Here is a 41,269-nt window from a genome sequence, read left to right on the forward strand (position 1 = left end):
AAAAAAAGTAAAAAAAATATTGACAGAGGGAGGGGGAGGTGGTATTATATACAAGCACTCGCAAGAGAGCGCACGGTCTTTGAAAACTGAACAAGAAACGTCAATTTCGAAAGAAACAGAAAAAGGAAACAGCGAACGCAAGTTCGTTCATAAAGAGTCAATCAAATGGAGAGTTTGATCCTGGCTCAGGATGAACGCTGGCGGCATGCCTAATACATGCAAGTCGAACGCCTGAAGGACAGAGCCTGCTCTGTGCGGAAGGAGTGGCGAACGGGTGAGTAACACGTAGACAACCTGCCTGTGAGACCGGGATAACGGATGGAAACGTCTGCTAATACCGGATAGGTAGAGAGGAGGCATCTTCTTTCTATTAAAGTCGGGACACGACGCTGACAGATGGATCTGCGGTGCATTAGCTAGTTGGCGGGGCAACGGCCCACCAAGGCGATGATGCATAGCCGGCCTGAGAGGGTGGACGGCCACATTGGGACTGAGACACGGCCCAAACTCCTACGGGAGGCAGCAGTAGGGAATTTTCGGCAATGGGGGGAACCCTGACCGAGCAATGCCGCGTGAGTGAAGACGGCCTTCGGGTTGTAAAGCTCTGTTGCAGGGGAAGAACGGCATGAAGAGGGAATGCTTCATGAGTGACGGTACCCTGCCAGAAAGCCACGGCTAACTACGTGCCAGCAGCCGCGGTAATACGTAGGTGGCAAGCGTTATCCGGAATTATTGGGCGTAAAGGGTGCGTAGGCGGCGGATTAAGTCCGGAGTAAAATTGTGGGGCTCAACCCCATCGAGCTTTGGAAACTGGTCGGCTGGAGTGCAGGAGAGGCAGATGGAATTCCATGTGTAGCGGTAAAATGCGTAGATATATGGAGGAACACCAGTGGCGAAGGCGGTCTGCTGGCCTGCAACTGACGCTGAAGCACGAAAGCGTGGGGAGCAAATAGGATTAGATACCCTAGTAGTCCACGCCGTAAACGATGAGAACTAAGTGTTGGGGAGACTCAGTGCTGCAGTTAACGCAATAAGTTCTCCGCCTGGGGAGTATGCACGCAAGTGTGAAACTCAAAGGAATTGACGGGGGCCCGCACAAGCGGTGGAGTATGTGGTTTAATTCGACGCAACGCGAAGAACCTTACCAGGCCTTGACATGGGGATAAAGGCCCTGGAGACAGGGAGATAGGTATATCCCGCACAGGTGGTGCATGGTTGTCGTCAGCTCGTGTCGTGAGATGTTGGGTTAAGTCCCGCAACGAGCGCAACCCTTGTCTTCAGTTACCAGTATTAAGTTAGGGACTCTGGAGAGACTGCCGGTGACAAACCGGAGGAAGGTGGGGATGACGTCAAATCATCATGCCCCTTATGGCCTGGGCTACACACGTACTACAATGGCGGCTACAAAGAGCTGCGAGCAGGCGACTGCAAGCGAATCTCGGAAAGGCCGTCTCAGTTCGGATTGAAGTCTGCAACTCGACTTCATGAAGTCGGAATCGCTAGTAATCGCGGATCAGCATGCCGCGGTGAATACGTTCTCGGGCCTTGTACACACCGCCCGTCAAACCATGGGAGTTGATAATACCCGAAGCCGGTGGTCCAACCGCAAGGAGGAAGCCGTCGAAGGTAGGATCGATGACTGGGGTTAAGTCGTAACAAGGTATCCCTACGGGAACGTGGGGATGGATCACCTCCTTTCTAAGGAGAAAGCACGGAGAAGTTTCTTGTTCAGTTTTGAGAGAGCGAAGCTCTTTCAGGAAGTCGTTCTTTGAAAACCGAATAACAGAAGATAGATATAGAAAACATGATCTTTCTGAAATAGTTGGAGATGAAAATCGAGAACAGTTAGAAAACAGTAACTCAAGAAACCAAAGGAAATTGGTAAGCGGCAAGGAGAAAACCTTGGAAAAAAACGAAGACTTAAGGTGATTAAGTTAATAAGGGCGTACGGTGAATGCCTGGCCACTGGCAGCTGAGGAAGGACGCATCAAACGGCGAAACGCCACGGGGAGCGGTAAGAGCGCAAGGATCCGTGGATATCCGAATGGGGGAACCCGGCAGCGGCAATGCGCTGCCATCCGCGGGTGAATACATAGTCCGCGAGAGAGCAACCCGGGGAATTGAAACATCTTAGTACCCGGAGGAAAAGAAAATAAGAATGATTCCGCAAGTAGCGGCGAGCGAACACGGAGGAGGCCAAACCAGAGGAAGCTCTGGGGTTGTAGGACTTCAGATAAGAGACGGCGAAGACTAGCAGAACGGCATTGAAAGGCCGGCCACAGGAGGTGCAAGCCCCGTAAGCAAAAGTCGGAGCGCTCGAGAAGGATCCTGAGTACGGCGGGGCACGAGGAACCCAGCCGGAATCCGCCGGGACCATCCGGCAAGCCTAAATACTCGCCAGTGAGCGATAGAGAACCAGTACCGTGAGGGAAAGGTGAAAAGAACCCCGGGAGGGGAGTGAAAGAGAACCTGAAACCGTATGCTTACAAGAAGTCAGAGCCCGTTGAGGGGTGATGGCGTGCCTTTTGTAGAATGAACCGGCGAGTTACCGTAGCGTGCGAGGTTAAGCAGGAGATGCGGAGCCGAAGCGAAAGCGAGTCTGAAGAGGGCGCAAGTACGGTGCGGTAGACCCGAAACCAGGTGATCTAGCCATGATCAGGTTGAAGTTGAGGTGATACTCAATGGAGGACCGAACCGACCCCCGTTGAAAAGTTGGCGGATGAATTGTGGCTAGGGGAGAAATTCCAATCGAACCTGGATATAGCTGGTTCTCCCCGAAATAGCTTTAGGGCTAGCGTCGGAGAAGAGATGCGCGGAGGTAGAGCACTGAATGCATGATGGCCCCATCCCGGGGTACTGAATGCAATCAAACTCCGAATGCCGTGCATTATATCCGGCAGTCAGACTGTGGGTGATAAGGTCCATGGTCGAAAGGGAAACAGCCCAGACCGCCAGCTAAGGTCCCAAAATATATGCTAAGTGGAAAAGGATGTGGGGATGCACAGACAACTAGGAGGTTGGCTCAGAAGCAGCCACCCTTCAAAGAGTGCGTAACAGCTCACTAGTCGAGTGACCCTGCGCCGAAAATGTACCGGGGCTAAGCATATTACCGAAGCTGCGGATTTACTGGAGACAGTAAGAGGTAGGGGAGCGTTCCATGGGAGGTGAAGCCGTACCGGAAGGAGCGGTGGATCGCATGGAAGTGAGAATGCCGGTGTGAGTAGCGAGATGCAGGTGGGAATCCTGCACACCGATAGCCTAAGGGTTCCAGGGGAAGGTTCGTCCGCCCTGGGTAAGTCGGGACCTAAGACGAGGCTGAAGAGCGTAGTCGATGGACAACAGGTAGATATTCCTGTACCCGCGTAGGAATGAAGGAGTGACGGAGAAGGTTAGTCTGCCCCGCTTAACGGATTGCGGGACAAGCATAGGAGCAGGCGCACAGGCAAATCCGTGCGTCAATGCAGAGATGTGATGTGGAGCGAACGCTTCGGCAAGTAGCGAAGGAGATGATACCGGCTTCCAAGAAAAGCTTCTAGTGTTAATCCTGCAGCGGCCCGTACCAAAACCGACACAGGTGGGCAAGGCGAGAAGCCTGAGGTGAGCGAGAGAACTGTTGCCAAGGAACTCGGCAAAATGACCCCGTACGTTCGCAAGAAGGGGAGCTCAGAAGAGCCGCAGTGAAGAGGCCCAAGCGACTGTTTAACTAAAACACAGCTCTCTGCAAAGTCGCAAGACGAAGTATAGGGGGTGACTCCTGCCCGGTGCCGGAAGGTTAAGAGGATGTGTCAGCGGAAGCGAAGCACTGAATTGAAGCCCCGGTGAACGGCGGCCGTAACTATAACGGTCCTAAGGTAGCGAAATTCCTTGTCAGGTAAGTTCTGACCCGCACGAAAGGAGTAACGATTTGGGCGCTGTCTCGGCAGCAGACTCGGTGAAATCTTAGTCCCGGTGAAGATGCCGGGTACCCGCAACTAGACGGAAAGACCCCATGGAGCTTTACTGCAGCCTGATATTGAGCTTTGATCACATATGTACAGGATAGGTGGGAGACAAAGAGACCTGCACGCCAGTGCAGGAGGAGTCGCTGTTGGGATACCACTCTTGTGTGATTGGAGTTCTAACCTGCTTCCGTGAACCGGGAGAGGGAGAGTGTCAGGCGGGCAGTTTGACTGGGGCGGTCGCCTCCCAAAGAGTAACGGAGGCGCCCAAAGGTACCCTCAGATTGGTTGGAAATCAATCGGCGAGCGCAAATGCAGAAGGGTGCTTGACTGCGAGAGCGACAACTCGAGCAGGGACGAAAGTCGGGATTAGTGATCCGGCGGTGCCGAATGGAAGGGCCGTCGCTCAACGGATAAAAGCTACCCTGGGGATAACAGGCTGATCTCGCCCAAGAGTTCACATCGACGGCGAGGTTTGGCACCTCGATGTCGGCTCATCGCATCCTGGAGCTGAATTCGGTTCCAAGGGTTGGGCTGTCCGCCCATTAAAGCGGTACGCGAGCTGGGTTCAGAACGTCGTGAGACAGTTCGGTCCCTATCTGTTGTGGGCGCAGGAAATTTGAGGAGAGCTGTCCTTAGTACGAGAGGACCGGGATGGACCTTCCGCTGGTGCACCAGTTGTATCGCCAGATGCACAGCTGGGTAGCTAAGAAGGGAACGGATAAGCGCTGAAGGCATCTAAGCACGAAGCCGCCTCCAAGATGAGATTTCCCATACGCAAGTAGTAAGACCCCTGAAAGACGATCAGGTAGATAGGTCAGGGATGGAAGCATAGCGATATGCGGAGTTGACTGATACTAATAGGTCGAGGACTTAATCACAGAAGGAAGATCAAATCAGCTGTTATTCGGTTTTGAGGGAACGACCTCAGAGATCTGGTGGCGACAGCCAAGTGGACACACCTGTACCCATCCCGAACACAGAAGTTAAGCACTTGCACGGTGACAATAGCCGGGCCTGCCCCTGTGAAGATAACTCGCTGCCAGATGATCGGCTCACTCTTGTGAGTCTTTTTTTATATACTAGATTTAAGAGTAATCAAAGCATTTGATAGAAGTAATTTTTCAACGAGTGTGCTATAATACAACAGGAGGCTAGATATGTTTATTTTTAGAGAAAATATAGAACCTAAAGAACATGATGAGTTTGTAAAGAATCATCCTTTATGTGCACTTCTTCAGTCATCTTCATGGGCGAGCGTTAAAGATAATTGGGATCATGTTATTGTAGGGGTTGAAGAAGAGGGTCATTTAGTTGGTTCAAGTCTTGTATTAATAAAAAGACTTCCTTGGTCACTGACGATGATGTATATACCAAGAGGTCCTATTATGGATTACGAAAATAAGGAATTAGTTGCTTTTTATCTTGATTCGTTAAAAAAATGGGCAAAAAAATACCATTGTTTATTTATTAAATTTGATCCAGGTATTCGTATTCGTGAATTTCTAGTAAAAGATAAAGATAAAACTCCTTATCAGGATAACGTACAAACTATCATTCGAAATATTGAATATGGTGGTGGCCGCCATCTCGGATTCACTATTGATATGATGGATACGATCCAGCCAAGATTTCAAATGGGTGTGCATAAATGTGATGATTTCTCAAAATATGTACAAAAAGATGTTCGAAAATCAAAAAATGCTGCTTTAAGAAAGCATGTAGAAGTAAAGCGTTATGGAATTGAAATGGTTGATGTATTTTCAGATCTCATGCATCAAACAGAGGTTCGTAAAGGTGTCGCATTAAGAAATCGTGATTACTTTAAAAAATTAATGGAAGTCTATCAGGATCATGCTTATCTTTTTTTATGCAGTGTAGATCCTACAATTCGAGGCAATGAAGTAAAAATGCGACTTCAGGAAATTGAAAATGAATTAAAACAAGATGACTTATCGCTCAACCAGATAGATCGTCTTGAAATTGAACGTAAAAACATGACAGAAGAATGGAAATCGCTTGAAGAAGTTCTTCAAAAATATGATTCAACTACTTATATTGCTGGAGCCTTAATGATTGGTTTTGGAAATACGGTTGAAATGTTATATGCGGGTATGAATGAGGATTTTAAAAGCTTTAAACCACAGTTTCTTTCTCATTTTATTCGTTTTCAATATGTTTTTGAACAAGGCTATGAGTATGCCTGTATGGGTGGCGTAGAAGGTACTTTGGATGATGGCTTGACAGGTTATAAGTCAAAATTCAACGCACTTGTCAGTGAGTATATTGGTGAATTTGATTTACCAGTAAATCATCTTTTATATCGCTTAAGTCGTATGGCTTATACAATTAGAAAGAAGAGAAAATTATGAAAATTGTGATTCATTCAAAAAAAGAAACAGAGTTATTAGGAAAAAAGTTAGGAGAATTATCTTTTAAAGGAATGTGTATTACTTTAAACGGTGATCTTGGTGCTGGGAAAACAACTCTTACGAAAAGTATTGGAAAAGGCATGGGTATTGAGAAAACAATCAGTTCACCAACATTTACGATCCTAAAAATATATAAAGGAGAAATTCCTCTTTATCATATTGATGCTTATCGTTTAGAGGGAATCGATCAAGATCTTGGATTTGAAGAAGTCCTTCAAGGCGATGGTGTTTGTGTCATTGAGTGGGGCGAATTCATCAAAGACATTTTGCCTGCTGAAAGACTTGATATTTCTATATATGCTCAGAAAGATGAAGAAAGAATTTTTGAAATAAATGCTTGTGGAAAGCGTTATGAAGAGTTATTGGAGAAACTAGTATGAAAACATTGGTATTAGATACTTGTCATAAATATATTGTAGCTGGCTGTTTTGAAGATGATAAATGTCTGAGTTCATGGAATGAATGGGCATGGAAACAACAAAGTGAGCGTTTTTTTGAAGTCTTAGATGATTGTATGAAAAAAGCAGGATGGGAATGTGATCAGATCGATCAAATCATCTTGACTGATGGTCCAGGAAGTTATACAGGAGAACGTATTGCGATGACTTTCGCAAAAGTGTTGTGTACACAAAAGCCTATTGATTTATACACGATTCCGACTTATTTGATCTTCGCAGGAAAAAATAACGGGGAAGTAATCTTAGATGCACGAAGCAATCGCGTTTACTGTGGAACTTGTGAAAATGGAAAACTCATCAGTGAAAGTATCAAGACATTGGATGAAGTTAAAGAAGATCAAGAAAATGGAGTACATATTATGGGTGATTCCTATCTTCTTGGTAATGAAAAAGAGAATATTGACTTAGCAGCAAACTTTATGGCTGTCAAAGATGCCTGGAAGAAAGTAACAAACGTACATACTTTAACACCTCATTATTTGAAAAGTAAGGAAGAATTAGTTAAATGATCAGAGAAATGACACTGGATGATTTAGATCAGGTAATGGAAATCGAAAAAGAAGCTTTTGATGAACATTGGAAACGTCAGGATTTTGAATATGAGATTCTAGAGAATGAGTTTTCAAAGATGATGGTTTATGAAAAAGATGGTTTAATTTTAGGAATAATTGGCTATTATATTCTTTTCGATGATGCCCAAATCACAACACTGGCGGTATTAGATCAGGCAAAGCGCCAGGGAATTGCTTTAAAATTGATGACATATGCCATTGAACAATGTGATTGTGAAAAATGCAGTGTCCTTTCATTAGAAGTTAGAAAAAGTAATGAAGCTGCGATTCACTTATATGAGAAATGTGGTTTTCATGAGATGAATATACGGAAAGGCTATTATGAAGATGGTGAGGATGCCCTTTTCATGATGAAAGCTTTAGGAGGAAATATATGAGTAAAATACTAGCAATTGAATCAAGCTGTGATGAAACAGCAGCAGCTGTAATTGAGGATGAACATATTGTTTTAGCCAATGTTGTAGCAACGCAGATTGATGTACATAAAGAATATGGAGGAGTAATACCAGAAATTGCTTCACGTATTCATATTGAAAACATTTCAATGGTAATTGCTGAATGTTTAAAAAAGGCAAATTTAAAGATGGAAGATATTGATGCGGTAGCCTTTACACAAGGCCCTGGACTTATTGGCAGCTTACATGTAGGGGTACAGGCGGCAAAGACATTAGCGTGGGCTTTTAAGAAGCCACTAGTACCTGTCCATCACATCGCAGGTCATATTTATGCCAATCGACTAGTCAGTGAACTTCATTTTCCATTGCTGGCTCTTGTTGTCAGCGGTGGACATACAGAGCTGATTTATATGAAAGATGAATGGAGCTTTGAGGTTTTGGGTACAACGCAGGATGATGCGATTGGAGAAGCTTTTGATAAGGTTGGCAGAGTATTAGGGCTTCCTTATCCAGGCGGCGTTTATATCGATAAGTTATCAAAACAAGGAAAAAATATTTATAAACTGCCAAAACCAAAACCAGAGAAAGAATTGGATTTTTCATTTTCAGGTCTTAAATCAGGAGTGTTGCAATTTATTAAACGTATGGAACGTCAAAATGAGACATTTAAACCTGAAGATCTGGCTTGTTCCTTCCAAGAAACAGCGATTAACTGCCTATTAGAAAGAGCTGATAAAGCATTAGAACGCTATGATGTGAAACAGTTTGTATTAGCGGGCGGAGTAGCGGCTAATAGCTGTCTGCGTGAGCATGTTTTAAATGATCTACAGAAAAAATATCCAGCTGTTGAATGTTTGATACCGCCATTATCTTGCTGTACAGATAATGCAGCTATGATCGGGGTTGCTGGTAGTGTTGCTTATCGTCATGGAATACGTGCAGATTTTGATGTAAGTGCTGATCCAGGAATGGATATTGAAAGTTAAATAAATTAGAATATTCACAAAGATTTGCTTTTGTGATATACTAATTATAGGTGATCATATGACAAATAAAAATGTGCCAAAGGCAACACTACAAAGATATCCACTATATCTAAAAGCTTTAAGAAAGCTCTCAAATTCGGGCGTTGAGCGAATTTTATCCAAAGAGTTGAGTGAATTTGTAAATATTGAACCGACAACGATACGTCGTGATTTTTCATTTCTTGGTAATCTTGGAAAGCAAGGATATGGGTATGATGTATCAAAATTAATTGATATTTTTTCACAAGAACTGGGGCTAGAATTTGATGAAAAAATTATTCTAATTGGAGCTGGTAACCTTGGACGTGCTTTGATGAAATACAATAAGTGGAATTATGTGGTTGGAGAAATCACTTGTGCTTTTGATGTATCCCCGGATCGTCAAGGGGTACGTTTCGGTATACCGGTCTATGATCTTAGTGAATTAGAAGAAAAAATTCCTCAGGGATGCCGTATCGCAATTCTAACGGCCAGCACTGAAATCCAACAGACAGTGGATCGATTAGTAAATTGTGGCATCGTAGGTATTGTTGATTTTACTCATGAGCACATTCAAGTGCCAAAAGGGGTTGCAATTAAGTACATTGATGTAGTATCATCTATACAGGAGCTTGTTTTTGAGACAAATGCTTTAAATAAAAAAACGGCAAAGAAATGAGTCACCCATTGACTCCCTTATTAGCGACTTCATGATGGTGAAAGATGGAGAAGGGAAAATGAGCGTGGAACACTCATGGAGCTGAACCGGAGAAATCAAGTAGACGGTTACGCGGGCAGGCGTTATATGCATAAAAGATGCGTATCAATAGATGCGAATCAGGATGGCACCGCGTTATTACGTTCCTGAATAGGAACGTTTTTTTTTAAGAAAAAGGAGAAAAGATATGTTTGAATTTATGACAATTCGGGAATTGTATGAGATGGTTCAGTCACAGAATCACATGGAATTGGATTCTATTGAGTATGTGCAATTACAGGGATGGGTCAGAACGAATCGCTGTAATGGCAAACTTGGTTTTATTGAACTTAATGATGGAACTTATTTTAGAAATGCACAGCTGGTTTATCAGACAACTTTGAAAAACTTTGAAGAAGTGCGTCATTATCGTACAGGAACTGCATTAACGATTACAGGTAAGTTTATATTGACACCGGAGGGGAAGCAGCCATTTGAAATACAGGTTACAGAAAGTATATTGGAAGGTGACTGTGATGAAGATTATCCATTGCAGAAAAAACGTCATAGTTTTGAATATCTGCGAGAAATTCCACACATTCGCCCACGTGCAAATACGTATTATGCTGTTTTCCGTTTAAGAAGCGTTCTTTCTATGGCTATTCATGAATTTTTCCAGGATCAGGGCTTTGTCTATGTACATACGCCAATCATCACTGGAAATGATGGTGAAGGTGCTGGAGAAATGTTCAAGGCAACAGTACGTAGTGATGATAAATATGATGAGGATTTTTTCGGTAAAGAAGCTTATCTGACAGTTACAGGCCAGTTGCATGTGGAGGCATTCGCATTAGCTTTTCGTGATGTCTATACGTTTGGACCAGCCTTTAGAGCTGAAAATTCGAATACCCCATTCCATGCTTCAGAATTCTGGATGATCGAACCGGAAATTGCTTTTGCAGATCTAAATGACAATATGAATCTGATTGAAGATATGATCAAATACTGTATTGATTATGTGCTGGAAAATGCACCAGAAGAAATGAAATTCTTCAATACGATGATCGATCATGAGGTCATGGATCGACTCAATATGATTCGCAACAGTGAATTTAAACGTATGACTTATACAGAAGCGATCGAAATATTAGAAAAGGCTGATGTGAAGTTCGAAAATAAGGTTGAATGGGGAATGGACCTTAACCGTGAACATGAACGTTATATTTGTGAACAGATCGTTCATGGCCCAGTATTCTTAACAGATTATCCAAAAGATATCAAAGCATTCTATATGCGTATGAATGACGATGGCAAAACAGTGGCTGCATGTGATCTTCTCGTTCCAGGAGTAGGGGAACTTGTAGGGGGCAGCCAGCGTGAAGAACGTTATGATGTTTTGAAGAAGAGAATGGAAGAAATGGGCATGAAAACAGAAAATTTGGAATGGTATATGGATCTAAGACGTTTTGGCGGCTGTAAGCATGCTGGATTTGGTTTAGGCTTTGACCGTTTCTTAATGTATTTGACAGGTGTTGGTAATATTCGTGACACTGAACCATTCCCAAGAACACCAAGAAATCTGATATTCTAGACTCTGTATAGGGTCTAGTTTTTTTTTCGCATTTCAACTATAATAGTAAAGAAAGGAAAAGAATATGGCTTATGTAAAGAAACCACGAAGAAAAATTAAATGGAAAATTGCAATTCCTTTGTTATGTTTGGTTTTAAGTGTCGTTTATCTTTTGGTAAATGTTCTTTTCCCTCGTACAGAAGATAATGAAGGTGTTCAAATATGTTCCTATTCAATTTCTAAAACATCTGCTTTATTAGAACAGGAATATGAGAGGACATATGAAATTAGCGATTATTTCTTTTATGGAGAAAATCTAAGCTTTCTTCAAGAACCTTATGTATTAGGAGAAAGTGATGATTTATATGGGAAAACGATCCAGCTAAGAAATCTTTGTAATGATGAAAAGATATTATTCCAGTTAACAAACTCAGTGGATCAGCAGATTGATTTGGGTGAATTGGAAGATGGCTTTTATGAGGTGTATGTTGTTAATAACCTTCAAGAATATCGAATGACAAGCAGTAGTGAAATCGATGATGTTTTTCATACGATCACACGAAATAATCAAAGTAAAAAAGTTGAAGTGATCGCAACAAATAACTATTTAAAAGATACTGAGCTGAATCACAATTATGTATACTTGAATATAACAAGTGATAAAGTCCAGAAAGATAAGTATGATATCTTGATCGATCCATTTGGCGGTAATGATGACTATGGTACAGGAGTTCGCTGGGGTTATCAGATCAATGGACTAAATGAGAATGATGAAATGTATAAGGCAGCTTTAGTTTTAAAAGAGAAGCTGGAGGAATATGGCTTTGTTGTTGGTGTGACAAAAAATTCAATGGAGCAGCAGATCAATACAAATGGTGTTGATGGACGAGCTTATATTGGTTATGAGCATGAAGCAAAGCTATATTTGAATCTGCAGTTTAATGGGTCAGATTATTCTTCTACCAGTGGTATAGAAATCACTCATTCTTATTATTCATCTTCAGCTTTAGCGAATCAAATCATTCATGATTTAGAGGAAAATGTGGGTTTGATGGGTTCAACGCTATATCCAGGAACGATCCAGAATGGGGTTTTGACGAATACTGCTGAAAATGATGAAGGTGTTCTCTATGATAATAATTCAGTGGTTCGTGAAACAGGTGGAGTTGCGACTGGGGCAGGCAGCATGAATGAATCAATGCGTGAAGAAAATTCTTTTGCAACCAACAATAAGAAAGGAATGCAGGCATTAATGATGCGCCTGATCTATGTTTCAAATCCAGTGGATTATAAGCTTTGGGTGGATGATTATGAAAGTATCATGAGTAGCATTGCAGATTCTATTGCTACTTATTATCAGATTGAAATTGAGGATAATTAATATGAAATATCAAATAAATAAAGGAAGCAAGGGTTTTGGTGGAAACATCTTGTTTGAAAACATACAGTTTGAAGTCAGAAATAATGAGAAAATAGCTCTTATTGGTAACAATGGTTGTGGGAAAACCACACTTTTAAAGATTATGGCCGGTGAGGAAGAATTAGATAGTGGCGTTATTCATAAGGCGAATGACTGTCGTATCGGCTATTTGGCTCAGACAACATTTGAAAATGAAGAAAACAGTGTGCAGGAGGAAATGAACACTGTTTTTTGGGAGGTTTTAAAGATCAAAGAGAAGCTGGAGGTTGTCTATAAAAGGATGGAAAGTGATCATAGTGAAGCACTGTTAGAAGAATATGCCAGCCTTCAGCATGCCTTTGAAGAAAGAGGCGGTTATACGATGCAGTCATCGATTGAGACCGTATTTACAAAATTTGGATTTAAAGAAGAAGATCTTTCAAGACAGATCAAAACTTTTTCAGGAGGGCAGCGTACACGGATCGCATTTGTAAAGTTACTATTATCACAGCCGGATATTTTGTTATTGGATGAGCCGACCAATCATCTTGATCTAGAAACGATCGAATGGCTGGAAGGTTTTGTGAAAAGATATCCCAAAGCGGTTGTATTAGTATCTCATGACCGTACGTTTATCAATAATGTTGCTGACGAGATCTATGAGATCGAATGGGGCGTCATGCGTCGTTATGTCGGTAACTATGATACTTTTCTTAAAACAAAGGAAAGTGATATCGAACGCCAGAAAAGTGCTTATGCACGGCAGCAAAAGGAAATTGAACGTATTGAAGCTTTGATCGAAAAGTTCCGTTATAAGAAAAATAAAGCAGCTTTTGCGCAAAGTAAAATTAAATATTTGGAAAGAATGGATCGAATAGAAGATGTCAACACTTCTAAAAGAAGCTTTAAAGCGCATTTTCATGCCCGTATTCGTGGCGGGAAGCGAGTATTAGAGGTAAAGGATCTGGCGATTGGTTATGATCATATACTATGTAAGGTTTCTTTTGAGATCATGCAGCATGAAAGAGTGGCTGTTATTGGGCCGAATGGTAAAGGAAAATCAACATTAGTAAAAACGATCATGGATCTGATACCTTCGCTTGGTGGAGAAAAAATGCTGGGACATCAGATTGAAATTGGTTATTTTGATCAGGATCTGGCACAGTTCAACAGCAGCAATACGATCCTAGAAGAAGTATGGAATGAGTATCCGGATATGACACGCAGTGAAGTGAGAACGGCATTAGGATGTTTTTTATTTACCGGAGATGATGTATTTAAGACGATAGATTGTTTAAGTGGTGGTGAAAAGGTAAGACTGTCACTTGTAAAACTGATGCTGAAGCAGCCTAACTTTTTAATCATGGATGAGCCTACGAATCATCTTGATTTAGCTGGAAAAGAGGCATTAGAAAATTCACTGAAAGAATATGATGGAACGATGATGTTTGTTTCTCATGATCGCTATTTTATCAATAAGCTGGCAACAGCAATTCTTCATATCGATGAAAATGGGGCTACTTTCTATAAGATGAATTATCAGGATTATCTTGATCGTAATAAACCTCATGAAGAAACTATCAAAGTGAAAAAATCATCTGCACCTGTAAAGCGGGAAGAAAAAAAGAATATTAATTATTCAAGAGAAATTCGCAAGCTTGAAAAAATGATTGATCAGAAAGAAACTGAAATTGAAGCTTTGCGTGAATTGCGTTTTGATCCTGAGTATTATCATGATTATCAAAAAATGGCTCAATTAGATGAAAAAATTGATGATGTGAATAATGAAATTGAAAATTTAATGGCTAAATGGGAAGAGTATAGTGAAATAATGGATAAAGCATAATAAAGGAATAAAAAAGTGTTTGTACATGATCTTTAGTGCTAAAAAGTTTAAGATCAATGAATTCAAACACTTTTGTTTATTAGATAACTTATCAGGAATATTGATCAGGGTTCAAAGTTTATGCTTTTACAACCGTGAACTATAAAATGTTAATCTTACGATCAGGGGATGAAAAAGAGTTTTGTAAAAACCACGGAATAAAATCGAAGATGTCACTGTATGAGATGTAAGGGGATATCTGATTCACATATTTAAAAGAAGTTCTAGAAATATATTCCTGAAAATCCATATTTTTTGATAAAAAAAGAAATCTTCAGGCGGGATACAAGTGTCTTTCTATGAAAGACACTTGTATTTATATGTCGCTCATAGGAAAACTAATTAAGTAATTTATGAAAACAGTTTCATAAAATATGAAAAAAAAGAAAAAAACTTCAAAAAAACTTCAAATTTGCTTGCATTTTTGTTTCCCATCATTTAAAATGTGTGAGTATAGCAGAGAGGCTATGATATTTTATCAATAGGAGGATAAAAAGATTATGAAAAAAGTATTAGGATTATCTTTAAGTGCTCTTATGGTATTGACTTTGACTGCTTGTGGCGGAAATAGCGGTCCTGAACTGGCAAATAGTTATGACTATTTCTACAGTACAGATATGTCAACATTGGATTATGTTACGACTAATAAGGCCAATAACCATCAGCACACTGTAAACTTCGTTGAAGGTCTATTACAGAACGATGCAACTGGAGCTTACATCCCTGCTGCTGCAGAAAGTTATGAAACTAATGAAGATGCAACAGTATGGACATTCCATCTTCGTGAAGGAATTCAGTGGGTAACTGCGACAGGTGAAGAGTACGGAGCAGAATTAACTGCTCATGACTATGTAACTGGTTTACGTCATGCCGCAGATTTTGATTCAGAAATGCTTGAATTGGTTGATACGATGATCGTTAACTTGAAAGCATATGCAGATGGAACAGCTTCTTGGGAAGATGTTGGAGTAAAAGCTCTAGATGATTATACTTTAGAGTACACATTGAATGATTCAGTTCCTTATTTTGATACAATGACTACTTATACAATCCTGTATCCAATTAATCAGGAATTCCTTGAATCAAAAGGTGCCGGATGTAAATTAGGTGCTCCAGACAAGAATACTTGTGAATTCGGTCTTCTTCAGCCAGATTCAATTCTTTATTCCGGACCATTCATTTTAAGCAATTTAACTGCTAAATCAGAAATTTCTTATACAAAGAATAATTCTTATTGGGATGCAGATAATGTATTTGTTGATACAGTTTCTTTGATCTATTACGATGGACAAGATAAATATGGTATCATTAATGCTTATGAAAATGGACAGTCTGTTGCCGCTCCAATTCATGGTGACTGGGCAGATTATAGTGATTATGCCGAAACATATAAAGATTACATGATTGCTCCTCGTCCAAATGCTTATTCATTTGGTATCAATTTTAACTTAAATCGTATAAGTTATAATAACACAAATAAGACAACTGAAGCTGAAAGAGAAAATACAAGAAATGCATTGCAAAATTCTGATTTCCGTAATGCAATCTTCGCAGCATTCGATCGTGTTTCTTATTTAAGCGTAACGATGCAGGAAGAAGTTGCTATTTCTAATTTGCGTAATATGAATGGCGTTCCAGCTTTAGTTCATACTTCTGACGGTACTTCATATGACAAATTAGTTGCTGCTGCATACCAGGAAATGACAGGCAATGAAATTGATCTATCAGATGGACAGGATCCATTCTACAATCCAGACGCTGTAGATGGTTATATTGAAAAGGCAAAAGCTGCAGGAATTACTTTCCCAGTTACACTTGACTTACTATGTGAAGACCTTGATACTGCTCAAGCTGTTGCTTCTTCATTAAAGACAGCCGTTGAAACAAACACAGATGGACAGATCTTAATCAACGTTATCCCATTACCTGAAGATGATTATCTTGCACAGGCATTCTACAATAACAACCCTGATGCAACTGATTATGATATCAGTACTGCTTCTGGATGGGGTCCTGATTATGCCGATCCTAAAACATTCTGTGATGTGTATAGTATCGCTAATAATGGTGCATTCTTAACAAATATTGGTTTATATCCAGAAGGTGAAAATGTTCAGTCTGATGCTGCTGCACAAGCTGTAGGATTAGATGAATATCAGCAGTTACTTGATGAAGCTGATGCAATTAAGAATGATTTAGATGCACGTTATGAAGCATATGCTAAGGCAGATGCTTGGATTCTTGCAAATGCTGTATATATTCCAGTACAGCAGCAAGGTACGAACTTAACTGTAACAAAAGTTGTACCATTTACTCAGCCATATGCACTAGGTGGTGCTGGCGGATACAAGATGAACTTCATGAAAGTTCAAGTTGAACCAGTTACTGTTGAAGAATATGAGGCTGCAAAAGCAGAATTTGAAGGATAGTCAATTGAAGAAATATTGATTCTTAAGTAAAAAGGGATTGAAAAATTACTTTCAATCCCTTATATTACTGTATGTGAAAGTGAGTGATAAAAATGAAAAGATACTTTTTAGGCCGATTAATTCGTTCAATTTTTTCAATTTTCATTGTAGTCATTATCGCTATCGTTATGATTTTTGGGCTTATTCCAAAAGAAAAAGTTTTTGAAAATGACCCTCAGCTTAGTAAGCTTAGTGGTAAACCCGATGATCGTACGACATATATTTATACACGTTGGGAAGAACTTGGTTATCTAGATTATGTAACTCAAGCTGATATGTGTAAAGCTTATAGTGATGACTATAATGAGTGTATGCGACTTGATGTAACTCAAGAAACGAATGAGACCGGAAAAGTCGTAGATGTCTATTCTAATTCTGAAGAAGGACAAAAAGTTATCAAAATATACGAGGAACAGGGCTATACAGTTGATTATATGACAACTGGATTTGCATGGGCAAGCCGTGATAATTCAATTTTTAATATTGCGGTGAAATATATTACAAATATGTTTAAAGTAGATAACCCATGGGCAGTAACTGATCCTGATAATCCAGACATGGACCGTTCTATTTATTTTGGAACAGATAATAACGGTATGCCCGCTCTTAAATGCAGTGGATGTGAACACCAGTATTTAATATATGTTGATGGTTCTTTTCCATTTATTCACCAGAATTGGATTTCTTTAAATTTTGGACGTTCTTATCCGACGTACAGCGGATCTTATACGATGGATGTAATATCTGACCAGCAAGGTGAATATGTTCAGAAAGAAGTAACTTTTGATAATGGAACGACAGCTATGAGTTCATTAGATTTGCATTCATGTCAATATAAGCAGACATCAACATTAGATAGAATGGATAAATCAAGATTCGAAACAAATTATGCGAATTGTAAGTCGTTTAAATCTGAGGCTTCCATGATCAATATGTCTTATATATTTGGTATCATCTCGTTAATTATTGCATATATCATTGCGATTCCATCTGGTATTATTATGGCTCAGAAAAAAGATAAGTGGCAAGATAAATTAGGTATGGTTTATATTAACGTCATGATTGCTGTCCCTTCATTAGCATTTATTTACTTTGCTCGTAATATTGGTATTATGTTTAATCAGCCAACAAAATTCCCTACTTATGGCGGAGGCGATATACGTTCTTATATTCTTCCTGGCATCATTCTTGCATTATTGAGTACGGCATCTTTGATGATATGGATGCGCCGTTATATGGTTGATCAGTCAAATGCCGACTATGTGAAATTTGCTCGTGCAAAGGGATTGTCTCAAGGAGAAATATTCAGAAGACATATTCTTAAGAATGCAATAATTCCGATTGTAAATGGAATTCCAAGTTCAATTATTCTGTGTATTGGTGGATCAGTAATTACAGAATCTGTATTTTCGATTCCTGGTATGGGTAAAATGCTACCGGATGCCATCAATGCAAATAATAATGCTATGATCATAACATTGACTTTTATATTCACGGCGTTATCAATCATTGCATTGCTGTTAGGTGATGTTTTAATGACATTTGTGGATCCTCGTATCCAGTTGAGTTCGAAAGGAGAAACAAGATAATATGGAAGAAAACAAATTTCAATTCGTAGAACTGAAAGAAAGTGCTGCTGAACATATTGCTGCTCCTCATTATTCTTACTGGAAGAGTGTATTCCGCAGATTCTTTAGCAGTAAGGTCGCAATTGTTATGCTGATAATTGCATCAATCATTATTTTAATGAGTATTATTCAGCCAATGTTTAGTGGATATGTGCCAGGTCAGAATCCAAATATTAATGACCAGTCTATGAAATATTTAGCACCTTCGCTTGAACACTTTTTCGGTACGGATAATTATGGAAATGATTTGTTTGATGCAACATGGCTAGGAACAAGAACAAGTTTGTTTATTGCATTTGCAGCAACATTTATAACAACAGTTATCGGTGTTATTGTTGGGGCTTTCTGGGGTTATTCAAAGAAAATGGATAAATTTATGCTTGAGCTTTATAACATTGTGGCTAATGTACCATTTACACTTGTTGTTATGGTATTGATGTATGTGCTTGGAAGAGGCGTCAGTCAGCTGATTTTTGCCTTATCATGTACTTCTTGGCTGTCAGTTGCTTATTTTATACGTGTTCAAGTTCTGATTATTCGTGATCGTGAATATAACCTTGCTTCACGCTGTTTGGGTACACCTACTTATAAAGTTGTAATACACAATATTTTGCCATATTTAGTATCTGTCATTGTAACATCAATCGCACGTGATGTTCCTAACTATATTAGTTATGAAGTATTTTTGTCTTTTCTTGGTGTAGGTTTAGGTTCTAGTAATCAGTCGCTTGGAAGAATGATTCAAAATTATTCAAATGACTTAACTGCTGTACCTTATCTATTTTGGATTCCAGTTGCAGTTAGTGCGATTATATCAGTATCTCTTTATGTAATTGGACAGACTATGGCAGATGCGAGCGATCCTCGTACTCACATGCTGTAGGGAGGTAGTCTATATGAGTGAAAGAGATGTAATATTATCAGCTAAAGATGTTGAAGTACAGTTTCAGGTAAGAGGAAGAATTCTCACTGCTATCCGTGGAATTTCGTTAGATATATACGAGGGTGAAACGATTGCGATTGTAGGAGAATCAGGATCAGGAAAATCTGTATTTACTAAGACATTCACTGGTATGTTAGAAACAAATGGACAAATTTCAAATGGCTCTGTCATATTTGAAGGAAAAGATTTGACAAAATTAAAAAAAGATCAAGATTGGGAAGGAATTCGTGGTGCTAAGATTTCAACTGTTTTCCAAGACCCTATGACTTCTTTGAATCCTGTACGTACGATCGGATATCAGATTGCTGAAGTTATTATCAAACATCAAAAGAAATCAAAAGATGAAGCTAAAAAATTAGCAATCAAGCTTATGGAAGAAGTTGGTATTTCAGATGCCGCCAATCGTTATGATGAGTATCCTTTTCAATATTCTGGTGGAATGAGACAGCGTATTGTTATTGCAATTGCATTAGCATGTCATCCAAAAATTCTTATTTGTGATGAGCCGACAACTGCTCTGGATGTAACTATTCAAGCACAAATATTAAAATTGATCAAAGATCTTCAAAAGGAATATGGCTATACAACAGTTTATATCACACATGATTTAGGTGTTGTTGCGAATGTTGCAGATCGTGTTGCCGTCATGTATGCAGGACAAATTGTTGAAATTGGAAAGGCAGAAGAGGTGTTCTATACTCCAAAACACCCATATACATGGGCGTTGCTTTCTAGTTTACCGCAGTTAGGAATAAAAGGAGAGGATCTGTATGCTATAACAGGAACTCCACCTTCACTGTATGATAAAGTAGTTGGAGATGCTTTTGCTCCAAGAAATCCATATGCAATGCAGATCGATTTTGAAGAAGAACCACCAATGTTTAAAGTGAGTGATACTCATTATGCAAAAACATGGTTATTAGATCCACGTGCTCCAAAAGCAGAACCGCCGAAAGCAATTCAAAATCTGCATAAAAGATTGCTTAGCATAACAGATGAGAGAGGTGATTACCGTGGCTAATGAAAAAGAAGTAATTTTATCTGTAAAAGATCTTGAAGTTACATTTGGCTCCGGTAAAAAAACTTTTACAGCAGTTCAAGATGTAAACTTTGATGTATATAAGGGAGAAACATTTTCACTAGTTGGTGAAAGTGGTTCCGGCAAGACGACAATTGGTCGTGCAATTATGCGTATTAACCCTGCAACCAAAGGAGAAATTTATTTCAAGAATAAAAAAATTTCTGGTAAGATTTCAAAAGATTTGGATAAATGGGTTGTTCGTAATATTCAAATGGTTTTTCAGGATCCTGCAGCTTCGCTGAATGAACGAGCAACTGTTGATTACATTGTTTCTGAAGGAATCTATAATTTCCATCTTTATGAAAATGAAGAAGACCGTCAAAGAAAAGTAGTTAAAGCAATTACAGAGGTTGGATTGCTTGAAGAACATTTAACTCGTTATCCTCATGAGTTCTCTGGCGGTCAGAGACAGCGAATTGGTATTGCCCGTGCAATGATCATGGATCCAACACTTTTGATTGCTGATGAGCCAATTTCTGCGCTAGATGTATCTATTCGTGCACAGGTTCTTAATCTATTGAAGAAATTTCAAAAGGAAAAAGATTTAACAATCGTTTTTATTGCACATGACTTATCGGTTGTACGATTCATATCAGATCGAATTGCTGTTATTCATAAAGGCAGAATTGTTGAATTGGCTGAAACTGAAGAATTATTTAAGAACAGTCTTCATCCATATACAAAATCACTTTTATCAGCAGTACCAATGCCTGATCCGCAAATTGAAAAAAATAAGCAATTAATCGTATATGATCCTAGTCAGCATGACTATAGTGTTGATAAACCATCTTTCCAGGAAATTAAGCCAGGTCATTTCATCTGGGCAAATGAGAAAGAAATGGAAGAATATCGTAAAAAAATACGGTAATTTAAAATAGCGTGTGGGTAAGTGAAGTGCATCATTAAGATATGGTGTGTTTCATAAGGATGAAAAAGAAGAGATGACAGGTATGAAAGTGATTTTCATGGAACTGTCATCTCTTTTGTAATATGCCGAGATCTGTATATAAAAATTATAATATATGAAAATTATGTGTTTTGCTTCTTATGAGAAATTCTTGATCTTCCTTCACGTTTGTCGGAATGAAGCGTTTCTGTGATGGAATAGTATACTTTTGAATTCAGTGAGAAAATGACTCTTTTTCTGAAACGCACGAAATTGGAAATGCCTTTAGAAATGGCAATATAAGTCTGCAGCTGTCCGTTGATGTTTTCCGACAGGGCATTGCTGAGCTTACGGTCATCATAAGGATGCTGAAATGAGTTCAGTATCTCCTTTTTCCAGTTGGACATTGTTGTGATGAAACTGTCAAATTCGTGAATGCCGGAACTTAAAAAGGCTTCATAGATGGTGTCAAACCACTGCTCGCAGTTGTCGGGAGTTGCTTCTTTATTGAAATGAAGATACATTTCCTTCAAACGGAAACCAAGACAAAGGTTTTCACTGATGTTCAGAATCATTTCCTGAAGATCCCGTTTATTAAGTTTTCTTCCGAAGCGCTTGTTGTAAACAGGCTCGTTGTCAAGAAAGACATCTTTTTCGATAAGATCTTTCCAGGTTTTCAGAAGGTAATACGTGGTGCTGTCATACTCACACTGATTGAGAATGTTGAGACGGATACGTGAGAATCCTTCCATAAGATGCTTGACAACGTGAAACGGATCGACAGCGATGATACAGTTGGGAAGATATTTTTTACAGACTTCTTTATAAGGCAGCCACATATCGATTGTGACATAGCGAACCTGTTTTCTTTCATCAAGAGGGATACGTTCGAAATATCGTGATAGTTCGGATTTGGAGCGTGAAGGAAGGACGTCGATCAGAGACCGGTTCAGATTATCAACGAGGACAGCAAGATAGGAGGCATCTTTTCTTTTCGCCATTCTGGAATGGATTTCATCGATTCCCAGAGAAACAGGCAAGGAGATTCTTGGGATATTGATGAAGCTGTCAAAATAGAGCTGAACCTGCGTTACAGAAATATGGTTTGACTGGGCAATCATGAGATAAGTGTAATTGAGATTCTTAAGCTGTTTCATGACTCTGTCGAGAAGAAAGATGGAGTTTTTGAAAGTGGAAAAAGTAAAGGGATTTTTACCTGAAAAGGTTCTGCCGCAGTCATTGCAGAGATACCTGTTGTTTCTGAAGTAGACAGAGGTTTTTCTGTCTGTAAGAACAGGATGGTTGATCCTTTTAGGTTTCGTGTGTCCAAGACCCTGAACCGTTCCGCCACAATAAGGGCAGGACGGGAAAGTGGGAAAAAGGGTAATGTGGAACTGAGTTTCCGAGGGAAGAGATACTACTTTAAGATCCTCGACTTCATTTTCGTTGATATTGAGAAGATTTGTGATAAAATTAAACATGGCAAAGCCTCCTTTGTGTTTTATGAGATCTCGGCAAAGAAATCATAGCACAAAGGAGCTTTTTTATGAAACACACCAAAACTTAAAGTGATCTGAAACAGCCCACACCAAACTTTAATGATCGCCCACACCCACACGCTATTTTAAAGCGCCAAAAATACAATAAGCTCTCGAAAGAGAGCTTTTGTTTTCCCAAAAAAAAGGCATAATGGACAAATTTATAAACTTGACAAAAAAAAGATGGCTTTTTATGTCAAATTATGTCTAAATATAATTAGCGGGAGGGAAATAGTATGAATAATAATGAAGAAATCATGCTTTATATTGCGAAAATGTATAAAGAAATTAAGCAGGAAGTGGCAGAAGGAAGACGTAAAAAGCCAAATAATTATGTAATTGACAGTGGAGTTGAATTTGTCGAATATATTGATCGTTTATTAGAATTATTACCGCCTGAATATGAAAAAATCATTCGTAATGACTACTTAAATGAGAGAAATAAAAAATGGTGGCAGGAATATTTTAAGAAGAGTACTTATTATCGGAGAAAATCCGAAGCTGTCAAAGCATTTGTTGATTGCGTAACGCTTTAAATAGTGTTAAAATATCTTTGTAGAATTTTTCTTATTTTACATAATACCATAGGAGGATGATTTATGTTAAAAGGTATTGCTGCTTCTGCCGGTTATGCAATTGCAAGGGTTTACAAGCTTGAACAGCCGGTAGTAACGATTGAAAAGAAGGAAGGGGTTGAGCCGACCACTGAAATCGCAAAGTTTGATGCTGCGCTTTCTAAGACAAAGGCTGATATAGAGGCAATCAAGGCTCAGGCAGAAGGAAAACTTTCTGATGAAGAATTAGCTGTATTTGACGCTCATTTAATGATGGCCTCTGATCCTGAATTTGAAGGTCAAATCAAATCCATGATCGAAAATGATCATGTAAATGCAGAATATGCTGCTGATACAGTGGCTGCAAATACAGTGGCTATGTTTGAATCTATGGATAACGATTACTTCAGAGAAAGAGCGGCTGATGTTAAAGATGTTACCTTTAGATTAAAATGTAATTTGCTTGGAGTTTTAATTCCAAATCTTTCTTTGGTGGATGAGGATTCAATTATCGTTGCTCATGATTTGACTCCATCAGATACTGCTCAGCTGAATCAATATGCAAAAGGTTTTGCGACAGCTATTGGCGGCAGAACAAGTCATTCAGCAATTATGGCTCGTTCATTAGAGGTACCAGCAGTTGTAGGCTGTGCAGGTGTAATGGAAGCATGTCAACATGGTGATTTGATGATCTTGGATGCAGTAAATGGCGAAGTTATCGTTAACCCTGATGAAGCTACTATTAAAGAATATGAAGCCAAAGCACAAGCTTATAAGGAAGAAAAAGAAGCCTTGAAAGTTCTGCTTCATGCAGAAACGATCACAGTTGATGGACACCAGGTGGAACTTGCAGGAAATATTGGTACACCAAAAGATGTTGAAGGAGTTATCAACAATGGCGGTGAAGGTGTAGGTCTATACCGTACAGAATTCTTATATATGAATTCACAGGAATTCCCAACTGAAGATGAACAATTTGAAGCTTATAAGACTGTTCTAGAAGGAATGAATGGTAAAAAGGTTGTTGTTCGTACTTTAGATATCGGTGGCGATAAGAAACTTTCTTACTTCACGTTCCCTGAAGAAATGAACCCATTCCTTGGTTATCGTGCAATCCGTTTATGTTTAGATAGAAAAGATATTTTTAGAACACAGCTGAGAGCACTGATTCGTGCATCTAAATACGGTAAATTGTGCATCATGTTCCCAATGATCGCAACACTTGATGAATTTAGAGAAGCAAAGGGTGTTTTTGAAGAAGAAAAGGCTAAATTAATTGCTGAAGGCGTTGAAGTAAGTGATAGTATTGAAGTAGGAATGATGGTTGAAATTCCTGCTGCTGCAGTGAACGCTGACAATTTTGCTAAAGAAGCAGACTTCTTCTCTATTGGTACAAATGACTTAGTTCAGTACTCAATGGCAGCTGACCGTATGAGTGAAAAAGTATCTTACCTATATCAGCCATTAAATCCTTCATTGTTACGTCTGATCAAAATGACGATCGATGGAGCTCATAAAAATGGCCGCTGGGTAGGAATGTGTGGTGAAATGGCTGGAGATGCCATGGCTGCCCCAGTTCTTTTAGGACTAGGTCTTGATGAATTCTCAATGAGTGCAACTTCTATTCTTCCAGCTCGTAAAATGATTAATTCATTAAAGAAATCTGAAATGGAAGAAATGGCAAATAAAGCACTTACGTTAGCAACTTCTTCAGAAGTGACACAGCTTATCAAAGATACATTAAATAAATAGTTATTAAAGGTTTGGAATTTATGTTCCAAACCTTTTTTTTAGTTTATTGAAGATAAGCAAGGATCAGTTTGATGGCAGATTCAATTGCCTGCATATGTGTTCTTTCCATTCCATGACTGGCAGCGACTCCTGGTCCAATGAGAGCACCTTTGATGTTATTGCCTCCACCTAATGCAGCTCCTACATCACTGCCATAAAATGGATAGATATCAACAGCGAATTGACAGTTTTCTTTTTTCGCTAATTCAATCAGACGGCTTACCATATCATAGTCATAAGGTCCGCCTGAATCTTTAGCACAAATACTGACATCATATTCACTGCATGTAAGATCTGCACCGATACAACCCATATCACAAGCTAAAAGCTCAGAAATTTCAGGTAGGCTAGCTGCACCATGGCCTACTTCTTCATAAGTAGTAACGATGAAATAAGTGTCATGAGCAGGAGTGATCTTTTTTTCCTTGATCATATGCAGAATCTCAAAGAGAATGCATACACTGATTTTATCATCTAGGAAACGGCTTTTAATAAACCCGCTTTCTGTAATTGTTGTTTTTGGATCAATGGCAATGATATCGCCATTCATGATTCCTAGCTTTTCGACATCTTTCTTATTTTTAACGATTTCATCGATCTTAACGATCATCGTATCAGGATTACGTGGGGCAGTATTTGCTTCTTTAAAGACATGAACAGCAGGTGTTGACGAAAGAATCGTCCCTGTATAAGTTTTACCGCTACGAGTGATGATGCGACAATATTCACCATCTAGTGTTGGTAAAGAAGGTCCACCGATATTTGTGAAACGTAAGGTGCCATCCGCATTGATAGAACGTACCATTAATCCTAAAGTATCGGTGTGAGCACTAATCCCAACCTTATAATCATGGTCTTTGCCAGAAACCAGGATATGAAGATTGCCTTTCTGATTACGACTTGTTTTAAAGCCTAGATCATTTGCTTCTTTTTCCAAAAAATCAATGGCATGTTTCGTGAATCCGCTAGGGGAATCAATTGAAAACAGCTGATAAGCAAATTTTTTAAATCTTTCTTGATTCATATTACTTCCTTTCTATGACAACTCGATCTTGTCCGTCAATTTCTTTGATTTGAACTTTAATGTTTTCATTAAGTGAACTTGGGATATTTTTACCAACATAATCAGCACGTATCGGTAATTCACGATGTCCACGGTCTACCAGTACAGCTAACTGCACTTCTTTAGCACGTCCAAAATGCAATACTCCTTCAAGAGCAGCTCGAACCGTACGTCCTTTAAACAAGACATCATCTACTAATACGACTTTTTTGTCAGTAACTGAAAAAGTAATTTCAGGAAGAGGATGTTTGATATCTAAATCATCACGCCAGGCTTTTATATCTAACGGATAAACTTCAATTTTTGTTCCTTCAACTTTTTCAATAAAAGAGGCAATACGATTTGCAAGATATTCTCCTCTGGTCTTGATGCCAACTAAAACAAGATTATCCACACCTTTGTTTCTTTCAATGATTTCATGCGACATACGTGTCAAAGAACGACGCATTCCATCTTCATCTAAAATCATTTTTTCTTCCATAAAGACTCCTTTTCGACAGTGATATTATACTTCATCTACAAAAAAAAATTAATAGAAATTTGTGAAAAAACTTTATATTATTCACTCTTGACATATATAAGTAATAGATGTATCATTTATTAATCGATTAACATTTAATCGGTTAACTAATAGAAGGAGTGTTATGGAACCCAAAGAAATTGTAAAATCTATTACTATGTTTAATCGAATGCACCGTGGGCAAATTCGTAAAATTATGGAAAGCGAGGGCCTTTTTTATGGACAGCTGCCAATATTGGAAACTGTTCGAACAAAAGGGTGCTGTACTCAAAGGGAGATTGCTAATGCCTTGAATGTAACACCTCCTAGTGTTGCGACAAGTGTCAAACGGCTTGTGAAAAAAGGTTATCTGGCAAAAAAAACAGATGAAAAAGATCAGCGGATTACACTGATTACGATTACGGATAGCGGTAATTTAAAAACGCAGGCGTGTCGTGAAAAATTTGATAAGATGGATAAGAGGATATTTAAAGCATTGAGCGATCAAGAGTGTGAGGCTCTTGCACATATTCTTGATAAGCTAAATGAATCAATGAGAAAGGAGAATGAGGATGATTAAAGCATTAAAGCCATATTTAAAAGGCTATGGAAAGTATGCTCTGCTTTGTATGCTAGCTATGATTGTTGAAGCAGTACTGGAAATGATGCTACCGTTTTTGATGTCAAAAATCATCGATGTAGGCGTTGCTAACAGTGATCTAAGCTATGTATTAAAGATTGGCGGCACAATGCTCGGCATGGCATTGATTTCGCTAATAGCAGGTGCTATCGGTTCACGATACAGTTCGGTCGCTGGCATGGGGTTTGGAAGTCAATTGAGAAAGGCGCTGTTTGATAAGATTCAGACTTTTTCTTTTTCAAATATTGATCATTTTTCAACGGCTTCATTAGTAACCCGTTCCACCGCAGATGTCAACAACATTCAAAATATGTTCATGATGCTGAATCGTATGGCTATTCGAAGTCCGATCATGTTCATTACAGCGATGATACTGGCTACAAATATCAATGCAGAATTAGTAATGATCTTTTTAGTGGTCGTACCAATTCTGGGTATTGCTTTGTTTTTAATTGTAAAGTTAGCATTTCCAAGATTTGAAGCAATGTTAGAAAAGTATGATGGCTTAAATGCATCTACACAGGAAAACCTGACGGCGATTCGTGTAGTAAAAGCGTTTGTTCGCAGTGCTTATGAAAAGGCAAAATTTAAGCTAAGCAATGATGCTCTCATGGACGCGAGTATCAAAGCTGAAAAAATTATTATTTTCAATATGCCAGTGATGCAGCTTTCAACTTATACATGTGTTGTATTAATTCTTTGGTTCGGTGGGGAACTGGTTATGGAAGGAACGATGTTAACTGGTGAACTGATGAGTTTTATTACTTATATTAATCAGATCCTGATGTCAATGATGATGTTAAGTATGATTTTTGTTAACGTACTTATTTCTAGTGCTTCTTTAAAAAGAATTGTGGAAGTGTTAGAAGAAGATATCGATATCAAAGATGGGGAAGCTAGCAGTGCATTTCCAGTACAGAATGGAAGTATTGAATTTAAGGATGTTAGCTTTTCATATAAGAATGATCCAAATTCTCTGGTGCTTGAAAATATCAATGTCAAGATCAAAGCAGGTGAAACGATTGGAATTATTGGGGGAACTGGTTCCAGTAAGTCAACTTTCGTTCAGCTGATACCACGTCTGTACGATGTAACGGAGGGTAGTGTGCTGATTGATGGCAGAAATGTCAAAGATATTCAAGTGGAAACATTGAGAAATTCAGTCAGTATGGTCCTTCAGAAAAATGTACTTTTCAGTGGTACGATTTTAGAAAATCTACGTTGGGGCGATCAGGAAGCAACGAAAGAGCAGTGTATTGAAGCATGTAAGGTTGCAAATGCACATGACTTCATCATGGGATTTCCTGATGGTTATGACACATATATTGAACAAGGGGGCACCAATGTTTCAGGTGGTCAAAAACAGCGTCTATGTATCGCTAGAGCACTTCTGAAACATCCTAAGATATTAATTCTAGATGATTCAACGAGTGCCGTAGATACTGCAACTGATGCAAGCATTCGCAAAGAACTAAGAGAAAACCTGAAAGGCATGACAACAATTATCATTGCTCAGCGAATTTCTTCAGTACAGGATGCTGATCGTATCTTTGTTTTTGATGAAGGAAAAATAAATGATATTGGAACTCATGATGAGCTTCTTGGCAGAAATCCGATTTATCAGGAAGTTTATCGTTCTCAGATGAAAGGAGTGGTGAGCGAATGAGTAAGAAACCATATAATCCATTCCAGACACTCATGCGTGTTATGTCATATATGGCCAAAAATAAACTGCAGCTTTTCTTAGTCATCTTCCTGGTTCTTCTTTGCAGTGGTGCACAAGTCGCCGGAAACTACTACTTAAAACCAATTATTAATGACTATATCGCACCAATGATCGGTGTAGCAAAAGAAAATCGTGTTTATGATGGTCTTATCTTCATTCTTACCCAATTGGTCATCATCTATATTGTCGGAGTGCTTTCAGGATATGCTTATAAATATATCATGATGAATCTATCAAATCGGGCATTGAATGAAATGCGTAAAGATCTTTTCAATAAAATGCAGGATTTGCCAATTAAATATTATGATACTCATCAGCATGGTGATATCATGTCATGTTATACCAATGATATTGATACGATACGTGAAGCAATGAGCGAAGGATTTACAGCAGTTGTTTCAAGTGTTGTCAGCATTGTTGGAAACTTTACGATGATGCTGATGTTATCACCTTTCCTAACACTATTTATCATAGCCATGTCATGTTTAATGGTATTGATCGTCAAGAAATTTGGATCACTCAGTAGCAGATACTTTAAGAAACAGCAGAAAAGCATGGGACGTGTAAATGGGTATGTAGAAGAAATGTTTGAAGGCGTTAAGGTCGTTAAAGTGTTCAATCACGAAGAAAAAGTATGTGAAGAATTTGAACAGTTAAATAATGAATTACGTGATGCGGCAATCGAAGCAAACACCTATGCATCGATCATCATGCCAATTATGGGAAACCTTTCTTATGTAACTTATGCACTAATCGCATCTTTAGGTGCTTTCCAGGTAATCAATGGAATGTTGGATATTGGTTCATTAGCAAGTTTCTTACAGTATACACGAAGCTTCTCAATGCCGATTACAAACCTTTCACAACAGTTTAATGCTATTTTCAGAGCATTAGCCGGTGCAGAACGTATCTTTGCTTTAATTGATGAAAAGAGTGAAGTGAATGATGGAAAAGTGACGCTTGTAAATGTAAAAGAAGAAAATGGGGTGCTTACTGAATGTGAAGAAAGAACTGGACATTGGGCATGGAAGCATCCACATGGAGATACTTTTGAACTTGTTCCATTACAGGGAGATGTTCGTTTCAATGATGTTGTATTTGGATATGAAGAAAACAAGGTCATTTTGAAACATATCAATCTATTTGCGAAACCAGGTCAGAAAATTGCTTTTGTTGGTAGTACTGGTGCTGGCAAGACAACGATAACCAATTTGATCAATCGCTTCTATGATGTCAGTCATGGTCAGATTACTTATGATGGCATTGATATCAAGCTGATCAGAAAAGAAGATTTACGAAGATCCCTAGCAATGGTGCTGCAAGATACGCACTTATTTACGACAACGGTCAGAGAAAATATTCGTTATGGAAAATTAGATGCTACAGATGAAGAGGTCGTGGCTGCTGCCAAACTGGCAAATGCAGATACTTTTATCAGACATCTGCCTCAGGGCTATGATACGATCATCAGTGGTGATGGTGCAAACTTATCACAAGGTCAGCGTCAGCTTTTAGCGATTGCACGTGCTGCTATTGCTGATCCTCCAGTACTGATCCTTGATGAAGCAACTTCAAGTATCGATACACGCACCGAAGCATTGATTCAGGATGGTATGGATCGTTTGATGCAGGGCAGAACAGTCTTTGTTATTGCTCACAGGCTTTCAACGGTACGAAACTCAAATGCGATCTTAGTATTGGAACATGGAGAAATTATTGAACGTGGTAATCATGAAGAGTTATTAGCACAAAAAGGAAAATATTACGAATTGTGCACGGGTATTTCAGAGTTATCGTAATTAGAATAAATCTAGAAGCAGCAAACACTGCTTCTTTTTAATAAAAAGAAACTAAAAGAATAAGAATCATTCCTAAAAAGAATAATCTTTTAAAGAAAATATGTCTTTATAATGGAATTTATTTAAAAAATCAGATATACTTATCATGGAGGTGCTTTTATGGAAGAAGTATTAAAAATTGTACAAGATGAAACATTAACTTATCATCAACAGCTTTTGGCTCTAGCACGTCTTGCTGAGAACTTTGATCATACGATCAAGCTGTCAGATGAACTGGTAAAAGCGAAAGAAGAAGGCATTATTTGTGATTTGGGAGAAGGTAATTTACCTTATCGCCCTCGTTATATCATTCCAGATTATCAAAAATTTATCAATGAGGGAAGTTCTTTTCTTCAGTTAGAACCGCCACATGATTTATGGGAAGCTTGCAATAATTTGCTGATCATGTATCGTCATGTTCCCTCTATTACTTCATTTCCGGTTTTCTTAGGTGAATTAGATAATCTTTTAGAACCTTTTACATTAAAACTTTCAAAAGAAGAAGCGAAAAAATGTTTAAGATTATTCCTTTTAAATATTGATCGTACGTTGACAGACTCTTTTGTTCATGCTGATATTGGACCAAAGGATACTGTTACTGGAAGATTGATATTAGAATTGACAGAAGAAATGCAATTAGCGATTCCTAATCTGACTTTAAAATATGATCCGGAATTGACAAGTGACGATTTTGCGCAAAGATGTGCAATATGTATGATGAAAACAGCAAAACCATCTTTTGCAAATCATCGTATGTTTGTCAGTGAATGGGGTGAAGATTATGCAATCGCTAGCTGCTATAATGGACTTCGTATAGCTGGCGGAGGCTATACGCTTGCACGCTTGCGTTTATATGAAATGAGTCTTAAGGCAAATAGCACTGATGAATTTTTAAATAAGACGTTGCCTTATTATTGTGATTTAATGTGGAATATGATGAACGACCGTATTTGTTTCATCGTCGAAAAAAGTTCTTTCTTTAAAGCAAATTTCTTAGCCACTGAAGGTTTTGTAAAGCAAGAAAACTTTACAGGTATGTTTGGAATGGTAGGCCTAGCAGAATGTGTCAATCATCTTCTAGGTATCGATGATCCAAAGAAAGGCTTTGGAAACAATGAGGAAGCAGATCAGCTGGGTATAAAAATCGTGCAGAAAATTGAAGAATTTGTCAATTCAAAAGAAGCAAAATACTGCGAATCAACGAATAATCGCTATCGTTTGCATGCACAGGTAGGTCTTGATAGTGATGGCCGTGAGAATTCTCCGGGATGTCGCATTCCAATTGGCTGTGAACCAGAAATGTATCAACAGATTGCTCATTCAACGCTGTTCCATAAATATTTCCCAACAGGTATTGGCGATATCTTTAAGTATGAAGAAACATGGTTAAAGACACCGATGGCTTTAGTAGATATCATCAAGGGAGCTCTTGAAGCGGGTATGCGTTATTATTCAGGATACCTGGCAAACAATGATGTTGTCAGAGTAACGGGATATTTAGTAAAGAAGAGTGAACTTGAAAAACTGGATAAAAAGAAACAGTCTTTAAATAACGTAAGTGTATTTGGCAAAGGGGCTAGAGATTTTTCAAATGCACTAGATCGAAGGGTACATGAAAGCACCCGTTAATAAGATCATTCCTTTTTCGAATGTAGACGGACCTGGTAATCGTACAAGCATCTTTTTTCAAGGATGTTCCTTTAAGTGCTGGTATTGTCACAATCCAGAAACGATTCATCGCTGCAATCATTGTGGAGACTGTGTAGCCGGCTGTCCTGTACATGCATTAAGCATCGTTGATGGAAAAGTAGTATGGGATAAGCAGAAATGTGTTCAATGCGACTTATGCATTCATACTTGTAAGATGATGGCCTCACCAAAAATTGAAGAATTAGAGGTAGAAGAACTGATTGCAAGGATCTTGCCAATGAAGCCGTTTATCCGTGGCATTACGGTAAGTGGCGGTGAGTGTATGCTTCATGCGAAATATCTTGAAGAACTATTTAGGGAAGTAAAGAATCTGGGACTTACCTGTTTGATTGATTCCAATGGTTCTATCGACTTTTCTCGCTATACTTCTCTAATGGAGCTTTGTGACGGTGTGATGCTGGATGTAAAGGCTTATGACCCTGAATTTCATTTAGCACTATGCGATCATTCCAATGACCGTGTCATAAAGAATTTACATTATTTATTAGAAACGAATAAATTACAGGAAGTAAGGACCGTAATTTTGCCAAAGTATCCACAAGAAAATTTGGATACGGTTAGTCATGTTGCACAAATTATCCAAGATCGCTGTGATTATAAACTGCTACGCTATCGCCCGTTTGGTGTACGTGAAGATGCACTTGATAAAATGGGACGTGAGATTGCAGATGAAGAAGAATGCGAGATTTTAAAGAAAAAGGCGATTGAATTAGGAGCCATTCATACCATAATTATATAAAGATGGAGATCGATCCATCTTTTTTCTTATCAATAACTTAAAGGTATATACTGTATAACTAAAAGAAACTTCTTGATAATTATGATTCAGGGTATAATACGATCGTAAAGATAAGAAGTAGGAGGAAATGCAGATGAGCGAACAAATGTTTTTAAAATTAAATAATGGTATAGAGATGCCAATGGCGGGCATTGGTACTTTTCTTTTAAGCCCTGATGAAGCAGAAGCTTCAGTTATAAGTGCTTTAAAAAATGGTTATCGTCTTATTGATACGGCAAATGCTTATGTTAATGAAAAAGCTGTAGGCAGAGGAATCAAGAAATCAGGTATTGATCGAAAAGATATCTTCTTGGAAACAAAATTATGGCCTTCTTTCTATGAACAAGAAGATGCGGTAGAAAAAACATTAGAGAGGTTAGATACTGATTACATTGATCTTTTGTTGATTCATCAGCCAGCTGGTAACTATATCGCCGGTTATCGCTTGATGGAGAAAGCCTATAAGGAAGGTAAGGTAAGAGCGATCGGTCTTTCTAACTTCAATAAGGAGCAGATTCAGGAAATCTTAGATATTTGTGAAATAAAACCTGCTGTCTTACAAACAGAAGTACATCCATATTCTCAGGAAAAAGAATTAAAGGAATTCTTGTCAAAAGAAGGGATTGCACTTCAGGCCTGGTATCCGCTTGGACATGGGGATAAGACTTTGATTCAGGAATCCTTATTTACACAATTGGCTGAAAAATATCATAAGAGTAATGCTCAGATCATTCTTCGCTGGCATTTGCAGGATGGAAATATCGTCATTCCAGGATCTAAAAACCCTGATCATATTCGTGATAACTTTGATTTGTTTGATTTTGAATTAACTGACGATGAAATGACAAGTATTGCACATCTTAATAAGGATAAACGTTATTATACAAGTACACCTGAACTTTTAAAGAGCTATGCAGAAATGGTACCGCCAGTAGATCAGCAAAAATAAAAAATTGAGTCTTCTACAAAGAAGGCTCTTTTTAGTGAAAGATATGCAAATTAACTGATTTATAAATCATTTGTTACAGAAAATTAAAGTAAGAAAAAATATATCTTTAAAAACAATGTAAACGCTTTGATATTCATTGACAAAGAGTCTAAAAAAGGTTATTATTCAATTAGAAAGGAAACTTTTATAGGAGGATCAAATGAAAAAAATATTAAAAGTTGCTTTAGCTGCTATGATGACTGTAGGGCTTGCTGCATGTAGTGGCACCACTGATGATACTGCCAGTGTAACTTATGGTTTTGTAACCGATACTGGAGGTATTAATGACCGTTCATTCAATCAAACGAGCTGGGAAGGTCTGAAAAGATATTGTGAAGAAGCCGGTTTGGTTGAAAATCAGGACTATTCATATGTTATTTCTGAAAAGGAATCAGATTATGTTCCTAATTTAACAGGTTTTGCAGGTCAAAGAGATCTGATCGTTGCTGCCGGTTATCTATTTGAAGGCGCCATTGCAGAAACTGCAGATCAGTATCCAGAACAGAAAATGCTGATCATTGACGTTGAATCATTAGACGTTGACAAATATACAAATGTTCAGCAGGCTGTATTTAACGAACATGAAGGTTCTTATCTGGTAGGTGTTGCTGCTGCTAAGATGGCTGAAAAAGCTGGTAAAGACACTGTAGGCTTTATCATCGGTATGGAATCTGAAACGATGAATAAATTCTGGGCTGGATATCAGCAAGGTGTTTACTCAGTAAATCCTAATATGACAATATTATATGATAATGTTAATGACTTCTCTTCTCAGGAAAAAGGTAAAGCTGCTGCTTCTAAACAGTATGATGCTGGTGCGTATGTAATTTATCACGCTGCAGGTGGAAGCGGTATGGGTGCTATTTCAGAAGCTGCTGCACGTAGAGAAGCTGGTGAAGATGTTTGGGTTATCGGTGTAGATACTGACCAGTATGAATATGGTAAATATGGTGATGGAACTCAGTCAGCTGTATTGACTTCAATGTTAAAACGTGTTGATACTGCTGCTTACAACGCCGCTAAGGCTGTTGCTGAAGGTACATTCGAAGGTGGTATCGTTCGCTATTCACTGGCTGATGGCGGTGTAGGTATTCCTGATGAAAATCCAAATATGCCGGATGATGTTCGTGAAGCTGTTGATGAAGCTTACAATGCAATTAAAGATGGAACTGTTACTGTAAGCGAAACTTACGTAAAAGAGTAATAAAGCCGGTTAAACATAAAAGTGGAGCTGCTTCCGGCTCCGCTTTTGTTATTTTTTCTAGTATTAGAAATATTTCAATGATATAATTATGAAAAAGAAGAGGAGGTCTTTGATGTGACATACGCTATTGAAATGCTCAATATAACAAAAGACTTTCCGGGTATTCGAGCTAATGACAATGTAACTTTAAGAGTGAAAGAAAATACAGTGCATGCTCTACTTGGGGAAAATGGTGCCGGGAAATCAACGATTATGTCAATTTTATTTGGACTCTATCAGCCAACAAGTGGAATTATAAAGGTGAGGGGAAAAGAAGTTACGATTTCAAATCCAAATGTCGCAAATGATTTAGGAATTGGAATGGTACATCAGCATTTTAAACTCGTTGATTGTTTTACAGTGACTGAAAATATTATTTTGGGGAAAGAACCAACAAAAAATGGTATCGTTGATATAAAAAGCGCTGTAAAAAAAGTAAAAGAACTTAGTGAACTATATGGCTTGAATGTTGATCCAAATGCAAAAATTCGTGATATCACTGTAGGTATGCAGCAACGTGTCGAAATTTTGAAAATGTTGTATAGAAATGCAGATATTCTTATTTTTGATGAACCGACAGCGGTTTTAACACCACAGGAAATTCATGAACTGATGCATATTATGCGCAATCTTGTAAAAGAGGGAAAAACAATTCTCTTGATTACTCATAAACTTAAGGAAATCAAAGAGGCTGCGGATGAATGTACGGTTCTAAGAAAAGGTAAATATATTGGAACTGTTGATGTTAAAACAACGAGTGAACAGGAAATGGCAACGATGATGGTTGGCCGAGATGTTAGTTTTACTGTTGAAAAATCAGAAGCGCAGCCAAAAGAAAACATTCTAGAAATAAAAGACCTCAATGTTAAAGATTCAAAAGGTTTATATGCGGTAAAAAATTTCAGTTTGAATGTTCATGCTGGGGAGATTTTAGGACTAGCAGGTATTGATGGTAACGGACAGACAGAACTGGTTTATGCACTAACAGGATTGTGTAAAGCAGAAAGCGGACAGGTTTTATTAAAAGGCAAAGATATACTTAAATTGCCTATCAAAAAGAGATTGGATTCAGGAATGGCACATGTTCCAGAAGATCGTCATAAACATGGTTTGATTTTGGATTTTACATTAAAAGAAAATTTTGTAATTCACTGTTATAATAAACCACCTTTTTCTAAGCATGGTATCCTTCAGCCAAAGGTCATTGATGAATATGCTGATAAGCTTATTGAACAATTCGATGTAAGAAGCGGTCAAGGAAAAGATACGCCAGCTCGCAGTATGTCTGGAGGAAATCAGCAAAAAGCAATTATCGCTCGTGAAATTGATCGTTCATGTGATTTGTTGCTTGTTGTTCAGCCAACTCGTGGACTGGATGTTGGTGCTATTGAGTACATTCATAAAAGAATTGTCGAAGAAAGAGATAAGGGAAGAGCTATTTTATTAGTTTCGTTTGAACTTGATGAAATTATGAATCTCTCTGATCGTATTGCTGTTATACATGATGGAGAATTAAATGGTCTTGTATATCGGAAAGATACTGATGAAAATGAGTTGGGTCTCATGATGGCCGGATCCATTAAGAAAGTGGAGGCTGTAATATGAAAAAACATAGTCAATTAAAAATATCATTAGTTGCTGTTGGAGTTGGTTTTCTGTTTGCATTTTTAGTAGTTATTGTGGCAGGAAGAAATCCATTGAATCTGTTGGCAGCCATTATTAAAAGTATTAGTGGATTTAATATTTTACGACCAAATGAACCGGTTACTTTAGTAAATACCTTGAACTGGCTGAAGTACGCAGTTCCAATTACGCTAACAGGTCTTTCTGTTGGTTTTGCTTATCGAACAGGCTTGTTTAATATTGGTGGTGAAGGACAGATTTTAGTTGGTGGTACGGCTGCCGCAGCTGTAGGATTACTAGTTGATCTTCCACCAATTATTCATCCGATTGTTTGCTTAGTTGCAGGTGCATTAGCAGGTGCTGTTTGGGGAATGGTACCGGGGATCTTAAAAGCTTATCGTAAAATCAATGAAGTTGTTATATGTATCATGATGAATTATATTGGTTTATATGCTACTAGCTGGTTTACGAGAGCTTGTCTTCCTATCGATCCGGCAACAAATGCACGTACGATTGATTTGAAGGAAACGGCCGTATTGGGAAAGGTATTTGAAAATGTACCTTCATTATTCAATTGGGGATTTTTGGTTGCTATTATAGGAATAGTGGTTTTCTGGTTTATCATGGAAAAGACAACATTTGGATATAGTTTACGTGCAACAGGCTTCAATATGGAAGGAGCTCGTTTTGCTGGTATGAAAGTAGAAAAAAATGTTGCATTATCGATGATGATTTCTGGAGCTTTCTGTGGGCTGGCAGGTGCTGTCCTGATTCTTGGCGAATTTGGTTATGGTAGAATTCAGACAAGTTTTGATAATTTTGGATTTGATGGTATTTCTGTGGCCCTTGTAGGTGGATCTAATGCGATTGGTATTTTGCTTTCAGGTTTGCTTTTTGGATTATTGAAATCTGCAAGCAGTAATCTACAGATGATGAATATACCTAAAGAAGTTTCTGAATTAGCTCAGGCAGTAATTATTTATCTGATTGCAATTCAATATGTAGTTATTTTACTGCTGGATAAATTTCATGGTAAGAAAGATAAAAAATTAATTAGTGAAAATACAGAGAAGGGGGACGATCAGTTATGATGGAATTGATTTATCAAATGTTCCCATTGGCATTAATGATGGCAACACCTCTGATATTGGGCGCTTTGGGTGGCTTGTTTTCAGAAAGAGCGGGAATTGTTAATATTGCAATCGATGGTACAATGCAGGTAGGAGCATTTTTGGCCATGGTCTGTGTTTTGATTTTTGAAGCAAATGGCTGGCCATATGCAAAGTGGGTTGCCTTGCTTGTGGCATTTATTGGCGGAGCTATATTTATTAGTATTCATGCGATTGCTTCAATTCATTTTAAAGCGGATCAGACAGTATCTGGAACAGCGGTGAATGTACTTGCTGGTGGTCTAACGATTTATTTGTGTCAGATTATGTATAATGGCGCACGTTCAACAGATACGATTTCTGCAGCTCAGGGATTTGCAAAATTTAACATACCTTTCTTGAGTGATATACCGGTGATAGGCCGTTTGTTATTTACAAATGTTTATGCAACAACGTTATTAGCGTTTGCGCTGATCGTTGTTTCATGGTTTGTCATCTATAAAACACCGTTTGGACTGCGTCTAAGATCTTGTGGTGAATATCCACAGGCAAGTGCATCTATGGGAATTGATGTTGTAAAGATGAGATGGATCGCAGAATTGATATCTGGAGGGTTGAGTGGCCTTGCAGGAGCCGTTTTAGTTTTGACAACGGCAACATTCTATTATTCCGGTACAGTTCATGGATTGGGATTTGTCGCTGTTGCTACACTTATTTTCGGACAATGGAGTCCTTGGGGTGTTTTAGGAGCAGGTGTTTTCTTTGGATTTGCTCAAGTGCTGGGACTTTATTCATCTTCGATTCCTCTTTTGGAGAATCTTCCTTCTGAATTTTTCTCGATGTTTCCTTACGTCATAACGATCGTTGCTTTAGTACTATTTAGTGGGCGCTCTATGGCTCCGAAAGCAAGTGGCGAAATTTACGATGCAGGAAAAAGATAAACGATTAAAAACGACTAAAATCAGGGTAAAACCTGATTTTTTTATATTAAAGATCATTAAATTACAATTAAAATCATACATCATGCTTAAAATTATTCTAATTTCTGAGAGTGATTTTTATTTTGTATAAAAGATGGCTTTGATAACATTCATGTGATGAATATATAAGGTATAATGAATATATAAGACTTGCATGAAGGAGGTATGTTTAAGAAACAAAGAGCATATATTGAAAGAGAAAAGGAGATAAATTATGAATGGTTTAATCAAATTGATTGAAGACAAATTTGTACCTATTGCTGCCAAAATCGGTTCACAAAAGCATCTGAGCGCAATCAGAGATGCATTTGCCTCACTGATGCCACTAATTATGGCAGGAGCAATTGCTGTTTTACTGAATAATGTATTTTTTGTTCCATGGGGCCTTCTTGCTAATTTTATAGGGGCTGAAAGCAGCTTTATCGTATGGGCAAATATGTATATTGCTCCTATCTTCTCAGCTATTGACGCAGGTTCATTAAGTATTATGGCTTTAGGTTTATGTTTCTCTTTGGGATATAAACGTGCTGAATATGAAGGTAAAGATGCTCTTTCTACAGCATTAGTTACAGTAGGCTGCTTTATCGTATGTGGAGCTCTGGTGCGTAACAATGAACTAGTAGCCAGCTATGTGACTCACTATTTAGGTGCTCAAGGCTTATTTATAGGTCTGATCATTGGCTTGACAGCTCCGGAAATCTACATGTGGGCTGTTGATCAGGGATGGGTCATTCATCTTCCGGAATCAGTACCACCAGCAGTCAGTAAAGCATTCGCAGGTATTATTCCAGGACTATTAACTTTCTTTATTTGGGGACTTGTTTATTATATGTTTACACAGTTTACTGGATTAAATGTCTTTGCATGGTTTGAAGTAAATATTCAAACAGCTTTAATGAAGTTAAGTCAAAATATTTGGTCAATTTTATTGATTTCTACACTTATTCCGTTTCTATGGTTTTTTGGTCTTCATGGTGCCAATCTTTTAGAAGCTGTCATGGCGCCGGTATATGGAACATTGGGACTGATGAATATTCAAAACTTTGCGGAAGGAATTACGAAAGTAGGTATGGGAGCTAATGAGCTTTCACCCTGGGTACGTGGGTCATGGGATGCTTATGTATTTCTTGGCGGATCGGGCGCAACTTTAGCGTTAGTAGCAGCTATTCTGCTTGTATCAAAAGCTGCAGAAGATCGTGAAGTTGCCAAGTATGGTATAGGGTGTGGAATTTTTCAGATCAATGAGCCTGTACTTTTTGGACTTCCAGTTGTTTTAAATCCAATTTATTTGATTCCTTTTGTTTTATCTCAGCCAATTATGACATTGATTGGTTATTACGCAACAGTTTGGGGAATTGCAGGGCCAATCGTAAATACGGTCCCTTGGACAACACCTCCGGTAATTGCAGCTTTCTTGGCAACTAATGGCTCATTTGGGGCTGCCTTGACAGCTCTAATCTGTTTAGCAGCAGCATTTATTATTTATTTACCATTTGTAATAGCAGCAAATCGGGCAGCGAAGAAATAAATATAAGCGGGCCTATGAAAATAGACCTGCTTTTTTATATATTAGGAAATTTCATTTTTGATTAATAGAAAGATGATGAAAGAAAATAAAAAAAGTTAAGTGTGATTTATGTTATGATAATATATATCATCAATTTGAAATTATAGTATCATTATAGTTATTAATATGATATAATATCTGTACAAAACATCTCATTTCTGTCAAGGAGGCATCATGAAAGTCTTTTCTCTTTCCAACCGTTTCTATTACCGCGAATTCCCTGATCTGAAGAACACCGTTCTTCATGATCTTGCTGTCTATAACCG

At 38.4% G+C, this 41,269-nt stretch carries 30 protein-coding genes and 3 rRNA genes; 30 read left to right on the forward strand and 3 right to left on the reverse strand.

From position 1 onward, the window contains the following. Window positions 1–162 precede the first annotated feature (162 nt). The 17 genes from BQ5367_RS00035 to BQ5367_RS00115 all read left to right on the forward strand — a co-directional run bounded on the left by BQ5367_RS00035 (window position 163) and on the right by BQ5367_RS00115 (window position 21,338). A 16S ribosomal RNA gene (locus BQ5367_RS00035) occupies window positions 163–1,698 on the forward strand. Between the two features lie 229 nt (window positions 1,699–1,927). After that, window positions 1,928–4,819: ribosomal RNA gene (locus BQ5367_RS00040) — 23S ribosomal RNA — on the forward strand. 53 nt (window positions 4,820–4,872) lie between these two features. After that, a 5S ribosomal RNA gene (gene rrf / locus BQ5367_RS00045) occupies window positions 4,873–4,986 on the forward strand. The 16S, 23S and 5S rRNA genes sit together here, the layout of an rRNA operon. 112 nt (window positions 4,987–5,098) lie before the next feature. Then, window positions 5,099–6,310, forward strand: coding sequence for a peptidoglycan bridge formation glycyltransferase FemA/FemB family protein (locus tag BQ5367_RS00050; RefSeq protein WP_071440558.1), 1,212 nt, complete (start codon window positions 5,099–5,101; stop codon window positions 6,308–6,310). After that, window positions 6,307–6,750 carry a tRNA (adenosine(37)-N6)-threonylcarbamoyltransferase complex ATPase subunit type 1 TsaE gene (gene tsaE, locus BQ5367_RS00055; protein WP_420604871.1) on the forward strand — a complete coding sequence of 148 codons (444 nt, stop codon included), beginning with the start codon at window positions 6,307–6,309 and terminating at the stop codon, window positions 6,748–6,750. The genes BQ5367_RS00050 and tsaE overlap by 4 nt, the downstream gene beginning before the upstream one ends. Further along, a complete protein-coding gene (gene tsaB, locus BQ5367_RS00060) occupies window positions 6,747–7,337 on the forward strand; it encodes a tRNA (adenosine(37)-N6)-threonylcarbamoyltransferase complex dimerization subunit type 1 TsaB (protein WP_071440560.1) in 591 nt (196 codons plus the stop codon). The genes tsaE and tsaB overlap by 4 nt, the downstream gene beginning before the upstream one ends. Beyond that, window positions 7,334–7,777 carry a ribosomal protein S18-alanine N-acetyltransferase gene (rimI, locus tag BQ5367_RS00065; protein ID WP_071440561.1) on the forward strand — a complete coding sequence of 148 codons (444 nt, stop codon included), beginning with the start codon at window positions 7,334–7,336 and terminating at the stop codon, window positions 7,775–7,777. The genes tsaB and rimI overlap by 4 nt, the downstream gene beginning before the upstream one ends. Then, window positions 7,774–8,781, forward strand: a complete 1,008-nt coding sequence (gene tsaD / locus BQ5367_RS00070) for a tRNA (adenosine(37)-N6)-threonylcarbamoyltransferase complex transferase subunit TsaD (RefSeq protein WP_071440562.1) — start codon at window positions 7,774–7,776, stop codon at window positions 8,779–8,781. Before rimI ends, tsaD begins: the two co-directional genes overlap by 4 nt. Window positions 8,782–8,839: 58 nt before the next feature. Then, window positions 8,840–9,478 carry a redox-sensing transcriptional repressor Rex gene (locus BQ5367_RS00075; RefSeq protein ID WP_071440563.1) on the forward strand — a complete coding sequence of 213 codons (639 nt, stop codon included), beginning with the start codon at window positions 8,840–8,842 and terminating at the stop codon, window positions 9,476–9,478. A 226-nt stretch (window positions 9,479–9,704) separates the two neighbouring features. Next, window positions 9,705–11,087 (forward strand): asparagine--tRNA ligase, encoded by a 1,383-nt coding sequence (gene asnS / locus BQ5367_RS00080; RefSeq protein WP_071440564.1) that lies wholly within the window; start codon window positions 9,705–9,707, stop codon window positions 11,085–11,087. Window positions 11,088–11,151: 64 nt separating this feature from the next. Beyond that, a complete protein-coding gene (locus BQ5367_RS00085; RefSeq protein WP_071440565.1) occupies window positions 11,152–12,447 on the forward strand; it encodes an N-acetylmuramoyl-L-alanine amidase in 1,296 nt (431 codons plus the stop codon). 1 nt (window position 12,448) lies between these two features. Then, window positions 12,449–14,311 (forward strand): ABC-F family ATP-binding cassette domain-containing protein, encoded by a 1,863-nt coding sequence (locus BQ5367_RS00090; RefSeq protein WP_071440566.1) that lies wholly within the window; start codon window positions 12,449–12,451, stop codon window positions 14,309–14,311. A 539-nt stretch (window positions 14,312–14,850) separates the two neighbouring features. After that, window positions 14,851–16,779 carry a peptide ABC transporter substrate-binding protein gene (locus BQ5367_RS00095; RefSeq protein WP_071440567.1) on the forward strand — a complete coding sequence of 643 codons (1,929 nt, stop codon included), beginning with the start codon at window positions 14,851–14,853 and terminating at the stop codon, window positions 16,777–16,779. 92 nt (window positions 16,780–16,871) lie between these two features. Continuing rightward, complete coding sequence (locus BQ5367_RS00100) at window positions 16,872–18,407, forward strand: ABC transporter permease (protein WP_071440568.1); 1,536 nt, start codon at window positions 16,872–16,874, stop codon at window positions 18,405–18,407. Between the two features lies 1 nt (window position 18,408). Further along, a complete protein-coding gene (oppC, locus tag BQ5367_RS00105; protein WP_071440569.1) occupies window positions 18,409–19,329 on the forward strand; it encodes an oligopeptide ABC transporter permease OppC in 921 nt (306 codons plus the stop codon). A 13-nt stretch (window positions 19,330–19,342) separates the two neighbouring features. Next, on the forward strand, window positions 19,343–20,410 hold the full coding sequence (locus BQ5367_RS00110; protein WP_071440570.1) for an ABC transporter ATP-binding protein: 1,068 nt from the start codon (window positions 19,343–19,345) through the stop codon (window positions 20,408–20,410). Beyond that, a complete protein-coding gene (locus tag BQ5367_RS00115; protein WP_071440571.1) occupies window positions 20,385–21,338 on the forward strand; it encodes an ATP-binding cassette domain-containing protein in 954 nt (317 codons plus the stop codon). The genes BQ5367_RS00110 and BQ5367_RS00115 overlap by 26 nt, the downstream gene beginning before the upstream one ends. 161 nt (window positions 21,339–21,499) lie before the next feature. Here the strand turns inward: BQ5367_RS00115 and BQ5367_RS00120 are convergent, their stop codons facing one another. After that, window positions 21,500–22,837: an ISL3 family transposase gene (locus BQ5367_RS00120; protein ID WP_071440572.1), complete on the reverse strand. Its 1,338-nt coding sequence runs from the start codon at window positions 22,835–22,837 to the stop codon at window positions 21,500–21,502. 293 nt (window positions 22,838–23,130) lie between these two features. On the opposite strand from BQ5367_RS00120, the gene BQ5367_RS00125 reads away from it, so the two are divergent. Beyond that, window positions 23,131–23,430, forward strand: a complete 300-nt coding sequence (locus tag BQ5367_RS00125) for an MG284/MPN403 family protein (RefSeq protein ID WP_071440573.1) — start codon at window positions 23,131–23,133, stop codon at window positions 23,428–23,430. A 63-nt stretch (window positions 23,431–23,493) separates the two neighbouring features. Then, window positions 23,494–25,200 carry a phosphoenolpyruvate--protein phosphotransferase gene (gene ptsP / locus BQ5367_RS00130; protein ID WP_071440574.1) on the forward strand — a complete coding sequence of 569 codons (1,707 nt, stop codon included), beginning with the start codon at window positions 23,494–23,496 and terminating at the stop codon, window positions 25,198–25,200. A gap of 43 nt (window positions 25,201–25,243) precedes the next feature. Here the strand turns inward: ptsP and BQ5367_RS00135 are convergent, their stop codons facing one another. Both BQ5367_RS00135 and pyrR read right to left on the reverse strand, forming a co-directional pair. Beyond that, the gene (locus BQ5367_RS00135; protein ID WP_071440575.1) at window positions 25,244–26,263 is read right to left on the reverse strand and encodes a M42 family metallopeptidase; all 1,020 of its coding nucleotides are present in this window, start codon (window positions 26,261–26,263) and stop codon (window positions 25,244–25,246) included. A 1-nt stretch (window position 26,264) separates the two neighbouring features. Then, window positions 26,265–26,783: a bifunctional pyr operon transcriptional regulator/uracil phosphoribosyltransferase PyrR gene (pyrR, locus tag BQ5367_RS00140; protein WP_071440576.1), complete on the reverse strand. Its 519-nt coding sequence runs from the start codon at window positions 26,781–26,783 to the stop codon at window positions 26,265–26,267. 163 nt (window positions 26,784–26,946) lie between these two features. Here pyrR and BQ5367_RS00145 point away from each other — a divergent pair, with 163 nt between their 5' ends. From BQ5367_RS00145 to BQ5367_RS00195, 11 genes are all read left to right on the forward strand, one after another. After that, a complete protein-coding gene (locus BQ5367_RS00145; RefSeq protein ID WP_071440577.1) occupies window positions 26,947–27,381 on the forward strand; it encodes a MarR family winged helix-turn-helix transcriptional regulator in 435 nt (144 codons plus the stop codon). Then, window positions 27,374–29,107 carry an ABC transporter ATP-binding protein gene (locus tag BQ5367_RS00150; protein WP_071440578.1) on the forward strand — a complete coding sequence of 578 codons (1,734 nt, stop codon included), beginning with the start codon at window positions 27,374–27,376 and terminating at the stop codon, window positions 29,105–29,107. The genes BQ5367_RS00145 and BQ5367_RS00150 overlap by 8 nt, the downstream gene beginning before the upstream one ends. Further along, on the forward strand, window positions 29,104–30,966 hold the full coding sequence (locus BQ5367_RS00155; RefSeq protein WP_071440579.1) for an ABC transporter ATP-binding protein: 1,863 nt from the start codon (window positions 29,104–29,106) through the stop codon (window positions 30,964–30,966). Before BQ5367_RS00150 ends, BQ5367_RS00155 begins: the two co-directional genes overlap by 4 nt. 159 nt (window positions 30,967–31,125) lie before the next feature. Next, the gene (locus tag BQ5367_RS00160) at window positions 31,126–32,634 is read left to right on the forward strand and encodes a YjjI family glycine radical enzyme (RefSeq protein WP_071440580.1); all 1,509 of its coding nucleotides are present in this window, start codon (window positions 31,126–31,128) and stop codon (window positions 32,632–32,634) included. After that, window positions 32,618–33,454, forward strand: a complete 837-nt coding sequence (locus tag BQ5367_RS00165; RefSeq protein WP_071440581.1) for a YjjW family glycine radical enzyme activase — start codon at window positions 32,618–32,620, stop codon at window positions 33,452–33,454. Before BQ5367_RS00160 ends, BQ5367_RS00165 begins: the two co-directional genes overlap by 17 nt. Before the next feature lie 133 nt (window positions 33,455–33,587). Beyond that, a complete protein-coding gene (locus tag BQ5367_RS00170; RefSeq protein ID WP_071440582.1) occupies window positions 33,588–34,442 on the forward strand; it encodes an aldo/keto reductase in 855 nt (284 codons plus the stop codon). Window positions 34,443–34,641: 199 nt separating this feature from the next. Then, window positions 34,642–35,685: a BMP family lipoprotein gene (locus BQ5367_RS00175; RefSeq protein WP_071440583.1), complete on the forward strand. Its 1,044-nt coding sequence runs from the start codon at window positions 34,642–34,644 to the stop codon at window positions 35,683–35,685. A gap of 114 nt (window positions 35,686–35,799) precedes the next feature. Then, on the forward strand, window positions 35,800–37,329 hold the full coding sequence (locus BQ5367_RS00180; RefSeq protein WP_071440584.1) for an ABC transporter ATP-binding protein: 1,530 nt from the start codon (window positions 35,800–35,802) through the stop codon (window positions 37,327–37,329). Beyond that, window positions 37,326–38,438 (forward strand): ABC transporter permease, encoded by a 1,113-nt coding sequence (locus tag BQ5367_RS00185; protein ID WP_071440585.1) that lies wholly within the window; start codon window positions 37,326–37,328, stop codon window positions 38,436–38,438. The genes BQ5367_RS00180 and BQ5367_RS00185 overlap by 4 nt, the downstream gene beginning before the upstream one ends. Further along, window positions 38,435–39,397, forward strand: a complete 963-nt coding sequence (locus BQ5367_RS00190) for an ABC transporter permease (RefSeq protein WP_235858708.1) — start codon at window positions 38,435–38,437, stop codon at window positions 39,395–39,397. The genes BQ5367_RS00185 and BQ5367_RS00190 overlap by 4 nt, the downstream gene beginning before the upstream one ends. 253 nt (window positions 39,398–39,650) lie before the next feature. After that, window positions 39,651–40,964 carry a PTS sugar transporter subunit IIC gene (locus BQ5367_RS00195; protein WP_071440586.1) on the forward strand — a complete coding sequence of 438 codons (1,314 nt, stop codon included), beginning with the start codon at window positions 39,651–39,653 and terminating at the stop codon, window positions 40,962–40,964. Window positions 40,965–41,269 lie beyond the last annotated feature (305 nt).

Source organism: Traorella massiliensis, from assembly GCF_900104665.1.
Classification (GTDB): domain Bacteria; phylum Bacillota_I; class Bacilli_A; order Erysipelotrichales; family Erysipelotrichaceae; genus Traorella; species Traorella massiliensis.

Excerpts from the sequence above, each read along its gene's own strand:
- BQ5367_RS00050 (WP_071440558.1), top strand. The coding sequence starts at position 5,099 with ATGTTTATTTTTAGAGAAAATATAGAACCTAAAGAACATGATGAGTTT.
- tsaE (WP_420604871.1), top strand. The coding sequence starts at position 6,307 with ATGAAAATTGTGATTCATTCAAAAAAAGAAACAGAGTTATTAGGAAAA.
- tsaB (WP_071440560.1), top strand. The coding sequence starts at position 6,747 with ATGAAAACATTGGTATTAGATACTTGTCATAAATATATTGTAGCTGGC.
- rimI (WP_071440561.1), top strand. The coding sequence starts at position 7,334 with ATGATCAGAGAAATGACACTGGATGATTTAGATCAGGTAATGGAAATC.
- tsaD (WP_071440562.1), top strand. The coding sequence starts at position 7,774 with ATGAGTAAAATACTAGCAATTGAATCAAGCTGTGATGAAACAGCAGCA.
- BQ5367_RS00075 (WP_071440563.1), top strand. The coding sequence starts at position 8,840 with ATGACAAATAAAAATGTGCCAAAGGCAACACTACAAAGATATCCACTA.
- asnS (WP_071440564.1), top strand. The coding sequence starts at position 9,705 with ATGTTTGAATTTATGACAATTCGGGAATTGTATGAGATGGTTCAGTCA.
- BQ5367_RS00085 (WP_071440565.1), top strand. The coding sequence starts at position 11,152 with ATGGCTTATGTAAAGAAACCACGAAGAAAAATTAAATGGAAAATTGCA.
- BQ5367_RS00090 (WP_071440566.1), top strand. The coding sequence starts at position 12,449 with ATGAAATATCAAATAAATAAAGGAAGCAAGGGTTTTGGTGGAAACATC.
- BQ5367_RS00095 (WP_071440567.1), top strand. The coding sequence starts at position 14,851 with ATGAAAAAAGTATTAGGATTATCTTTAAGTGCTCTTATGGTATTGACT.
- BQ5367_RS00100 (WP_071440568.1), top strand. The coding sequence starts at position 16,872 with ATGAAAAGATACTTTTTAGGCCGATTAATTCGTTCAATTTTTTCAATT.
- oppC (WP_071440569.1), top strand. The coding sequence starts at position 18,409 with ATGGAAGAAAACAAATTTCAATTCGTAGAACTGAAAGAAAGTGCTGCT.
- BQ5367_RS00110 (WP_071440570.1), top strand. The coding sequence starts at position 19,343 with ATGAGTGAAAGAGATGTAATATTATCAGCTAAAGATGTTGAAGTACAG.
- BQ5367_RS00115 (WP_071440571.1), top strand. The coding sequence starts at position 20,385 with ATGAGAGAGGTGATTACCGTGGCTAATGAAAAAGAAGTAATTTTATCT.
- BQ5367_RS00120 (WP_071440572.1), bottom strand. The coding sequence starts at position 22,837 with ATGTTTAATTTTATCACAAATCTTCTCAATATCAACGAAAATGAAGTC.
- BQ5367_RS00125 (WP_071440573.1), top strand. The coding sequence starts at position 23,131 with ATGAATAATAATGAAGAAATCATGCTTTATATTGCGAAAATGTATAAA.
- ptsP (WP_071440574.1), top strand. The coding sequence starts at position 23,494 with ATGTTAAAAGGTATTGCTGCTTCTGCCGGTTATGCAATTGCAAGGGTT.
- BQ5367_RS00135 (WP_071440575.1), bottom strand. The coding sequence starts at position 26,263 with ATGAATCAAGAAAGATTTAAAAAATTTGCTTATCAGCTGTTTTCAATT.
- pyrR (WP_071440576.1), bottom strand. The coding sequence starts at position 26,783 with ATGGAAGAAAAAATGATTTTAGATGAAGATGGAATGCGTCGTTCTTTG.
- BQ5367_RS00145 (WP_071440577.1), top strand. The coding sequence starts at position 26,947 with ATGGAACCCAAAGAAATTGTAAAATCTATTACTATGTTTAATCGAATG.
- BQ5367_RS00150 (WP_071440578.1), top strand. The coding sequence starts at position 27,374 with ATGATTAAAGCATTAAAGCCATATTTAAAAGGCTATGGAAAGTATGCT.
- BQ5367_RS00155 (WP_071440579.1), top strand. The coding sequence starts at position 29,104 with ATGAGTAAGAAACCATATAATCCATTCCAGACACTCATGCGTGTTATG.
- BQ5367_RS00160 (WP_071440580.1), top strand. The coding sequence starts at position 31,126 with ATGGAAGAAGTATTAAAAATTGTACAAGATGAAACATTAACTTATCAT.
- BQ5367_RS00165 (WP_071440581.1), top strand. The coding sequence starts at position 32,618 with ATGAAAGCACCCGTTAATAAGATCATTCCTTTTTCGAATGTAGACGGA.
- BQ5367_RS00170 (WP_071440582.1), top strand. The coding sequence starts at position 33,588 with ATGAGCGAACAAATGTTTTTAAAATTAAATAATGGTATAGAGATGCCA.
- BQ5367_RS00175 (WP_071440583.1), top strand. The coding sequence starts at position 34,642 with ATGAAAAAAATATTAAAAGTTGCTTTAGCTGCTATGATGACTGTAGGG.
- BQ5367_RS00185 (WP_071440585.1), top strand. The coding sequence starts at position 37,326 with ATGAAAAAACATAGTCAATTAAAAATATCATTAGTTGCTGTTGGAGTT.
- BQ5367_RS00190 (WP_235858708.1), top strand. The coding sequence starts at position 38,435 with ATGATGGAATTGATTTATCAAATGTTCCCATTGGCATTAATGATGGCA.
- BQ5367_RS00195 (WP_071440586.1), top strand. The coding sequence starts at position 39,651 with ATGAATGGTTTAATCAAATTGATTGAAGACAAATTTGTACCTATTGCT.